This window comes from Solimonas flava DSM 18980, assembly GCF_000426685.1.
Taxonomy (GTDB): Bacteria; Pseudomonadota; Gammaproteobacteria; order Nevskiales; family Nevskiaceae; genus Solimonas; species Solimonas flava.
The window spans coordinates 57,672-114,387 of the sequence record NZ_AUFV01000001.1 but is presented as its reverse complement, the minus strand read 5'-3'; the positions used below and the strand labels follow the sequence as shown (position 1 = coordinate 114,387).

General features: G+C 69.1%; 50 protein-coding genes, 2 tRNA genes, 1 pseudogene and 1 riboswitch (2 of these 54 only partly in view). Of the genes and pseudogenes, 19 read left to right on the top strand and 34 right to left on the bottom strand.

Translation table 11 applies throughout. The annotated features are described in order from the left end of the window. The 5 genes in view from K343_RS0100505 to K343_RS0100485 are tightly spaced (at most 17 nt apart) and all read right to left on the bottom strand, a layout consistent with a single transcriptional unit that may run on beyond the window. Positions 1-847, bottom strand: the 5' portion of a protein-coding gene (locus K343_RS0100505; RefSeq protein ID WP_028006411.1) for an ABC transporter permease. Its footprint begins 320 nt before the window's first position; only the first 847 of its 1,167 coding nucleotides appear in the window; its start codon is at positions 845-847; the stop codon falls past the left edge of the window. After that, complete coding sequence (locus tag K343_RS0100500) at positions 844-1,998, bottom strand: ABC transporter permease (protein WP_028006410.1); 1,155 nt, start codon at positions 1,996-1,998, stop codon at positions 844-846. Before K343_RS0100500 ends, K343_RS0100505 begins: the two co-directional genes overlap by 4 nt. Beyond that, positions 1,995-3,956, bottom strand: a complete 1,962-nt coding sequence (locus K343_RS0100495) for an ATP-binding cassette domain-containing protein (RefSeq protein WP_028006409.1) — start codon at positions 3,954-3,956, stop codon at positions 1,995-1,997. Before K343_RS0100495 ends, K343_RS0100500 begins: the two co-directional genes overlap by 4 nt. Beyond that, positions 3,935-5,071: an HlyD family secretion protein gene (locus K343_RS0100490; protein ID WP_028006408.1), complete on the bottom strand. Its 1,137-nt coding sequence runs from the start codon at positions 5,069-5,071 to the stop codon at positions 3,935-3,937. The genes K343_RS0100495 and K343_RS0100490 overlap by 22 nt, the downstream gene beginning before the upstream one ends. A 17-nt stretch (positions 5,072-5,088) precedes the next feature. Next, positions 5,089-6,357, bottom strand: coding sequence for a TolC family protein (locus K343_RS0100485; RefSeq protein ID WP_028006407.1), 1,269 nt, complete (start codon positions 6,355-6,357; stop codon positions 5,089-5,091). A 243-nt stretch (positions 6,358-6,600) separates the two neighbouring features. Here K343_RS0100485 and K343_RS0100480 point away from each other — a divergent pair, with 243 nt between their 5' ends. The 3 genes from K343_RS0100480 to K343_RS0100470 are packed head-to-tail and all read left to right on the top strand — an operon-like array spanning position 6,601 to position 8,500. Beyond that, positions 6,601-7,005: a ketosteroid isomerase-related protein gene (locus K343_RS0100480; protein WP_028006406.1), complete on the top strand. Its 405-nt coding sequence runs from the start codon at positions 6,601-6,603 to the stop codon at positions 7,003-7,005. Beyond that, positions 7,002-7,613, top strand: coding sequence for a GNAT family N-acetyltransferase (locus K343_RS0100475; protein WP_028006405.1), 612 nt, complete (start codon positions 7,002-7,004; stop codon positions 7,611-7,613). The genes K343_RS0100480 and K343_RS0100475 overlap by 4 nt, the downstream gene beginning before the upstream one ends. Beyond that, a complete protein-coding gene (locus K343_RS0100470) occupies positions 7,610-8,500 on the top strand; it encodes a carbon-nitrogen hydrolase family protein (RefSeq protein ID WP_028006404.1) in 891 nt (296 codons plus the stop codon). The genes K343_RS0100475 and K343_RS0100470 overlap by 4 nt, the downstream gene beginning before the upstream one ends. An 18-nt stretch (positions 8,501-8,518) precedes the next feature. Here the strand turns inward: K343_RS0100470 and K343_RS0100465 are convergent, their stop codons facing one another. From K343_RS0100465 to prmB, 3 genes are all read right to left on the bottom strand, one after another. After that, complete coding sequence (locus K343_RS0100465; protein WP_043111787.1) at positions 8,519-9,688, bottom strand: MFS transporter; 1,170 nt, start codon at positions 9,686-9,688, stop codon at positions 8,519-8,521. 69 nt (positions 9,689-9,757) lie between these two features. Beyond that, a complete protein-coding gene (gene aroC / locus K343_RS0100460) occupies positions 9,758-10,861 on the bottom strand; it encodes a chorismate synthase (RefSeq protein ID WP_028006402.1) in 1,104 nt (367 codons plus the stop codon). Between the two features lie 69 nt (positions 10,862-10,930). Further along, positions 10,931-11,848, bottom strand: a complete 918-nt coding sequence (gene prmB, locus K343_RS0100455) for a 50S ribosomal protein L3 N(5)-glutamine methyltransferase (protein ID WP_028006401.1) — start codon at positions 11,846-11,848, stop codon at positions 10,931-10,933. Between the two features lie 139 nt (positions 11,849-11,987). On the opposite strand from prmB, the gene K343_RS0100450 reads away from it, so the two are divergent. The 3 genes from K343_RS0100450 to K343_RS20225 all read left to right on the top strand — a co-directional run bounded on the left by K343_RS0100450 (position 11,988) and on the right by K343_RS20225 (position 15,120). Continuing rightward, entirely contained in the window at positions 11,988-12,614 is a 627-nt protein-coding gene (locus K343_RS0100450) for an SCO family protein (RefSeq protein WP_028006400.1), read from the top strand. 33 nt (positions 12,615-12,647) lie between these two features. Then, the gene (gene asd / locus K343_RS0100445; protein WP_028006399.1) at positions 12,648-13,550 is read left to right on the top strand and encodes an archaetidylserine decarboxylase; all 903 of its coding nucleotides are present in this window, start codon (positions 12,648-12,650) and stop codon (positions 13,548-13,550) included. 133 nt (positions 13,551-13,683) lie between these two features. After that, positions 13,684-15,120, top strand: coding sequence for a M48 family metalloprotease (locus K343_RS20225; RefSeq protein WP_245585083.1), 1,437 nt, complete (start codon positions 13,684-13,686; stop codon positions 15,118-15,120). 3 nt (positions 15,121-15,123) lie between these two features. Here K343_RS20225 and K343_RS0100435 read toward each other — a convergent pair whose 3' ends face one another. From K343_RS0100435 to mtnA, 15 genes and pseudogenes are all read right to left on the bottom strand, one after another. Continuing rightward, on the bottom strand, positions 15,124-16,113 hold the full coding sequence (locus tag K343_RS0100435) for an SDR family oxidoreductase (protein ID WP_028006398.1): 990 nt from the start codon (positions 16,111-16,113) through the stop codon (positions 15,124-15,126). Positions 16,114-16,247: 134 nt separating this feature from the next. Further along, positions 16,248-17,420, bottom strand: a complete 1,173-nt coding sequence (locus tag K343_RS0100430) for a tetratricopeptide repeat protein (protein WP_028006397.1) — start codon at positions 17,418-17,420, stop codon at positions 16,248-16,250. Between the two features lie 30 nt (positions 17,421-17,450). Then, on the bottom strand, positions 17,451-17,753 hold the full coding sequence (locus K343_RS0100425; protein ID WP_028006396.1) for a LapA family protein: 303 nt from the start codon (positions 17,751-17,753) through the stop codon (positions 17,451-17,453). An 8-nt stretch (positions 17,754-17,761) separates the two neighbouring features. Continuing rightward, positions 17,762-18,103: an integration host factor subunit beta gene (locus K343_RS0100420; protein ID WP_028006395.1), complete on the bottom strand. Its 342-nt coding sequence runs from the start codon at positions 18,101-18,103 to the stop codon at positions 17,762-17,764. Between the two features lie 112 nt (positions 18,104-18,215). After that, positions 18,216-19,892 carry a 30S ribosomal protein S1 gene (rpsA, locus tag K343_RS0100415; protein ID WP_028006394.1) on the bottom strand — a complete coding sequence of 559 codons (1,677 nt, stop codon included), beginning with the start codon at positions 19,890-19,892 and terminating at the stop codon, positions 18,216-18,218. Positions 19,893-20,038: 146 nt separating this feature from the next. Beyond that, a complete protein-coding gene (gene cmk / locus K343_RS0100410; protein WP_028006393.1) occupies positions 20,039-20,725 on the bottom strand; it encodes a (d)CMP kinase in 687 nt (228 codons plus the stop codon). Beyond that, positions 20,722-22,939 (bottom strand): annotated as a pseudogene (locus K343_RS25370) (bifunctional prephenate dehydrogenase/3-phosphoshikimate 1-carboxyvinyltransferase). The gene cmk and the pseudogene K343_RS25370 overlap by 4 nt, the downstream one beginning before the upstream one ends. Continuing rightward, complete coding sequence (gene hisC, locus K343_RS0100395) at positions 22,936-24,081, bottom strand: histidinol-phosphate transaminase (RefSeq protein ID WP_028006390.1); 1,146 nt, start codon at positions 24,079-24,081, stop codon at positions 22,936-22,938. The pseudogene K343_RS25370 and the gene hisC overlap by 4 nt, the downstream one beginning before the upstream one ends. Before the next feature lie 20 nt (positions 24,082-24,101). Next, positions 24,102-25,208: a prephenate dehydratase gene (gene pheA / locus K343_RS0100390; RefSeq protein ID WP_020650427.1), complete on the bottom strand. Its 1,107-nt coding sequence runs from the start codon at positions 25,206-25,208 to the stop codon at positions 24,102-24,104. Between the two features lie 112 nt (positions 25,209-25,320). Further along, positions 25,321-26,496, bottom strand: coding sequence for a phosphoglycerate dehydrogenase (locus K343_RS0100385; RefSeq protein WP_020650426.1), 1,176 nt, complete (start codon positions 26,494-26,496; stop codon positions 25,321-25,323). 105 nt (positions 26,497-26,601) lie between these two features. After that, positions 26,602-27,684 (bottom strand): 3-phosphoserine/phosphohydroxythreonine transaminase, encoded by a 1,083-nt coding sequence (gene serC / locus K343_RS0100380; RefSeq protein WP_028006389.1) that lies wholly within the window; start codon positions 27,682-27,684, stop codon positions 26,602-26,604. A 136-nt stretch (positions 27,685-27,820) separates the two neighbouring features. After that, complete coding sequence (locus K343_RS0100375) at positions 27,821-28,219, bottom strand: PIN domain-containing protein (RefSeq protein ID WP_028006388.1); 399 nt, start codon at positions 28,217-28,219, stop codon at positions 27,821-27,823. Beyond that, on the bottom strand, positions 28,216-28,467 hold the full coding sequence (locus tag K343_RS0100370) for a ribbon-helix-helix domain-containing protein (protein ID WP_028006387.1): 252 nt from the start codon (positions 28,465-28,467) through the stop codon (positions 28,216-28,218). The genes K343_RS0100375 and K343_RS0100370 overlap by 4 nt, the downstream gene beginning before the upstream one ends. Before the next feature lie 85 nt (positions 28,468-28,552). Then, positions 28,553-31,285 (bottom strand): DNA gyrase subunit A, encoded by a 2,733-nt coding sequence (gene gyrA / locus K343_RS0100365; protein ID WP_028006386.1) that lies wholly within the window; start codon positions 31,283-31,285, stop codon positions 28,553-28,555. A 214-nt stretch (positions 31,286-31,499) separates the two neighbouring features. Next, positions 31,500-32,528 carry an S-methyl-5-thioribose-1-phosphate isomerase gene (gene mtnA / locus K343_RS0100360; RefSeq protein WP_043111785.1) on the bottom strand — a complete coding sequence of 343 codons (1,029 nt, stop codon included), beginning with the start codon at positions 32,526-32,528 and terminating at the stop codon, positions 31,500-31,502. 57 nt (positions 32,529-32,585) lie between these two features. On the opposite strand from mtnA, the gene K343_RS0100355 reads away from it, so the two are divergent. The 5 genes from K343_RS0100355 to K343_RS0100335 all read left to right on the top strand — a co-directional run bounded on the left by K343_RS0100355 (position 32,586) and on the right by K343_RS0100335 (position 37,818). Beyond that, on the top strand, positions 32,586-33,899 hold the full coding sequence (locus tag K343_RS0100355) for a TRZ/ATZ family hydrolase (protein WP_028006384.1): 1,314 nt from the start codon (positions 32,586-32,588) through the stop codon (positions 33,897-33,899). After that, on the top strand, positions 33,896-34,636 hold the full coding sequence (gene ubiG / locus K343_RS0100350; protein ID WP_028006383.1) for a bifunctional 2-polyprenyl-6-hydroxyphenol methylase/3-demethylubiquinol 3-O-methyltransferase UbiG: 741 nt from the start codon (positions 33,896-33,898) through the stop codon (positions 34,634-34,636). The genes K343_RS0100355 and ubiG overlap by 4 nt, the downstream gene beginning before the upstream one ends. Beyond that, positions 34,633-35,322 (top strand): HAD family hydrolase, encoded by a 690-nt coding sequence (locus tag K343_RS0100345; RefSeq protein WP_051277792.1) that lies wholly within the window; start codon positions 34,633-34,635, stop codon positions 35,320-35,322. Before ubiG ends, K343_RS0100345 begins: the two co-directional genes overlap by 4 nt. 27 nt (positions 35,323-35,349) lie before the next feature. Further along, entirely contained in the window at positions 35,350-36,996 is a 1,647-nt protein-coding gene (locus K343_RS0100340) for an EAL domain-containing protein (RefSeq protein WP_084615563.1), read from the top strand. A gap of 81 nt (positions 36,997-37,077) precedes the next feature. Further along, positions 37,078-37,818 carry an SDR family NAD(P)-dependent oxidoreductase gene (locus tag K343_RS0100335; protein WP_043111783.1) on the top strand — a complete coding sequence of 247 codons (741 nt, stop codon included), beginning with the start codon at positions 37,078-37,080 and terminating at the stop codon, positions 37,816-37,818. Positions 37,819-37,890: 72 nt separating this feature from the next. On the opposite strand, the gene K343_RS0100330 is transcribed toward K343_RS0100335, so the two are convergent. The 5 genes from K343_RS0100330 to lexA all read right to left on the bottom strand — a co-directional run bounded on the left by K343_RS0100330 (position 37,891) and on the right by lexA (position 43,856). Further along, a tRNA-Thr gene (locus K343_RS0100330) sits at positions 37,891-37,966 on the bottom strand. Between the two features lie 93 nt (positions 37,967-38,059). After that, on the bottom strand, positions 38,060-41,200 hold the full coding sequence (locus tag K343_RS0100325) for an error-prone DNA polymerase (RefSeq protein WP_084615562.1): 3,141 nt from the start codon (positions 41,198-41,200) through the stop codon (positions 38,060-38,062). Between the two features lie 2 nt (positions 41,201-41,202). Then, positions 41,203-42,597, bottom strand: a complete 1,395-nt coding sequence (locus K343_RS20220; protein ID WP_051277791.1) for a Y-family DNA polymerase — start codon at positions 42,595-42,597, stop codon at positions 41,203-41,205. A gap of 7 nt (positions 42,598-42,604) precedes the next feature. Beyond that, positions 42,605-43,201, bottom strand: coding sequence for a translesion DNA synthesis-associated protein ImuA (imuA, locus tag K343_RS0100315; protein ID WP_211226127.1), 597 nt, complete (start codon positions 43,199-43,201; stop codon positions 42,605-42,607). A gap of 25 nt (positions 43,202-43,226) precedes the next feature. Then, positions 43,227-43,856 carry a transcriptional repressor LexA gene (gene lexA / locus K343_RS0100310; RefSeq protein ID WP_028006377.1) on the bottom strand — a complete coding sequence of 210 codons (630 nt, stop codon included), beginning with the start codon at positions 43,854-43,856 and terminating at the stop codon, positions 43,227-43,229. A gap of 161 nt (positions 43,857-44,017) precedes the next feature. Further along, a riboswitch (FMN riboswitch) is annotated at positions 44,018-44,162 on the top strand. A gap of 76 nt (positions 44,163-44,238) precedes the next feature. Between lexA and K343_RS0100305 the strand changes: the two genes are divergently transcribed. After that, positions 44,239-44,754, top strand: a complete 516-nt coding sequence (locus tag K343_RS0100305; protein WP_043111781.1) for a 6,7-dimethyl-8-ribityllumazine synthase — start codon at positions 44,239-44,241, stop codon at positions 44,752-44,754. A 79-nt stretch (positions 44,755-44,833) separates the two neighbouring features. Here the strand turns inward: K343_RS0100305 and K343_RS0100300 are convergent. The 4 genes from K343_RS0100300 to K343_RS0100285 all read right to left on the bottom strand — a co-directional run bounded on the left by K343_RS0100300 (position 44,834) and on the right by K343_RS0100285 (position 48,727). Further along, a tRNA-Ser gene (locus tag K343_RS0100300) sits at positions 44,834-44,926 on the bottom strand. A gap of 49 nt (positions 44,927-44,975) precedes the next feature. Beyond that, on the bottom strand, positions 44,976-45,338 hold the full coding sequence (locus K343_RS0100295) for a hypothetical protein (RefSeq protein ID WP_028006375.1): 363 nt from the start codon (positions 45,336-45,338) through the stop codon (positions 44,976-44,978). Then, complete coding sequence (dapA, locus tag K343_RS0100290; RefSeq protein ID WP_028006374.1) at positions 45,338-46,216, bottom strand: 4-hydroxy-tetrahydrodipicolinate synthase; 879 nt, start codon at positions 46,214-46,216, stop codon at positions 45,338-45,340. The genes K343_RS0100295 and dapA overlap by 1 nt, the downstream gene beginning before the upstream one ends. Before the next feature lie 117 nt (positions 46,217-46,333). After that, complete coding sequence (locus K343_RS0100285) at positions 46,334-48,727, bottom strand: hypothetical protein (RefSeq protein WP_154662406.1); 2,394 nt, start codon at positions 48,725-48,727, stop codon at positions 46,334-46,336. Between the two features lie 197 nt (positions 48,728-48,924). Here K343_RS0100285 and K343_RS0100280 point away from each other — a divergent pair, with 197 nt between their 5' ends. Next, a complete protein-coding gene (locus K343_RS0100280; RefSeq protein WP_020650408.1) occupies positions 48,925-49,464 on the top strand; it encodes a glycine cleavage system transcriptional repressor in 540 nt (179 codons plus the stop codon). A 33-nt stretch (positions 49,465-49,497) separates the two neighbouring features. On the opposite strand, the gene K343_RS0100275 is transcribed toward K343_RS0100280, so the two are convergent. Then, positions 49,498-51,099 (bottom strand): amidohydrolase family protein, encoded by a 1,602-nt coding sequence (locus K343_RS0100275; protein ID WP_028006372.1) that lies wholly within the window; start codon positions 51,097-51,099, stop codon positions 49,498-49,500. Between the two features lie 93 nt (positions 51,100-51,192). On the opposite strand from K343_RS0100275, the gene K343_RS20215 reads away from it, so the two are divergent. The 6 genes from K343_RS20215 (at position 51,193) to K343_RS0100245 (ending at position 55,877) form a co-directional block, all read left to right on the top strand. Next, entirely contained in the window at positions 51,193-51,888 is a 696-nt protein-coding gene (locus K343_RS20215; protein WP_084615561.1) for a TetR/AcrR family transcriptional regulator, read from the top strand. Positions 51,889-52,091: 203 nt separating this feature from the next. Further along, complete coding sequence (locus tag K343_RS0100265) at positions 52,092-52,556, top strand: peroxiredoxin (RefSeq protein ID WP_028006371.1); 465 nt, start codon at positions 52,092-52,094, stop codon at positions 52,554-52,556. A gap of 293 nt (positions 52,557-52,849) precedes the next feature. Continuing rightward, a complete protein-coding gene (locus tag K343_RS0100260; RefSeq protein ID WP_028006370.1) occupies positions 52,850-54,292 on the top strand; it encodes a PhoH family protein in 1,443 nt (480 codons plus the stop codon). Between the two features lie 105 nt (positions 54,293-54,397). Further along, the gene (locus tag K343_RS0100255; protein ID WP_020650403.1) at positions 54,398-54,706 is read left to right on the top strand and encodes a hypothetical protein; all 309 of its coding nucleotides are present in this window, start codon (positions 54,398-54,400) and stop codon (positions 54,704-54,706) included. 21 nt (positions 54,707-54,727) lie between these two features. Then, complete coding sequence (locus K343_RS0100250) at positions 54,728-55,087, top strand: MmcQ/YjbR family DNA-binding protein (protein WP_028006369.1); 360 nt, start codon at positions 54,728-54,730, stop codon at positions 55,085-55,087. A gap of 7 nt (positions 55,088-55,094) precedes the next feature. Next, positions 55,095-55,877: a sulfite exporter TauE/SafE family protein gene (locus tag K343_RS0100245; RefSeq protein WP_028006368.1), complete on the top strand. Its 783-nt coding sequence runs from the start codon at positions 55,095-55,097 to the stop codon at positions 55,875-55,877. 31 nt (positions 55,878-55,908) lie between these two features. On the opposite strand, the gene epmA is transcribed toward K343_RS0100245, so the two are convergent. Continuing rightward, on the bottom strand, positions 55,909-56,716 hold the 3' portion of the coding sequence (epmA, locus tag K343_RS0100240) for an EF-P lysine aminoacylase EpmA (RefSeq protein ID WP_281169360.1). The gene runs 182 nt beyond the window's last position; 808 of the gene's 990 nt are visible here — the last part of the coding sequence; its start codon lies beyond the right edge, outside the window; its stop codon occupies positions 55,909-55,911.

Sequence of the window (56,716 nt, the reverse complement as noted above, 5' to 3'; positions counted from 1 at the left end):
AGAGCGTCGTCACCAGCGCGAACAGCAGCAGGCTGCCGCGGATCGGCACGTCGAACAGCGGTTCCAGCACCAGCAGCAGCGAGGCCGAGATGCCGATGTGGATCATGATCACCATCGCGATCACCTTCGGCGCAGTGATCTGCAGCGCCGACAGCGGCGAGACCAGCAGCTGCTCGATCGTGCCGCGCTCCTTCTCGCGCACCATCAGCGCCGCGGTCAGCAGGATCGCGAACGCGGTGACGACGTTGAGCATCTCGGAAATGCCCATGAACCAGGCGTCTTCCTGATTCGGGTTGAACCAGACGCGCACGCGGTTCTCGACCTGCGGCAGCTCGGCGGCCGCTGCCTCGCTGATGCCCTGGCGGCGCAGCGCCTGCTCCAGGCCGAACTGCGTGATGATCTGCGTCGCGTCGGCGTAACCGAGCGTCGCCAGCGCGGTGTTGGTGGCGTCGATCTGCAGCTGCACCGGCGCCGTGCGGCCGGCGGCGAGATCGCGCGAGAAGCCCGGCGGCACCGACAGCACCATCAGCGCCTGGCCGCGATCGAGCAGCTTCTGGCCCTCGCCGCCGCGTTCGAGCGGCGGCAGCGGCACGAACTGCGGCGGCTGCAGCCGGCTGGCCAGCTCGCGCGACGCAGCGCTGCGGTCGAGATCGAAGACGGCGACGGCGGCGGACTTGAGCTGCAGCGTGACGCCGGAGGCGGCGTTGTAGACGTCGAAGGTGAAGCCGTAAAAGATCACGAACAGCAGCACCGGGTCGCGCAGCAGCAGCAGCAGCTCCTTGCGCGTCATCGCCGCCAGGCGACGCAGCCAGATGCCCAGGCCCGGCCTGCGCAGTGCCGCGCTCATGTCGCGGTCCGCTTGTGGAACAGGCGATAGCCGGCGGCGAACAGCACGGTCGCGTACAGCGCCAGCGCCAGCACGTCCGGCCACAGCTCGCCGAGATCGACGTCCTTGAGAAAGCTGCCGACGGTGATGTTGGCGAAGTACATGCCGGGCAGCAGATGCGCGATCACGGTCGCCACGCTCGACAGGCTGGAGATCGGAATCAGGATGCCCGAGTACAGCACCGCCGGCACGATGGTCAGGATCGCGGTGCCGAGCATCGCCGCGACCTGCGTGCGCACGGCGACCGACACCAGCAGGCCGATGCCGGTCGTGCAGATCACGTAGAGCAGCGCGGTCAGCGCGAAGAACAGCGCATTGCCCTTGAACGGCGCACCGAACACGAAGCAGGCCAGCACCCACAGGATGAGGACGTTGAGGAAGGAAATGCCGACGTAGGGTGCCAGCTTGCCGACCAGGAACTCGCCGCGCGTGACCGTCGACGAATAGATGTTGAAGATCGAACCGCTCTCCTTCTCGCGCACGATGCCGAGCGCGGTGAGGAACGGCGGCGAGATCATCATGATCGCCATCAGCAGCTTCGGCGCGATCGACCAGACGCTCTTGACGCTCTGGTTGTAGAGGTAGCGCACCTCGACCGGCACCGGCTGCAACGCCGCGGCGGCGTCCTCGACCGATACGCCGCGCGTCTGCGCGATCGCCGTCGCCAGCACGCCGGCGCTGAACGAGGCATTGATCGCGGTGATGTAGCCCTTGCTGGTCAGCGAGCGGAACGGGAACGTGCCGTCGACCAGCGTCTGCACCTCGGCCGGACGCCCGGACAGCAGACGCTGCTCGAAGTGCTCGGGAATGACGACGACAGCGCGCACCTGACCGCGCATCAGCAGCGCGTCGGCCTCGCGCAGATCGCTCAGCTGGCCCTTGAAGTCGAAGTAGCGCGAATCGCTGAAGCGGTGCGCGTACTCGCGCGACAGCGCGCTGCGGTCATAGTCGACGACCGCCAGCGGCACGTTCTCGACGTCGAGCGACAGACCGAACCCGAACAGCAGCGTCAGCGTCGCCGGCACCACGAAGGCGAGCGCGAAGAACAGGCGGTCGCGCACGATCTCGCGCCACTCCTTGACCACGATCGCGGAGATTCTTTGCAGGTTCATGCGGCTTTGGCGGCCTTGCGGTCCGCCGCCTCCAGGGCGGTGACGCGATGGACGAAGACGTCCTCCATGCTCAGGCTACGGCGCTGCGCGCGCGCCGGGCCGAGTCCGGCGGCGTCGAGCCAGGCCGGCAGCTGCGCCAGATCCCGCTCGGGCTGCGGCGTCAGCACGTGCAGCTGCGCACCGTAGACCCAGCAGTACGCATAGCCGCGCCGTTCGAGCAGCGCGCGCGCCGCCTCCGGTTTGGCGCAGTCGAGCGCCAGCAGCACGCCGGACTCGCGCTCGACGGCGGCCTTCATGCCGGCCGGGCTGTCGGCGGCGACGACGCGGCCCGCGTACATCAGCGCCAGGCGATCGCAGCGCTCGGCTTCAAGCATGTAGTGCGTGGTCAGCAGGATCGCCACGCCGTCGTTGCGCGCCAGTTGCTGCAGCGTGGTCCAGAACGCGCGACGGCCGATCGGGTCGACGCCGGAGGTCGGCTCGTCGAGGAACAGCACGCGCGGCTCGTGCACCAGCGCGCAGCCGAGCGCGAGGCGCTGGCGCAGGCCGAGCGGCAGGCGCGCGGCGCGTTCGCCGCGGTAAGCACGCAGCTCGGCGCTGTCGAGCACCCAGTCGAGGCGCGCGCCGATGCGGCGGCGGTCGACGCCGTAGATGTCGCCGTAGAGGCGCACGTTCTCCTCGACGGTGAGATCGAGATACAGCGAGAACGCCTGCGACATGTAGCCGATGCGCTCCTTGATCGCGAAGCCGGCGCTGCGCATGTCGGCGCCGGCGACGCGGCCGCGGCCGGCGCTCGGCTGCAGGATGCCGGTCAGCATCTTGATGACCGTGCTCTTGCCGGCGCCGTTGGCGCCGAGCAGGCCGAAAATCTCGCCGGGATGAACGTCGAAACTGACCGCGTCGACGGCGCGGAACGCGCCGAAGTCGCGTGTCAGCGCCTCGCAGACGATCGCCGGCTCGCCGGCTTCGCCGGACGCCGGCTTGAGCACTGCCGGCGGCGGCAGCGTGGCGATGCCGCGCTGGCGCGCCAGCGCGATGAAGCTGTCCTCGAGATCCGGCGCGTCGTACTCGGCGCGCGCGCCGGGCACCGCTGCCAGCAGCGGATCGAGACCGGCGCGCGCCGCCTCGCGCGTGCCGTCGATGAACACGCGGATCTGTGTGCCGAGCCGATCGACCTGCGGATAGCGGCCGCCGAGCGCCTGCAATAGCGCAGCGCTGTCCGGCGCCTGGATGTTCGCCATGGTGCCGCCGACCTGCTCGCGCACGTCCTCCGGCGTGCCCTGCGCGAGCAGCTGGCCGCCGAACATCAGGCCGATGCGATGGAAGCTGCTGGCCTCGTCCATGTACGCGGTCGACACCAGCGCGGTGATGCCGCGCTCGCGCAGCAGGCGGCCGAGGATCGCCCAGAAATCGCGCCGCGAGACCGGATCGACGCCGGTGGTCGGCTCGTCGAGCAGCACCAGCTGCGGCTCGTGGATCAGCGTGCAGACCAGACCGAGCTTCTGCTTCATGCCGCCGGACAGATGCTTCATCGCGCGGTCGCGGAAGCGCTCGAGACGCGTGATCGCGAGCAGCTCAGCCTTGCGCCGCGCCGCCTCGGCTTTCGGCACCAGACGCAGCTGCGCGAAGAAGTCGATGTTCTCGTCGATCGACAGCTCGGCGTAGAGGTTCTGGCCGAGGCCCTGCGGCATCAGGCCGATGCGGTCCTTGATGCGCTCGGCGTCGGCATCGCCGGCCAGCGACTGGCCGAACACCGACAGCTCGCCTTCCTCGAAGCTGAGCACGCCGGCGGCGGCCTTGATCAGGCTGCTCTTGCCGGCGCCGTCCGGACCGATCAGGCCGAACAGCTCGCCGCGTCCGACGCTGAGGTCGATGCCGCTGACCGCGCGGCGGCCGCGATAGCGCTTGCCGAAGCCGCGCGCGACGATGGCCGGTACGTCTACCAATGCGGCCGCTTCCATTCGACGCCGTCCTTCCAGCGGATCACCGCGTCGGCCGGCAGGCCGGGGCCGAGCCGGTGTTCCGGATTGGCGTCGAGATAAAGCTTGACGGCATAGGTCAGCTTGACGCGCTCGTCGGTCGTCTGCACTTCCTTGGGCGTGAACTCGGCGCGCGAAGCGATATAGCCGAGCCTGGCCGCGAACGGCTGATCCGGCAGCGCGTCGGTGTAGATCTGCGCCGGCAGGCCGAGGCGCAGGCGGCCGATCGACGACTCCGGCACGTAGGCCTTCAGGTACAGGCGATCGAGATCGACGATCTCGAGCAGCGGTCCGCCGGCGCCGACGACTTCGCCGCTGTCGCGGATGCGCGTGGTGACGACGCCGGCACCCGGCGCACGGATCGTCAGGTCGTCGACCACGCTCTGCGCCTCGGCGAGCGCCGCGCGCCCCTGGCCGAGCTGCGCTTCGAGCGCGCGCACCTGGTCCTCCTGCGCGCGCACCCGCTGCGGGCCGAGGCGCGCCTCATCGGCAGCACGGGCACCGCGCTGCTGCGCGGCCTCGGCGGCGGCGGCATCGGCCTCGGCGGCGACCGCCGCCAGCCGCGCCAGCTCGGCGCGCTGCGCCGGCGCGGTGCCGCGCTGCGCGAGTTCTTCGAGCCGCTGCGCGTCGCGGCGGTTCTGTTCGGCCGCGGCCCTGGCCTTGTCGAGCGTCGCGCGCGCCTGGCGCACCGCGGCGTCGGCCTGAGCGATCTGCAGCGGCACCTGCTCGCGCAGCGCCTGCAGCGCGGTCTGCGCCGCCTGGTGCTGCGCTTCGAGCGCGGCGACCGCGGCCTGCGCCTGACCGAGCTTGGCGCGCAGCTGCGCATCCTCCAGCTGCGCGAGCACCTGGCCGGCGACCACGGTATCGCCCTCGCGGACCTTCAGCTCGGCGATGCGACCGGGCAGCTTGGTGGCGACCACTACGGTGTCGCCTTCGAGGCGGCCGTTGGCGAGCAGCAGGCCTTCGGGCATCGACGGGCCGGAGAAGAACAGCCGCCAGACGACGACGGCGCCGATCACCAGCGCGGCCGCGATCGTCGCGTACAGCGGCAGGTGCTGGCGGATGCCGAGCTTCTGGGTCAGGGCGGAAGCGTCCATGGAGCGTCTCGTCAGATCTAAAGCGAGCCGACCGCGCGGCGCAGGCGCAGGCCGGCGAGCACGTTGTCGTAGGTGGCGTCGTAGTAGCCGGTCTGCGTCTTCACGCGTAGCGCTTCGGCGTCCAGCACTTCGGTATTGGTGCCGAGGCCCGAGGTGTAGCGGTCGCGGGCGACGCGCAGATTCTCCTCGGCCTGCTCGCGGGCCTGCGTGGCGACCGCGACGCGGCTCCAGGTTTCGTCGAGCTGCAGCCATTCCTGCTGCACCTGCAGACGCACCAGCGATTCGGCGTCGCGGCGCATCGCGTCGGCGGCGTCAGCCTGGCGTCCGTAGGCGCGCGACCTGGCGCCGCTCAGGCCGCCGTCGAACAGTTTCCACGACAGCGACACGCCGCCGGCCCAGAAGGTGTCGTCGACCAGCCGGTCGTTGCGCCAGCTGTAGCGACCGCCGAACAGCCCGACCGTCGGCCACTGCTCGGCGCGCACGCTGGCGGCCTGCTCGCGCAGCGCGTCGACCTGATGGCCGAGCGCCTGCAACTCGCTGCGTTGCGCGACGGCCTGCGTGCGCAGTTCGGCCAGCGCCCCCGACGACGGCGCCGGTGCCAGCTCGTCGAGCACGACCGGCGCATCGAACGGCCGGCCGAGCAGGCGGTTGTAGGCGGCGCAGGCCAGTTCGTTGGCGTTGCGGGCACGCAGCTCGTCCTGCTGCGCGTTGGCGAGCGCGACTTCGGCGGCGAGCCGGTCGTTGCGCGCGACGAAGCCTTTTTCGAACAGATTGCGCGCGTCGGCGACGTGCTCGGTCAGCGTCGCCACGCTGCTGGCGGCGAGTTCCTGCAGATGCCGGCTGCGCAGCACGTTGACGTAGGCCTGCGCGACTTTCAGCTTGAGGTCTTCCTCGCTGCCGCGCAGCTGGGCGCCGGCGCCGTCGTGCGCCGCCTCGGCGGCGCGGATGCCGTGCGTGATGCGGCCGCTGGTGAAGACCGGCACGCTGAGCTGCAGGCCGTAGGCCGTCGACTCGCGATCGGCGAGCGCCATCTGCAGCGGCGGCATCTGCAGCACCGCCGGCAGTTCGACCGCCACCTGCGGCGCCTGATCCAGACGCAGATACGCACCGTCGAAGGCCAGCGATGGCAGCCGCGTCGACTTGGCGGCCGACAGTTGCTCGCGCGCCGCTGCGGTCTGCTCGCGCGAAGCCTGCAGCGCCGCGTCCTGCTGTCCGGCGATCGCGAACGCCTCGTCGAGCGTTTCGGCGTGAGCCGGAACGCTGACGGCGATGGACAGGCAGAGCACGAAGGGTCGTAGACGCAAAGGGAGAAACGTCACGGGGACTGGCCTTTCGACGACGGAACGTGATGGTCGGCATCTTAGGCGAGCGCGCACGCTGCGGCATTGATGTTCGTCAAACCACGCCGCCGACCACGCCCGCGACGCTGACGCGAAGCACCGTTTTGCGGCGCTGCGATGGACATCGCGCGCCTGCGCCGTACACTGACGCGCGCCCGATTCCGTCCCCCAGCCCGATTCCAGACTTCGATGAATCCGTCCACCCAGCTGATCGAACGCTACTACGCCGCCTTCAACGCCGCCGAGTGGGAAACCTTCTTCGGCCTGCTGACCGAGGACGTCGCGCACGACATCAACCAGGGCGCGCGCGAGTCCGGCAAAGCCGCGTTCCGCGCCTTCATCGCGCGCATGAACCGCAGCTATCGCGAGCAGATCGTCGACATCGTCATCATGAGCAACGCCGACGGCAGCCGCGCGGCGGCCGAGTACGTGGTGCTCGGCACCTATCTGGCGACCGACGAAGGCCTGCCCGAGGCGCACGGCCAGACCTACCGCCTGCCCGGCGGCGCGTTCTTCGACATCCGCGACGGCAAGGTCGCGCGGGTGACGAACTACTACAACCTCGAAGACTGGCTGCGCCAGGTCGGCGCGTGAGCGACGCCGCCGCCCTGCGCATCGAAACGCTGCGCGGCGCGCAGATCGCAACGCAGCTCGATGCGCTCGCCGAGCTGCGCATCGCCGTGTTCCGCGACTGGCCGTACCTCTACGAAGGCAGCGCCGACTACGAGCGGCACTATCTGCAGATGTACCTCGACTGCCCGCGCAGCCTCGCGATCCTGGTCTGGGACGGCGCGCGCTGCGTCGGCGCTTCGACCGTGCTGCCGCTGGTCGACGCGCCGCGCGAACTGCAGCTGCCGTTCCTCGACGCCGGACTGGCGCTGGCGCCGATCGACTACTTCGGCGAATCGGTGCTGCTGCGCGCCTATCGCGGCCGCGGCCTCGGCGTGCAGTTCTTCGAGCGGCGCGAACGGCACGCGCGCGAGCTGGGCCTGTCGGTCTGCGCGTTCTGCTCGGTCGAGCGCCGTGACGACGACCCGCGCAAGCCGCCCGGCTATGTGCCGAACGACGCGTTCTGGCACAAGCGCGGCTACCGCAAGGAACCGGGCCTGCGCGCAACGCTGTCCTGGCCCGATCTCGGCGAGGCAGCCTCGACCGACAAGCCGATGACCTTCTGGATGCGCAAGCTGGAGACCGTCCGATGAAACTCGCCGTCGCACAGTATCCGGTGTCCGAGCCGAGCCGCTGGGACGAGGTCGAAACGCAGCTCGGCCGCTGGGTCGCCGAAGCCGCACAGGCCGGCGCGCAGCTGCTGCTGTTCCCCGAGTACGCGTCGATGAGCCTGGCCGCGCTGTTCGACGCCGCCACGCGCGCCGATCTGACGCGCCAGGTCGCGGCCATGCAGGCGCTGCGCGACGACTATCTCGATCTGCACCGGCGGCTGGCGCAGCAGCACGGCGTCTATCTGCTCGCCGGCAGCTTTCCGTGGCAGCTGTCGCTGGACTGCGTCGTCAACCGTGCGTGGCTGTGCGCGCCGGACGGCCGCGCCGCCTTCCAGGACAAGCAGATCATGACGCGCTTCGAGCGCGAGGTCTGGGACATCTCGGCGGCGCCGGACAGCGGCCTCAAGGTCTTCCGCACGGCGCTCGGCGTGCTGGCCGTCGACATCTGCTACGACAGCGAATTCCCGCTGCTGGCGCGCGCCCAGTGCGAAGCCGGCGCCGAGCTGATCCTGGTGCCGAGCTGCACCGACACCGCGGCCGGCTACTGGCGCGTGCGCGTCGGCAGTCAGGCGCGCGCGCTGGAGAACCAGTGCTACGTCGCGCAGGCGCCGCTGGTCGGCGAGGCGCCGTGGTCGGCGGCGATCGACGTCAACGTCGGCCGCGCCGGCGTGTTCGGTCCGCCGGATCGCGGCTTTCCGGATTCCGGCGTGATCGTCGAAGGCCAATGGAACGCGGCGGCCTGGGTCTACGCCGACGTCGAGCTCGGCGCGGTGATGAAGGTGCGCAACGAAGGCCAGGTCTTCAATCACCGCCACTGGGCCGAACAGGGCGACATCAGCCTGCCGGCGGTCGAAGTCGTCGACCTGTAAATCCGGCCGGCGCCGCGGCTACGCGTCCGCCGCCGGCAGCCGCCGGTAGGCGACCCACCAGCCGATCGCGGCGACCAGGCCGGCCGCGAGGTACACCGTTTCCGGCGACTGCGCCTGCCACAGATAGCCGGCCGACAGACTGCCGACCGAACCGCCGATGCCATAGGCGGCGGCGTTGTAGATCGCCTGCCCGCGCCCCTGCAGCGCGCCCGGGAACAGGCGCTGCACGTAGTGCATTGCCACCGCGTGATAGCTGGCAAAACTCAGGGCGTGGCCGATCTGCAGCACGATCAGCAGCGGCCAGGCGTCGACGCACAGCGCCGTCAGCGACCAGCGCAGCGCCGTCGCCGCCAGCGCCAGCACCATCATCCGCCGCGCACCGACCCGCGCGATCAGGCGGCCGGCGTAGACGAACATCACGATCTCGGCGATCACCGCCAGCGCCCACAGCAGGCCGGCGACGCTGCGCGCGTAGCCGTGGCGGTCGAGGAACAGCGTGAAGAAGTTGTAGTACGGCGCGAAGCTCAGCTGCGAGCAGAAGCAGACCACCAGCAGCGCGAGCACGCCGGGCTGGCGCAGCGCCGCCAGCAGCGAGGCCGGCGCGCCGGCGGCGGCGGGACGCAGCGGCGGCGGCTCCGGCACCAGCCAGCTCGACAGCGCCATGCCAAGCCAGAACAGCCCGACCAGCCACGGCAGCCAGAGCATGCCGACGTAATCGAGCAGCAGGCCGAGACCGAGCACGGTGACGATGAAGCCGACCGAGCCCCACAGCCGCACGCGCGCGTAGTCGCCGCCGCGCGCCGCGGTATGGCTGAGCGCGACGACCTCGAACTGCGGCAGCAGCGCGTGCCAGAACAGCGTGTAGGCGACCATCACGGCGCCGACCCAGAACACGCCCGGCACGAACGGAATGGTCAGGAACGACAGCAGCGCGGCGAGGCTGGCGGCGCGGATCAGGCCGATGCGCTTGCCGCGATGGTCGGCGTACCAGCCCCAGGCCAGCGGCACGAAGGTACGCATGCCGCCCATCAGCGCGTAGGCGACGCCCATCTGCGCCGCCGAGAAACCGCGCGCCGCCAGGTACGGCGACCAGTACGGCATGAAGGCGCCGACCGTCGCGTAGTAGAAGAAGTAGAAGCTCGACAGCCGCCACGCCAGGCGGTCGACGCCTGCGCGGGGCCGCGTCATCGGCTCAGGCCATGCGCTCGGCGCGGCAGGTTCGCGCGCCGCGGTCGCGGCGCCGGCAACGGCCGGCGCTCATCCGTGGCGCGCGCCGGGAATGCGCGGCGTCGGCGGCACCACGTCGGCGTTCTGCGCGCGCTGGCGCAGCGCGTGGTCGATCAGCACCAGCGCCAGCATCGCCTCGGCGACCGGCGTCGCACGCAGGCCGACGCAGGGATCGTGGCGGCCGGTCGTGCGCATCTCGGTCGCCTGCCCGGCTTCGTCGATGCTCAGACCCGGCGTCGTGATGCTCGACGTCGGCTTGATCGCGTAGCGCGCGTAGACGGTCTGGCCGGTCGAGATGCCGCCGGTGATGCCGCCAGAGTGATTGCCGAGAAAGCCGTCCGGCGTCAGCTCGTCGCGATGCTCGGTGCCGCGCATCCGCGCGACCGCCATGCCGTCGCCGATCTCGACGCCCTTGACCGCGTTGATCGACATCAGCGCGTAGGCGATCTCGGCGTCGAGGCGGTCGAACACCGGCTCGCCGAAGCCCGGCGGTACGTTCGTCGCCTCGACGTAGAGCTTGGCGCCGATCGAGTCGCCTTCGCTGCGCAGGCGGTCGATCAGCGCTTCGAGTTCCGGCACGCGGGCCGGGTCGGCGCAGAAGAACGGGTTCTGCGTCACCGCATCCCAGTCAAGCTGCGCGCAATGAATGTCGCCGACCTGCTCGACACAGCCGCGGATCCGGATGTCGTACTTCTCGCGCAGCCATTTGCGCGCGATCGCGCCGGCGGCGACGCGCACGGCGGTTTCACGCGCGCTCGAACGGCCGCCGCCGCGATGGTCGCGAATGCCGTACTTCTGCACGTAGGCGTAGTCGGCATGGTTCGGCCGGAACACCTGCTTGATCTTCTCGTAGTCGTACGAGCGCTGGTCGGTGTTGCGGATCAGCAGCGCGATCGGCGTGCCGGTGGTCCGGCCCTCGAACACGCCCGAGAGGATCTCGACCTGATCGGCTTCCTTGCGCTGCGTGACGTACTTCGACGTGCCCGGCCGGCGCCGGTCCAGCTCCGGCTGGATATCGGCCTCGGACAGCGCCAGCCCCGGCGGACAGCCATCGACCACGCAGCCGATACCGGCGCCGTGCGACTCGCCGAAGCTGGTGACGCAGAAGAGTTTCCCGAACGTGTTTCCCGACATCGTAAGCTCAGTTCCTAGCGACCGTCCGCGACCGGACGGCATTGCCCGATGAAGCCCGGCCCGTGCGCCTCACAGGTTCGCGACCAGATCGGCGCGCGAGATGATGAAGACGCCGTCGCCACCGCGCTCGAACTCCACCCAGGTGACCGGCAGCTTCGGCCAGCGCGCCTCGAACTCGGCGACGCTGCCGCCGACCTCGCAGACCAGCCAGCCTTCGTTGGTCAGATGGCGTGCGGCGCCGTCGAGGATGCGGGCGACGATATCCATGCCGTCGGCACCGGCGGCCAGCGCCATTTTCGGCTCGTGCCGGTACTCGGTGGCGAGCGCCTTCCACTCGGCATTCGGCACGTACGGCGGATTGGTGACGATGAGGTCGTAGACCTCGTTGACGAGCCCGTCGAAGACGTCCGACTTGATGACGCGCACCTGGTTGCCCATCGCATGGCGGGCGACGTTGCGGCGCGCCACGGCGAGCGCCTTGGCGCTGATGTCGGCGAGATCGACCTGCGCGTCCGGAAACGCCGCGGCACAGGCGATGCCGATGCAGCCGCTGCCGGTGCACAGGTCGAGCACGCGCACCGGCGCCTGCGTCAGCCACGGCGCGAAGTGGCGCTCGATCAGCTCGCCGATCGGCGAACGCGGAATCAGCACGTTCTCGTCGACCTCGAAGTCCAGGCCGCAGAACTCGATGTGGCCAAGCAGGTAGGCGGCCGGCTTGCGCGTGGTGATGCGCGTGCGCAGCAGCTTGAGCACGGCGGCGCGCTCGCGCGGCGTGACGTTGCTTTCGAGATAGAGCGCCGGCACATCGGCCGGCAGCGGCAGCGCATGCAGGACGAGATGGAACGCCTCGTCGAGCGCATTGTCGGTGCCGTGGCCGAAGCTCAGGCCGGCTTCGATGAAGCGACTGGCGCCCCAGCGCACGAGGTCGCGGACGGTGACGAGGCTGGCCGTATCGTCGGCGTGGACGGATCGGGAAGAGCGTGGCATGGCCGCAGCAGGGACGTCGGGCGTCGTGGCGAACGAGGGCGCGAATTATGCGGTGCGGCGGTCCGTACCGACAAACCGGCGCACGGCGGGCTGCGGCGCCTGTGGAATAATGGCGCTCCCCCGCGCCGCCTCCGCCGCCATGCCCTCGAACCACGCCACGCCCCGCAGTCTGCTGTTCGTCATTCTCGGCGCCGGCGCGCTGGCCGTCGGCCTGCTCGCCGCGATCTGGCTGCAGAAGCCGGCGACGGTCGCCCTGCAGTCGGGCACGCTGCTGCAGCAGCCGCGCGCGCTGGCCGAGTTCAGCGCCACCGACCAGGACGGCCGGCCGTTCACGCGCGACAGCCTGACCGGCCACTGGACGCTGATCTTTCCCGGCTTCACGTCCTGCCCCGACGTCTGCCCGACCACGCTGGCGATGCTCAAGAACGTGGTCGCGCAGCTGGGCCCCGACGCCGCGTCGCTGCGCGTGGTGTTCCTGTCGGTCGACCCGGAACGCGATACGCCGGAACGCCTCAAGCAGTACGTACAGTATTTCGATCCGGGCTTCACCGCCGCGGTGACACCGGAACCGGAACTGCAGCGCCTCGCGCAAATGCTCGGCGTCGCCTACGCCAAGGTGCCGGGCGCGACGCCGGAGGCTTACACGATGGACCACTCGGCGGCGCTGATCCTGATCGACCCGCAAGCGCGCATCGCCGGCTACATGACGCCGCCGTTCGACGCCGCCCGGCTCGCCGCCGACCTGCGCGCCGTGACGGCGCGCTGATTCGCCCTCCTTCTTCCTCTGCTCCGACGCCCCATGACCCAGGCGAGCCCCGACGCGCCCTCCGATGCCCGTTTCACCGACCGCGCCTTCGTGCTGCTGCAGCTGTGCCTGCCGACGCGCTGGCTGTCGCAGCTGGTGTTCCGGCTGACGCAGATCCGCAGCCCCGGCTTCAAGAACGCGCTGATCCGCCTGTTCCTGCGCGGCTACACGATCGATCTGTCGGAAGCCGAGTTCGAGCGCATCGAGAACTACGAGAGCTTCAACCACTTCTTCACGCGGGCGCTCAAGCCCGGCGCGCGGCCGATGCCGGCCGATCCGCAGGCGTTCGTCAGCCCGGTCGACGGCACCATCAGCCAGTTCGGCACGATCGGCGAAGACCGCCTGATCCAGGCCAAGGGCCATACCTACAGCCTCTACGACCTGCTGCCGGGCGACGCCGACGCCAGGGCCTTCGTCGGCGGCGAGTTCTGCACGATCTATCTGGCGCCGTACAACTATCACCGCATCCACATGCCGATCGACGGTCGCCTCGCGCACTGGACCTACGTGCCGGGCCGCCTGTTCAGCGTCAACGCCGCGACCGCGCGCGCGCTGCCGAACCTGTTCACCCGCAATGAACGCCTCAACGCCCGCTTCGACACGCCGGCCGGGCCGGTCGCCCTGTCGATGGTCGGCGCGCTGTTCGTCGGCTCGCTGCAGACCGTCTGGGCCGGCCGCGTCACGCCGCCGCATCTGCGCCGCCGCGACAGTGAGCAGTACACGCCGATGAATCCGGTGACGCTGGCGCGCGGTGCGGAAATGGGCCGCTTCAACATGGGTTCGACCGTCATCCTGCTGGCGCCGCCCGGCGGCATCGAGTGGAAGGCCGGACTTGCCCCCGGACAGCCGGTGCGCCTCGGCGACACGCTCGGCCGCTGGCGGCCGCGCGCCGCTTGAAGCGCGAGCGCCGCCGTTCGACACTGCGCGAACTTCCGCCCCCGCCGGCGCTCTAAAGCGGCGTACGAATCAACCGACAGGCAGCCTCCCCTCCCGCATGAACGCCCTGCTGCGATCTCCCTTCGCGCGCCGGATGCTGCCGCTCCTCGTCGCCGCCACGGTCCTGGTCAGCGGCCAGGCGGCGGCAGTCTCGACCTCGGCGCTCGACCTGCCGCAGCTCGGCGAACCGGCCGACAACACCCTGTCGCCTGCCCAGGAAAAGGCACTCGGCGCCCGCGTCACCGCCGAGCTGTACCGCGAGAACTACACGATCGAAGACCCCGAGCTGATCGACTACATCAACGCGATCGGCTACCAGCTCGCCGGCGCCAGCAGCACGCAGCCGCCGCCGCTGACGATCTTCATCGTGCAGGACCCGCGCATCAACGCCTTCGCACTGCCCGGCGGCTACATGGGCATCAACGCCGGCACGCTGCTCGCCGCCGACAACGAAAGCGAGCTCGCCGGCGTGATGGGCCACGAACTCGCGCACATCACGCAGCGCCACATCGCGCGCACCGTCGAGGACACCGAGGTCGGCACGATCGCCACCTGGCTGGCGGTGATCGCCGCGATCATCGCCGGCTCTGCGAACCCGGACGTGGTGATGGGCGCGCTGGCGATCGGACAGGGCATCAACTACCAGCGCCAGGTCAGCTACACGCGCGCCCACGAGCAGGAAGCCGACCGCATCGGCATCCAGACCATGGCCGCCGCCGGCTACGATCCGAACGGCATGGCCAGTTTCTTCGGCAAGCTGCAGCAGCAGTCGCGCCTGTATGGCAACGGCATTCCCGAGATCCTGCTGACGCACCCGCTGAGCACCAACCGCATGGCCGAAGCCACGGCACGCGCCGCCGAGCTGCCGAAGGTCCAGCACCAGGATTCGATCGAGTTCGCGCTGATGCGCGCGCGGGCGCGCGTGCTGTCGTCGGACCGCACCAGTGAGGCGCTCGACTACTTCGCCAGTCAGCTGAAGTCCGGCCGCGACAGCGCCGAGAACCGCTACGGCCTGGCCTACGCACAACTGCTGCAGAGCCAGGTGCCGGCGGCGATGGACACGCTGGCGCCGCTGCTCGAGCGCTATCCGCGCCAGGCCAACATCCAGCTGCTGAACGCCGAGCTGCTGGCGCAGAACGGCCGTCGCGACGCCGCGCTGGCCGCCTATGAGCGCGTGCTGCAGATGTATCCGCGCTACGCGCCGGCCGTGCTCGATTACGCCGAAGCCCTGATGAACGCCGGCCAGCCGGACGCGGCGCGCCAGTACCTGCTCTCGCACGATCAGGCGCAGGGCACGCAGATGGCGACCTACAAGCTGCTGGCGCAGGCGGCCCGCGAAAGCGGCAAGCTCGCCGAGTCGGCCTACCAGATGGGCACCTACCTGTTCCTGCGCGGCGACTCCGGCGCCGCGCTGGCCCAGCTCGACGCCGGCCTGCGCCTGCCGGATCTGTCGCCGCAGGATCGCGCCCGTCTCGTCGCCAAGCGCACCGAGGTCCGCAACGCGCTGCCGGACAGTTACCGCGTGCGCTGAGGATCAGCGCTCCAGCAGGCCCGCTTCGTACAGCCAGTCGCGGCAATCCATGAGCATCGACTCCAGCGTCTGCGGCTCATAGCCGAGTTCCTGCTGGGCGCGCTGGCTGTTGCAGTACAGGTTTTCGGACAGCAGCGCGACCGCGTCGCGCGTGATGTCCGGCTCGCGGCCGAACAGCGGCGCCGCCCATTCTTCCAGCGTCGCATACCAATGCAGCAGCCGCGGATGCAGCGTCAGCGGGTGGCGACGCACGCCGATCAGCCGCGCGATCTCGCGGACCATGCCGACGTAACTCGCCTGCGCGCCGCCGAGCAGATAGTTGGCGCCGATGCGGCCGCGTTCGGCGGCCGCGACGTGGGCACGCGCGACCTCGCGCACGTGGCAAAAGCTGCCGCCGCCCGGCGGCATCGCCGGCAGGCGGCCCTGCTGCACCAGCCGGAACATCCGCGACCAGGTTTGCGTGTCGTAAGGACCGACGATGTTCGACGGATTGAGGATGACCGCCGGCAGGCCGGCGCTGATGCCCTTGCGCACTTCGCGCTCGGCGAGTGCCTTGCTGCGCACGTAGTTGATCGAGGCGGTGCTGCCACGCGTCGGCGTGTCCTCGGTGATGGTGCCGCTGTGCACACCGTAGGCGACGATGCTCGAGGTGTGGACGAAGCGCTTGACCTGCGCCTCCAGCGCCGCCCGCACCACGTTGCGAGTCCCGCGCACATTGACCTTGATCTGCTCGACGTGCGTGCGGTTCCACAGACTGGTGTTGCCGGCCACATGGAACACGCAGTCGACGCCGTGCGGGATCGCCCCGCGCAGCGTGCGCTGGTCGGTGACATCGCCGACCACGCGGCGCAAGCGCGGATAGCGGTCGAGCGGCCCGACATCGGAGCCCTGCCGGTGCAGCGCGATCACCTCCCAGCCGCGCGCGTGCAGCTCGGCGAGCAGGTTCAGGCCGACGAAGCCCGTCGCCCCGGTCACGAATGCCGTTTTCGTCAAGCGCTTCTCCTCCGCCGACGGCTTTTGGTGCTTCTTTTTTGTTTCTTGCGGCCGCAGTCTAGCAGCGCTCCGGTCGCCGGCGCGTGGCGCCTGCCGGACGGCGGCGGATGGCGCGGAACGCCGGCAGCGGCCGCTCAGCCGAGACGCATCGCCTCGTCGATCGGGGTGATCGTGCCCCAGCGCTTGCAGCTCGGGCATTGCCAGAACTGCTGGCGCGGCGAGAATCCGCAATTGCTGCACTGGTAGCGCGGCGAGCTCTCCATCATGCGGCGCAGCGCGCGATGCAGGCTGGCGGCCGGTTTGTCGAGGCCGGCAGCGATCACCGCGGGCTGCTTTTCGAGCACTTCCAGAAACTGCGCCAGCACGGCGCGGCTCGGGCGCACTTCCAGGCCCTCGGCGAGCCGGTCGGTCGGATCGAGTCCTTCGTCGGCAAGCAGGCGCGCTTCGGCGACGTACGGCAGACTGCTCGTCGAGATTTCCTTGGCGTCGGCAAGAAACTGCAGAAAGCCTTCCGAGTGGCCGGTCTTCTGCGAGCAGCGATACAGCGGCTCGATGACGTCCGGCAGGAAATGCGCATCGAGCTGGAAGGCCCGCAGGTAGGCCTGCGCGGCCGCGCCGAAGTCCTGCCGGCCCTCGTACAAGGCCCCGAGCATCAGATGCGCGCGCACGCAGCCCGGATCCTCGTCGAGCGCGCGCTTCGCCTGACGGATCGCCTCATCGACGTTCTTGGCGCGGCGCGCCTCGTCGGCGAGTTCGCACTCGTACTGCGCGATCAGATCGCGCTTGGACTCGCCTTGCGCGGCCTCGAGACGGCGCGCCGCGGCGATCGCGTGCTCCCAGTCGCGGCCCTGCTCGTAGATCGTGCGGATCTGGTCCAGAGACTCGGTGACGTAACGGCCGTCGGCGACCAGCCGCTCGAACTGCGCTTCGGCGTGATCCATGACGCCGGCGCGCATGTAGTCGAAGGCCAGCTCGCGACGCACCTGCGCCTGCATGTCGGGCGTCAGGCCCGGACGCGACAGCAAAGCCTCGTGGATGCGCAGCGCACGGTCGATCTCGCCGCGCTTGCGGAACAGGTTGCCGAGCGTCAGGTGCAGCTCGACCGTCGAATGGTCGAGCTCGGCGACCTGCGTCAGCGCCGCGATCGCCTGGTCCGGATCATCCGAGGCCAGCTGCGTCAGCAAGCCGCCGAGCTGCTCGGGAGCGATCGCCGGCGCCGCCGTGGCCGCCCGCGCCCGCTGTCCGAGTGCCCAGCCCAGGGCGAGGCCCAGCGGCAGCAGCAGCCAGGGAAACAGGGAGTCGAGCATGCGGGTCCTGAGCGGGGACGGTGAGGGACGCTAGCGGGTTTCCGGCGGCGTGCCGACCGGCAGATTGCGCAGCGTGCGCAGCTCGCCCTCGGCCTCGCGCAGCTGCTTGCGCAGGCGGCCGAGCTCCAGGCGCATGCTGAACAAGCGGCTGGACACGGCCGCGATCGCGAGCAGGATGCCTGCCGAGAACGCCGCGATCAGCACCGCGATCAGGGGAAACTCGGTGGCGCCGAACAGGTAATTGAACTGCACCGGCTGGGCGTTGAAATAGCCGATCGACGCGCCGAGCACGAGGATGACGAGCAGCACGATGAGAACGGCCAGGCGTGACATGGCGATCGCTACGCAATGCTGGCCGCAGCGGCGGCGGCTGTCGCGGCTGCGGCAGCGGCTTCCTCGGCGGCGACCGCGTTGACGCGCTCGCGCATCTCCTTGCCCGGTTTGAAATGCGGAACCCGCTTCGGCGGGATCTGCACCGGCTCGCCGGTCTTCGGATTGCGGCCGACGCGCGCCGGCCGGTGATGCAGGGCGAAGCTGCCGAAGCCGCGAATCTCGACGCGCTCGTCGCGCGCCAGCGCGTTGCTGATCTGGTCCAGAACCAGTTTGACGGCCAGCTCGACGTCTTTGTGCATCAAATGCGTCTGCTTCGCCGCGAGCTGCTCGATGAGTTCAGACTTCGTCATAAGTCCCGGAACCAAAAGCGTTTTGACGCGCTAACAATAGTTAAAAAAAAAGGGCCACGCAAGCGTGGCCCCTTTATTTTTCCCAGAAATTCCGGGCAGATAGACGAACAACTTAATTGTTGCCGCCGCCCATCTGTTCCTTCAGCAGGTCGCCCAGGCTGGTCTTGCCGGTCGACGCGTTGCGGCTGTACTCCGCGACGGCCTCCTGCTCTTCCTGGATTTCCTTCTCGCGGACCGACAGCATCACCGTGCGGCTCTTGCGGTCGACGCCGATGAAGCGCGCGTCCAGCGGATCGCCTTCCTTGAGCACCTTGGTGGCGTCCTCGACGCGGTCACGCGAGAGATCGCCGGCCTTGATGTAGCCTTCGACGCCGTTGCCGAGATCGATGACCGCACCGCGAACGTCGACCGTCTTGGCAATGCCCTTGACGATGGTGCCCTTGGTGTTCTTGGCGATGAACTCCGACAGCGGGTCCTGCTGGACCTGCTTGACGCCCAGCGAGATGCGCTCGCGCGCGGCGTCGATCGCCAGCACCACGGCATCCAGTTCCTGACCCTTCTGGTAACGGCGCACGGCGAGTTCGCCCGCCTCGTTCCAGTCGAGATCCGACAGGTGGACGAGACCGTCGATGCCACCGTCGAGGCCGATGAAGATGCCGAAGTCGGTGATCGACTTGATCGCGCCATGAACGCGGTCGCCCTTCTGGTGGTTCTGAGCGAACTCTTCCCACGGATTCGGACGGCACTGCTTCATGCCGAGCGAGATGCGGCGGCGCTCGCCGTCGATGTCGAGGATCATCACCTCGACTTCGTCGCCGACCTGCACGACCTTGGCCGGGTTGACGTTCTTGTTGGTCCAGTCCATTTCCGAAACGTGGACCAGGCCCTCGACGCCCGGCTCGATCTCGACGAACGAACCGTAGTCGGTGATGTTGGTGACCTTGCCGAACAGGCGGGTGCGCTCCGGATAGCGACGCTCGATGTCGCTCCACGGATCGGCGCCCAGCTGCTTGAGGCCGAGGCTGACGCGGCGACGCTCGCGGTCGTACTTGAGGACCTTGACTTCGATTTCCTGGCCGACCTGCACGACTTCGGCCGGATCCTTGACGCGCTTCCACGTCATGTCGGTGATGTGCAGCAGGCCGTCGATGCCGCCGAGGTCGACGAACGCGCCGTACTCGACGAGGTTCTTGACGACGCCCTTGAGGACCACGCCTTCCTGGAGGTTCGCCAGCAGGCTGTCACGCTCGGCCGAGTATTCGGCCTCGAGCACTTCGCGGCGCGAGACGACGACGTTGTTGCGCAGCTTGTCGAGCTTGATGACCTTGAACTCGAGCGGCTTGCCTTCGAGGTACGAGGTATCGCGGACCGGACGGACGTCGACCAGCGAGCCCGGCAGGAACGCGCGGACCGTGCCGATGTCGACGGTGAAGCCGCCCTTGACCTTGCCGGTGATGATACCGATGACGGTTTCCTTGCCCTCGAAAGCCTTGCCCAGGCGTTCCCAGGTCTTGATCCGCTCGGCCTTTTCCTTCGAGAACTTGGTTTCGCCGAAGCCGTCCTCAACGGTTTCCAGCGCCACTTCCACTTCGTCGCCCGGGGCGACCTTCAGCTCGCCGTCGACCAGGAACTCGGAAAGCGGAATCACGCCCTCCGACTTCAGGCCGGCGTCGACGATCACGACGTCAGGCTTGACCGCCAGCACCCTCGCATTGACGATGGTGCCGGACTGCATGGACTGGCCGCCCTTGAGGCTGGCCTCAAACAACTCAGCGAAACTCTCGCTCATCTAAACACTCTTGAAATGGATGATCCCCTCGCCTCTTGCTTGGGGTCCTGTCAGGTCAGTCAACGGCTCGCATCCTTGCTCGCCGGCCACAAGCCGAAACCCGGATGGGCTCACGGCTGATGTTCTCTACGCGCAGCGAAACGGGCTCAGACGATGCCGGACCGCTGCAGCAGGCTTTCGATGATCGCCAGCACTTCGACTGGCGAAAGCCCCGTCGTATCAACGACTTGAGCCCCGTCCGCCGGCTTTAGGGGGGCGATGGGGCGGTTGCGGTCGCGCTCGTCGCGGGCGCATATCTCCTCGCGAAGGGGGGCGAGTGTAGCCTCAATCCCCTTTGCGCTCAACTGCTTGAGCCGGCGCTGCGCACGCTCGTCGGGACTCGCATCCATGAATATCTTGAGGGCGGCATCCGGGAAAACAATGGTGCCCATGTCACGGCCGTCGGCGATCAGCCCAGGCGCCTCGCGAAAATCACGCTGGCGCTGCAGCAGCGCCGCGCGCACCGCGGGCTGCGCTGCAATCAGCGAGGCCAGTGCACCGGTCGATTCCTTGCGCACGTCGTGGGTCCAGTCCTCGCCGTCCACCAGGATCGCTTCGTCGTCCTCGGTGGCGCCGACGAAGCGGATCTTCAGCGCCGGCGCGAGCCGCGCCAGCGCGTCGCTGTCGTGCAGGTCGATATCGCGGCGATGGCCGGCCAGCGCCAGGATGCGGTACAGCGCGCCGCTGTCGAGGCGATGGAAGCCAAGCCGCTCGGCCAGCCAGCGCGTGACCAGCCCCTTGCCGACGCCACTCGGCCCGTCGACGGTGATGACCGGAATCGCGGCCGCGCTCACGCGCGCACCCGCAGGTCCAGACCGGCGCGCTGCGCGAGCGCGGCGAAACCGGGGAACGAGGTGTTGACGTTGGCGCAGTCGAAGATGGTGATCGGCTGTTCAGCACGCAGCGCCGCGATCGCGAACGACATCGCGATGCGGTGATCGCCGCGCGCATCGACAGCGCCGCCGTGCATGCGGCCGCCGGACACGCGCATGCCGTCCGGCAGTGCGATCGCCGAGATGCCGAGCGCGCGCAGGCCGTCGCACATGCTCTGGATGCGGTCGGACTCCTTGACGCGCAGTTCCTCGGCGCCCTCGACCACGGTCTCGCCGTCGGCGAAGGCAGCGGCGATGAAGATGATCGGGAACTCGTCGATCGCCGCGGCGACCAGCTCCTTGCCGATCTTCACGCCGCGCAGACCGCCGCCGCGCACGCGAATGTCGGCGACCGGCTCGTCGCCGAACGCGCGCGGATTCAGCAACTCGATATCGGCGCCCATCGCGCGCAGCACGTCGATGATGCCGGTACGCGTCGGGTTGACACCGACCTCGGTCAGCACCACTGCGCTGCCCGGCACGATCGCCGCGCCGACCATGAAGAACGCCGCCGACGAGATGTCGGCCGGCACCCGGATCTGCGTCGCGTGCAGCGGCTGACCGCCCTCGAGCGCGGCATAGCCGGGCCGCGCCTCGACCCGCACGCCAAAGGCCCGCAGCATGCGCTCGGTGTGGTCGCGCGAGGCTTCCGGCTCGAACACCTCGGTCTTGCCCTGCGCGTAGAGGCCGGCCAGCAGGATGCCGGATTTGATCTGTGCGCTCGCGACCGGCGAGTGGTAGGCGATGCCGTGCAGCTTCTTGTGCGGCAACACGTTCAGCGGCGCCTTGCCATCATTCGATTCGATGCGCGCGCCCATCTGTTCGAGCGGACCGATGATGCGCTTCATCGGCCGCCGCGACAGCGAAGCATCACCGACCAGCGTGCTGGTGAAGGTCTGTCCCGACAGCAGGCCGGCCATCAGGCGCATCGACGTTCCCGAGTTGCCGAGATCGAGCGGCCCGTCCGGCGACTTCAGGCCGTGCAGGCCGACGCCGTGGATGCGCAGCGAGGTCTCGCCAGTGCGCTCGATCGTCACGCCCATCATCTGGAACGCCTTCATCGTGCACAGGCAGTCCTCGCCGGTGAGGAAGCCCTCGACCGTGGTCACGCCGTCGGCCAGCGAGCCGAACATGATCGAGCGGTGCGATATGGACTTGTCGCCCGGCACGCGCAACTCGCCGTTCAGGCAGCCGCCGGGGTACACCTCGAAGGTCAACGAACTCGAACTCATGGCTTTCCTGTCCGGGGATCGCGCGCGGCGCCCCTCACTCGATCTGTGTCAGATAGCGTTCGCGTGCCGTCCGCGCGCGCGCGAACAGTTCGCGCAGCTCGTCCCAGCGCGCCTCGCGCATCATCCGCCGGATCTGCTGCAGTTCTTCGATCTGGCGATCGAGCAGATCGCCGACGGCGCCGGCGTTGGCCCGAACGATGTCGTGCCACATCTGCGCCGAGCTCGACGCGATGCGCGTGAAATCGCGAAAACCGCCGCCGGCGTTCGGGAAGATGTCGTCGCTGTGCGGCAGGCGCGCCAGCATGTCGACGAAGCTGTAGGCGATCACGTGCGGCAGATGGGAAGTCGCCGCGAAGATCGCGTCGTGCTCGGCGGCGCCCATTTCGACGACGCGCGCGCCGACCGCCTGCCACAGCTTGGCGACCAGCGCCCGGGCCGCCGGCGACTGTGCGGCGTGCGGCGTCAGCACCACGCGATGATTGCGGAACAGATCGACGAGGCTGTTCGCCACCCCGCTCTTTTCGGTACCGGCGATCGGATGCCCCGGCACGAACCAGGACGGCAACTGTCCGCAGACCGCCTCGACTTCGCGCAGCACCGACTGCTTGGTGCTGCCGACATCGGTGACGACGGTATCGGCGCGCAGGCCCGGCAGACAGGCGCGCAGCGCCTCGCCGGTATGCAGCACCGGCACCGCCAGCACGACGAGATCGGCGTCGCGTACCGCCGCCTCGGCAGTCTCGTACACCTGGTCGACGACGCCCAGGCGCAGCGCCTGCTGGCGCTGCTGCGGATCCGGGTCGTAGCCGGAAACGCGTCCCACCTCGCCGGCGGCGCGCAGCGCGCGCGCGAACGAGCCGCCGATCAGGCCGAGGCCGATGACGGCGAGGTGGCGAACGCTCACGCCGGCCGACCCGCGGCGCCGAGCACCGCGCGCAGCGCTTCGAGGAAGCGGTCGTTCTCGGCTTCGGTGCCGATGCTGACGCGCAGGAACTGCGGCATCTGGTACGAGGCCATCGGCCGCACGATGACGCCCTGTTCGAGCAGACCCTGGTGGATCGGCTTGGCGTCGCGGCCGAAGTCGATCGCGAGGAAGTTGGCCTGCGACGGCAGCACCGTCAGCCCCATCGCCTGCAGCGCGGCCGTCAGGCGCGCGCGCTCGCGCGCATTGAGCGCGACCGCGGCGCGAACGTAATCCTGATCGCCAAGCGCGACTTCCGCGGCGAGCAGCGCCAGGCTGTTGTTGTTGAACGGCTGGCGCACGCGGTTCAGCACGTCGGCCAGCGCCACGCTCGACAGCGAGTAGCCGACGCGCAGGCCGGCCAGCCCGTAAGCCTTGGAGAACGTGCGGAACACGATCAGGTTCGGAAAGCGATCGAGCCAGGCGCGCGTCGGCGGCTGCAGCGCCGCATCGAGGTATTCGAAGTACGCCTCGTCGAGCGCGACGATCACGTGCGCCGGCACCTGCGCGAGAAAGGCCTCGATCACCGCCGGCGCGAGCCAGGTTCCGGTCGGATTGTTCGGGTTGGCGATGAAGACCAGCGCGACGTCCGGATTGGCCTGCAGCGCCGCCGGAAACGCGGCGAGATCATGGCCGTAGGGCTGCGCATCGCGGGCCGGCAGGGCCGGAACGACCACGGCGCGCGCATCCTGCGCCTGGGTGATGATTGAATAGACGGCGAAGGCATGCGCCGAATACAGCGCGGCGCGGCTCGGACCGAGGAAGACGCGGCCGAGCAGTTCGATGATGTCGTTCGAGCCGTTGCCGAGCGTGATGCGCTCCGGCGCGATGTCGTGCAGCGCGGCGATCTTCTGCTTCAGGCGATGCCCGCTGCCGTCCGGATACAGCGCCAGATTGTCGTGCGCGACGGCGGCGGCCAGCGCGGCGCGGACCTTCGGACTGGCGCCGAGCGGGTTTTCGTTCGAAGCCAGCTTGATCGCGTTCGACACGCCGAGGCGGCGCTGCAGTTCGTCGATCGGCATGCCCGGCGAATACGCTTCGAGGCTCATGACGCCCGGCGAAGCCCTTTGCAAAGTCTGATCCATGATCTTGGTTTCTGAACGCATTACATGACGGCCCGCGGATACGAGCCGAGAATCTTGAAGAAGGCCGCCGACGAACGCACGGTCTCGAGCACCTCGCGCACCTTCGGATCCGATTCGTGTCCGGCGAAGTCCACGAAGAAGTAATAGTCCGGCACCACCGAGCCCTTGACCTGCCGCGATTCCAGACGCGTCAGGTCGAGTCCGCTGTCGGCGAACGGCTGCAACAGCTTGAACAGCGCACCCGGCTGATTACGATGCGCCGTCATCACGATCGAGCTGATGTCGTCGCCGGTCGAGGCGGGCTCATGCCTGCCGATGATGAGAAAGCGCGTCGTATTGCTCGGATCGTCCTCGATGTTCGAGGCGAGGATGTTCAGCGCGTTGATGCGCCCGGCCTGCAGCGAGGCGATCGCCGCGGTGCCGGCGCCTTCGGCCGCCGCGCGACGCGCGGCCTCGCCGTTGCTCGACACCACTTCGCGCTCGGCCTTCGGCAGATGCGCGTCCAGCCACTTGCGGCACTGCGCGAACGACTGCGCGTGCGAATAGACCTTGACGATCGACTCAAGCTCGGTCTGCTTCGACAGCAGCTGGTGGTGAACGGCCAGCGTCACCTCGCCGCAGATGCGCAGCTGGGTATGCACCAGTTCATCGAGCGTGTTGCTGACGACGCCGCCGATCGAGTTGGCGACCGGCACCACGCCGTAGTCGGCGGCGCCGGTCTCGACGTCGCGGAAGATCTCGTCGATCGCCCGCGTCGCGCGCGCCGTCACGCTGTCGCCGAAATGCTTCTGCACCGCGGCCTGCGTGTACGTGCCCTCGGGCCCGAGGTAAGCGATGGTGAGCGGCGACTCCAGCGACAGGCACACCGACATGATCTCGCGCATCAGGCGCGCGATCGTCTCGTCGGTCAGCGGGCCGCCGTCGGGGCCGTGATTGCGCTCGATCGCACGGCGCAGCACCTCGGCCTCGCGCGACGGGCGATAGTGATTGCCGGTGTCGCCGGAACGCTGCTTGATATGCGCCACTTCGAGCGCGATGCGCGCACGCTGCGAAATGAGCGCCTGGATCTGCTCGTCGAGCGAGTCGATCTGCGACCGCGCTTCGGCCAGGGTCTGCGGCACCTTCATCGGATGGGCGTCTCGAAACGGAAAAAGCAAAGGCCGCGGATTCTAGCGGGAATCCGCGGCCTTCGGGACTTGCGCCCGACCGCCCGAACCGGGCGGCCGGGCGCGAGCGGCATCAGCGGCCCACGATCACGCGGGTCGCCAGCACGCCCGGAATCGCCGCGATCTCGCCGGCCACCTCGGCGGGCACCGCCGAATCGAGGTCGGCGATCGTGTACGCCAGGTCGCCGCGCGACTTGTTCAGCAGGTCGGCGATGTTGAGGTGATGCTTGGCGAGCGCCGTCGAGATCTGGCCGACCATGTTCGGCACGTTCTCGTTGACGATGCACAGGCGCGTCTTGCCCGGCAGCAAGGGCATCTGCGCCTCCGGGAAGTTCACCGAATTGCGGATCGTGCCGAGTTCAAGGAACTCGCGGATCTGGTCGGCGACCATCACTGCGCAGTTGTCCTCGGCCTCGCCGGTCGAGGCGCCGAGATGCGGGGTCGCCAGCACGCGCGGATGGCCCTTGAGCGCGTTCGACGGGAAGTCGCAGGCATAGGCGTGCAGGCGGCCTTCGTCGAGCGCCTCGATGACAGCCTTCTCGTCGACGATCGCGTCACGCGCGAAGTTCAGGATCACACCCTGCTTCTTCATCAGGCGGATGCGCTCGGCATTGATCAGGCCGCGGGTCGCGTCGAGCAGCGGCACATGCACCGAGATGAACTGCGACTTCGACATCAGATCATCGACCGACAGCGCACGATGCACACCGGCGTTCAGCTGCCAGGCGTTCTGCACCGTCATTGCCGGATCGAAGCCGTAGACCGTCATGCCGAGCTCGAGCGCGGCGTTGGCGACCTTGACGCCGATCGCGCCGAGGCCGATCACGCCGAGCGTGCGGCCCGGCAGCTCGAAGCCGACGAACTTCTTCTTGCCGGCCTCGACGGCCTCATGCATGGCCTTGTCGTCGCCGTCGAGCTTCTTGACGAAATCGAGCGAGGCCGGGATGTTGCGCGCCGTCATCAGCATCGAGGCCAGCACAAGTTCCTTGACCGCATTGGCGTTGGCACCCGGCGCGTTGAAGACCGGCACGCCGCGCTTGCTCATCGCCGCGACCGGAATGTTGTTGGTGCCGGCACCGGCGCGGCCGATGGCCTTCACCGAAGCCGGGATCTCCAGCTTGTGCATGTCGGCCGAGCGCACGAGGATCGCGTCCGGATTCTGGATCTCGGAAGCGATCTCGAAACGGTCGCGCGGCAGACGCTCGAGCCCGTTGACGGAGATGTTGTTGAGGGTTTGGACTTTGAACATGGCTTAAAACCGGAAATTGGGGATCGGGAAACGGCCAACGTCAGAAGCGGGAAGCGGTTTCGTCTCGCAACGATTCCGCATTCCCGATACTCGATTGCCGCCTTTTCAGCCGCGCGTCCGCGCGAATTCCTTCATGTAGTCGACGAGCTGCTGCACGCCTTCGAGCGTCATCGCGTTGTAGATCGACGCGCGCATGCCGCCGACCGAGCGATGCCCCTTCAGGCCCGACAGGTCAGCCGCCTTGGCGCCCTTCAGGAACTCGGCGTCGAGCTCCGGATTGGCGAGCGTGAACGGCACGTTCATCCGCGAACGATCGGCCTTGGCGACCGGATTGCGATAGAAGTCCTGGCTGTCGATATAGGCATACAGCAGCTCCGCCTTCTTGGCGTTGCGCTCGCCGATCCCGGCCAGACCGCCATGCGCCTTGATCCACTTGAAGACCAGACCCGAGACGTACCAGGCAAAGCACGGCGGCGTGTTCAGCATCGACTCGGCGTCGGCCATCTGCTTGTAGTCGAAGATGCCGGGCGTGTTCGGCAGCGTCTGGCCGATCAGGTCGTCGCGCACGATGACGATCGTCACGCCGGCCGGGCCGATGTTCTTCTGCGCGCCGGCATAGATGAGGCCGTACTTCGTCACGTCGAACGGGCGCGACAGCATGTTCGACGACATGTCGGCGACCAGCGGCACGCTGCCGGTGTCCGGATCGGCGGCGAACTCGACGCCGTGGATGGTCTCGTTCGAGGTCACGTGCACGTAGGCCGCGTTCGGATCGAGCTTCCAGTTCGCCCGCTCCGGGATGTGCGTGAACTTGTCGGCTTCGCTGCTCGCGGCGACGTTGACCTTGGCATAGCGCGCCGCTTCCTTGGCGGCCTTCTTGCCCCAGTCGCCGGTCAGCACGAAATCGACGTTCTGCTTGCCGCGCAGCAGGTTCATCGGCACGAACGTGAACTGCGCCGTCGCGCCGCCCTGCAGGAACAACACTTTGTAGTTCGCCGGAATGCCGGCGACCTCGCGCAGATCGGCTTCCGCTGCCTGCGCGATGCTCATGAACTCCTTGTCGCGATGCGACATTTCCATCACCGACATGCCGCAACCCTGCCAGTCGAGCAGCTCGGCCTGCACCTGCTGCAGCACTTCGAAAGGCAGCGTCGCCGGTCCGGCGCTGAAGTTCACGACTCTTTTCATTTCAGTTTCCTCGAAAGACCTGCTTCAACCACTCGTTTACCGCCTGAATACCGGCGGACCGCGCCCAGCCCGGTCCGCCCTCCTGGCCGCGACCCGCCGCAGCGCGCCCGGCCCTCATTCCCGCCGTCCCGCCCGTTCAGCTCCAGCGCTCGACGTCGAGATTCGGCACCGACGCGAACGCCGCGACGCGGTCCGTCACCAGTACCAGCTGCCGCGCCGTTGCCGTCGCCGCGAGCCACAGATCCAGCGGCGCCAGCTTTTCGCCGGCTGCCTGCAGATAGGCGCCGATCACGACCGCCTGCTGCGCCTCGGCGGCGCCGATCCCCAGCACCTGCACCGAATGCAGGAACTCCTTCAGCAACTTGCCGTAGCGCGCCTGCGCCCGCGGCTGCAGGCGAAGCGCCGTCTCGGCCTCCGCCTGCCCCAGCACCGACACCGCGACGTCGCTCGGCTTCAGCCCCTGCAGCCGCAGCACGACCGGCAGCCGCCCCTTGATCGCCGCGGCGAGCACGTCGGAGTCGAGCAGATACTTCACCAGCGCACCGGCGCCGAATCCGGCAGCGCCTCGCGCCAGGCCTGGAAGTCCAGCGTTTCCTCGGTCAGCTCCGGCGCCGGATTGCCGAAATGGCTCTTCAGCACCGCCGGCCAGTCCTTTTCCTCGTTGCGCGCCAGCCAATCCTGCACGGCGAGCGTGATCACGCGATTGCGCGTCAGGCCGACGCGGGCCACCGCACGGTTCAGCCGCTCGATCGTCTCGTCGTCGAAATGGACACTGAAATTCATCGCCGCAGATAATAACCTAACATGTCCTGTTAGTCACAGAGTCTCATAAAAAAGGCGCCGCAGCGCCTTCTTTATGCTCGATATTTTACGAACTCGCCGATTCGTCTTCGCGATCGCCGACGGCGTCCTCGCCGTTTTCGACCGGCACCGCAAGCGCCGGCAGGCTGTCGTCGTCCTCGGCCAGGATGCGGTCGATGCCGACCAGACGGTCTCCGTCCTGCGGGCGCATCAGGCGCACGCCCTGGGTATTGCGACTCATCGTGCGCACATCGGTCGTGCGGAAGCGGATCAGGTTGCCGTCCTCGGAGATCAGCATCACTTCGTGGCTGTCGTCGACCGTGACGGCGCCGATCAGACGCCCGGTCTTGTCCGACAGCGATTGCGCGATCACGCCCTGCCCGCCGCGACCGCGACGCGGAAACTGCTCGACCGGCGTGCGCTTGCCGTAGCCGAACTCCGAAACGGTCAGGATGTCGCCGCCCTCGGCGACGATCAGGGCAATGATGCGGGCGCCGTCGTTCAGCGCGTCGGCGGCCTCGTCGCCCTCGGCAAGTTCACCGCCCGCCTCGTCCACCGCCTCTTCGCCGGCCTCGTCGCCGCCGGCAAAGGTCTTGATCAGGCGCATGCCGCGCACGCCGGTCGCACCACGACCCATCGCGCGCACGTCGCCCTCGTCGAAGCGGATCGCACGGCCGGCGTCGGAGATCAGGATGACGTCGTCCCGGCCCTGCGTCAGCGCCACGCCGACCAGCTCGTCGTCGACGCGCAGGTCGACGGCGATGATGCCGTTGCTGCGCACGTTCTGGAACGCCGCCAGCGGCGTCTTCTTGACCGTGCCGCGGCGCGTCGCCATGAAGATGTACGGGGCGCCGTCGGCCGTCTCGGTGTCGGCGGCAGCACCGAAGCTCTTGATCGGCAGCACGGCGTTGATCTTCTCGCCGGCTTCGAGCGGCAGCATGTTGTTGAACGGCTTGCCGCGCGAGCCGCGCGAGCCGCTCGGCAGCTCGAACACGCGCAGCTTGTAGCATTTGCCGAGGCTGGAGAAGCACAGCAGCGTGTCGTGCGAGTGCGCGACCCACAGGCGGTCGACGAAGTCCTCTTCCTTGGTGGTCGCGGCGATCTTGCCGCGGCCGCCGCGCTTCTGCGCCTGGTACTCGTCGAGTGCCACGGCCTTGACGTAACCCTCGTGCGAGAGCGTCACGACCATGTCCTTCGGCACGATCAGGTCCTCGTGCGCGATGTTCAGCGCCGCGTCGGTGATCTCGGTGCGGCGCGCGTCGCCGTACTGTGCCTGGATTTCGAGCAGCTCGCCGCGAATCACCGACAGCAGGCGCGCCTCGGAGCCGAGGATGTCGAGGTAGTCGAGGATCGACTCGATCAGCTCGCGGAACTCGCCATGGATCTTGTCCTGCTCGAGCCCGGTGAGGCGATGCAGGCGCAGGTCGAGGATCGCCTGGGCCTGCGCCTCGGACAGCCGGTAGCCACCTTCGACGATGCCGAAATCGGCGCCGAGATCGGACGGCCGCGAGGCGTCGGCACCGGCGCGCTCCAGCATCGCCGTGACCGGACCCGGATTCCAGATGCCCGCCATCAGGCCGGCCTTGGCCTCGGCCGGCGACGGCGAACGGCGGATCAGCTCGATGATGGCGTCAATGTTGGCGAGCGCGATCGACAGGCCTTCCAAGACGTGCGCCCGCTCGCGCGCCTTGCGCAGCAGATAGCGGGTGCGCCGCGTCACCACCTCGCGGCGGTGGCGCACGAAGATCTCCAGCAGCTGCTTGAGCGACAGCAGGCGCGGCTGGCCGTTGTCGAGCGCCACCATGTTGAAGTTGAAGCTGTCCTGCAGCTGCGTGTGGCGGAACAGGTTGTTCAGCACCACGTCGGCGTTCTCGCCGCGGCGCAGCTCGATCACCATGCGCATGCCGGACTTGTCCGATTCGTCGCGCAGCTCGGTGATGCCCTCGATCTTCTTGTCCTTGACCAGCTCGGCGATCTTCTCGAGCAGGCGCGCCTTGTTCACCTGGTACGGCAGTTCGGTGACGATGATCGCCTGCTTGTCGTGGCCGATGTCCTCGAAGTGCGTGCGGCCGCGCACGACGATGCGGCCGCGGCCGGTCGCGTAAGCCTCGGCCAGGCCGGCGGCGTCGAGCAGCAGGCCGGCGGTCGGGAAATCCGGCGCCGGAATGTGCTGCATCAGCTCGGCCAGCTCGATCTCCGGCTTGTCGATCAGCGCCACGCAGCCGTTGATGACCTCGGACAGATTGTGCGGCGGGATGTTGGTCGCCATGCCGACGGCGATGCCGGACGCGCCGTTGACCAGCAGCTGCGGAATCTTGGTCGGCAGCACCGAAGGTTCGGTTTCCGAGCTGTCGTAGTTCGGCTGAAAATCGACCGTTTCCTTGTCGATGTCGGCCAGCAGCTCGTGCGCGAGCTTGGACATGCGCACTTCGGTGTAACGCATCGCCGCCGGCATGTCGCCGTCGATCGAGCCGAAGTTGCCCTGGCCGTCGACCAGCATGTAGCGCATCGAGAAATCCTGCGCCATGCGCACCATCGTGTCGTAGACGGCGGTGTCGCCGTGCGGATGGTACTTACCGATGACGTCGCCGACGATACGCGCCGACTTCTTGTACGGCTTGTTGTAGTCGTTGCCGAGTTCCTTCATCGCGTACAGCACGCGACGGTGCACCGGCTTCAGGCCGTCACGCGCATCCGGCAGCGCGCGGCCGACGATGACGCTCATCGCGTAGTCGAGATACGAACGGCGCATCTCGTCTTCGAGATTGACGCTGAGAACTTCCTTGGCGAAATCGGTCATGGAGCGTGTTGTAACGGGGTCTGTTCTGGATCAAGGCCCGGGCGTCGCGCCGGCGCGGCCGCCGGCGTCGTGCTCTCGTTTTCGGCGCGGAAAAGGCGTCGCATCCGCAGTCCTGGATGCAGCCCTTGTCGACCGCGAAATTCTAGCACGGACGCGGGCTTGGCAGCGCTTTTCCGGCTCGGGCGCGGCTTTCGCGGCGGCCTGCCGGCGCGGCTCAGCCCAGCACTGCGCGGACGGCCTCGCGGCTCGGCCTGGCGATGACGCCGGACTCGCAGACGATGGCGTCGATCAGCTCGGCCGGCGTGACGTCGAACACCGGATTGAAGGCGTCGTAGCCGTGCGGCGCGATCGGCACGCCGCGGAACTCGGTGAGCTCGGCGGCACCGCGCTCCTCGATCGGGATGTCGGCGCCGCTGCGGCAGCGCAGGTCGAAGGTGCCGCTCGGCGCGACCACCATGAACTTCACGCCGTGCCGGCGCGCGGCGACCGCCAGCGCGTAGGTGCCGATCTTGTTGGCGGTATCGCCGTTCTCGGCGATACGGTCGGCGCCGACGATGACCCAGTCGATCTGCTCGCGGCTCATCAGATGCGCGGCGGCACCGTCGGCGATCAGCTTGGCCGGAATGCCCTCCTGCTGCAGCTCCCAGGCCGTCAGCCGTGCGCCCTGCAGCCACGGCCGCGTCTCGGTGTTGTAGACGCGGGCGATGCGGTTCAGCGCGTAGGCGCTGCGGATCACGCCGAGCGCGGTGCCGTGACCGCCGGTCGCCAGCGCGCCGGTGTTGCAATGGGTGATGACGCTCGCGTTCGAACCGATCAGGGCCGCGCCGAACGCCCCCATTTTCAGGTTCTGCGCCAGATCCTCGTCGTGGATCTTCACCGCCTCGGCTTCGAGCGCGGCAAGGTCCGGGCGATCCAGCCACAGGCCGCGCATGCGCTCCAGCGCCCAGCGCAGGTTCACCGCCGTCGGCCGCGACGCGGCGAGCAGATCGAAGGCGCGCTGCACGCCGTCCGGATCGGCGCGCAGCGCCAGCACCATGCCGTAGGCGGCAGCGATGCCGATCGCCGGCGCGCCACGCACCGCCATGCCGTGGATCGCGTCGGCGATATCGCCGGCGCTCTCGCAGCGCAGGTAGCGCAGCTCGCCCGGCAGCACGCGCTGGTCGAGCAGCCGCAGGTGGTCGCCCTCCCAGATCAGCGGTTTCACCGGTTCGGGGCGCACAGCGGAAAGGTCAACGGCAGACATGACGGCCTCGGGTAAACTTGATCCGACATTCTATCCATCCCCGACTTCCGCCACTGCATGCAGACCGTAGACCTGCTGGTGACGCCGCGCTGGCTCGTACCGATCGAGCCCGAGGGCGTCGTGCTCGAAGCACACGCGCTTGTCGTCGACGCCGGCCGCATCGAAGCCGTCCTGCCGCTGGCCGAGGCGCAGACGCGCTATCAGGCCCGCGAGACCATCGCGTTGCCGCAGCACGCCGTGCTGCCGGGCCTCGTCAACCTGCACACGCACGCGGCGATGAGCCTGCTGCGCGGCATCGCCGACGACCTGCCGCTGATGGACTGGCTGCAGAACCACATCTGGCCGGCCGAGGGCGCACACGTCGGGGCCGCGTTCTGCGCGGACGGCCTGCGCCTGGCGTTCGCCGAGATGATCCGCGGCGGCACGACCTGCGTGAACGACATGTACTTCTTCCCGGACGCGACGGCCCGCGTCGCCCGCGAAGCGGGCCTGCGCGCGACGGTCGGCCTGGTCGTGTTCGACTTCCCGACCGCCTGGGGCAGCGGCGCCGACGACTACATCCACAAGGGCCTGGAGCTGCACGACGCGCTGCGCGACACGCCGCTGGTGCGCACGATCTTCGCGCCGCACGCGCCATACACGGTGTCCGACGCGCCGCTGCAGAAGATCCGCCGCTACGCCAACGAACTCGGCATCGGCATCCACATGCATGTGCATGAAACCGAGTTCGAGGTCGTCGAAGCCGTCAAGCAGAGCGGCCGCCGTCCGTGGGCACGACTCAAGGCACTCGAACTGCTCGGTCCGGACTTCATCGCCGTGCACATGACGCAGCTGACCGACGCCGAGATCGCCGAGGCGGCCGAGTACGGCGTGCACATCGCGCACTGCCCGGAATCGAACCTCAAGCTCGCCAGCGGCTTCTGCCCGGTCGACAAACTGCTGAAGGCGGGCGCCAACGTCGGCATCGGCACCGACGGCGCCGCCAGCAACAACGACCTCGACCTGATCGGCGAGCTGCGCACCGCGGCGCTGCTCGCCAAGGCGGTCGGCGGCGACACGCGCGCGCTGGCGGCCCCGGCGGCGCTGCGCATGGCAACGCTGGCCGGCGCCCGCGCCCTCGGGCTCGATCAGGAAATCGGCTCGCTGGTCGCCGGCAAGTCGGCCGACTTCATCGCCGTCGACTTTCACGCTCCGGCCACCCAGCCGGTCTACAACGTCCTGTCGCAGCTCGCCTACGCCGCCGGCCGCGATCAGGTCAGCGACGTCTTCGTCGCCGGTCGTCCGCTGCTGCGCGGGCGGCAGCTGACGACGCTCGACGAAACCGCCGTCATTGCCAGGGCCGCCGAGTGGCGGCAGAAGATCCGTCCATGAGCGCCACCACCGAACATGCCCGCGGCAACGTCGATGCCCGCGAGATCGCCAACTTCGAACGCCTCGCCTCGCGCTGGTGGGACCCGCGCGGCGAAATGGCGACGCTGCACCAGATCAATCCGCCGCGCGTGCGCTACGTCGCGCAATGCGCCGGCGGCCTCAAGGGCAAGCTCGCGCTCGACATCGGCTGCGGCGGCGGACTGCTCAGCGAGGCGCTGGCCGCCGAGGGTGCCGAGGTGCTCGGCATCGACATGGCCGGCGAGCTGGTCGACGTCGCGCGCCTGCACGCCCTCGAATCCGGCCGCACGCCGCCGGCGTTCCGGCTCGACTACCGACAGATCAGCGCCGAGGCGCTGGCCGCCGAGCGGCCGCAGGCGTTCGACCTGGTCTGCTGCATGGAAATGCTCGAACACGTGCCGGACCCGGCCTCGGTGATCGCCGCCTGCGCCCGCCTCGCCCGGCCCGGCGGCGATCTGGTGTTCTCGACCATCAACCGCAGCCCCAAGGCTTTCGCGCTCGCCGTGGTCGGGGCCGAATACGTGCTCAACCTGGTGCCGCGCGGCACCCACGACTACGAGAAGTTCATTCGCCCGTCGGAGCTGGCGGCCTGGGCGCGCGCTGCCGGCCTCGAGGTCGTCGGCATGAAGGGCCTGCGCTACAACCCGCTGCTGAAATCGGCACGGCTGGCCGACGACATCGACGTCAACTACTTCATGCATTGCCGCAAGCCCGCATGAGCGTCGCCCTGCCGCTGGACGCGTTCGCCGTGCGGCCGCGCGCGCTGCTGTTCGACCTCGACGGCACGCTGGTCGACACCGCGCCCGACCTCGGCGATGCCGCCAACCGGGTGCGTGAGGAACTGGGTCTGGCGCCGCTGCCGCTCGCCGACTACCGGCCGGTCGCCTCGGCCGGTGCGCGCGGTCTGCTCGGTCTGGCGCTCGGCATCACGCCGCAGCACGCCGAGTACGCCGCGCGCGTCGAGCGCTTCCTGGCGTTCTACCGCGCGCGTCTGGTCCGCCACTCGGCCTTGTTCGACGGCATGGCCGAGCTGCTGCAGGCGATCGGCACCGCCGGCCTGCGCTGGGGCGTGGTCACCAACAAGGCCGCGGCACTGACGCTGCCGCTGCTCGAAGGCCTGGCGCTGCGCGCCGACTGCGCGGTCAGCGCCGATCAGGTACCGCGCCCGAAGCCGGCACCCGACGCGCTGCTGCGCGCCTGCGAGCTGCTCGGCCTGCCGCCGCGGGCCTGCTGGTACGTCGGCGACGACAAGCGCGACATCGTCGCCGGCCAGGCCGCCGGCATGCTGACGATCGCCGCCGACTGGGGTTACCTCGGCGCCGAAGGCCCGATCGGCAGCTGGGGCGCCGAACGCATCGCCGCGACGCCGCACGACATCGTCGCCTGGCTGCAGGCGTCCGGCTAAGCTAGGCACCGGGGGTTGGGGGACATCATGAGCTGGCGATCACCGGGCAAGAGTGGCTTGCAGAGCCTCGACCGCATGGCGCGGCTGCTGCGCGGCCGCGCCAATCGCTACGCGTGGATGGGGCTCGGCGTCGCCCTGCTGGCGATCCTCGCCGCGACCCTGCTGAGCTGCCAGTACGAGCACGGCGACTACACGCTCGGCGGTCTGCTCGACGTGCAGCAGAACAATCCGGCGCTGTGGGCGCTGGACCTGATGCCGATCGCCTTCCTGATCTGGGGCCAGTACATCGGCAGCGTGATGTCCTACCAGGCCGGCGCGCTGGTGCTCGACGAAACCCGCGAGCTGCGCGACGAGGCCAACCGCCTGCAGTACGAGCTGAGCCGCCAGTCGGTCGCCGGCCACGCCACCGGCCTGCCGAACCGCCACGCGCTGGCCGGCGCGATCAACACCGCGATCCACCGTCTCGACGGCAAGCGCAGCGGCGGCTTCGCGGTGCTGGTGCTGACCACCGAGCACTATCACGAGATCGCCCAAGCGCACGGCGAGGCGGCCGCCGCCCAGTACATCGGCCAGCTCGGCGAGCGCCTGCAGAACGTCACCGGCGGCGGCGACCTGCTGGCCCACTTCGGCCACGACGACTTCGGCATCCTCGTCGCGCAGGCCAGCGACGAGACCACGGCGCGCCACTACGCCAGCCGCCTGCAGCTCGCGCTCGACGTGCCGATCACGGTCGGCCGCAGCGCCTTCTCGCTGCGCGCCAGCATCGGCATCGCGCTCTATCCGGCGCATGGCCCGGATGCCGAGACCCTGCTGCGCCACGCCGAGACCGCGAAGTACGCGGCGGTCGCCGCGCGCCGCGACTACCTGGTCTACGAGCCGACGCTCGACGACGCCCGCACCGAGGCCTCGCGCCTGTCGGCCGAGCTGCACGGCGCGCTCTACAACGAAGGACTCGGCGACGACTACCAGCTGCAGACGCCGCTGCGCGCCGGCCTGCCGCCGCGCGTGCGCCTGCTGCCGTACTGGGAACATCCGCGTCGTGGCCGGCTCGGCGAAGCCGATTTCCTGCATCTGCCGGACCGTGTCAGCCTCGTCCACGGCCTGACGACCTGGCTGCTGCGTGAAGGCCTCGCGCGTCTGTCCGCCTGGCGCGCCAACGGCGCGCCGCAGCTGCAGCTGGTGCTGCGCCTGCCGGACGCCGCAGTGCGCGAACTGGGCTTCGAGGATCTGATCCAGCGCATGCTGCACTCGCACGATCTGCCGGGCTCGGCGCTGGTGCTCGAGATCGGCGAACGCGCACTGGCGCTGGCCGGCGACGCGCAGCGCGCGCAGCTCGCCGCACTGCGCCAGGCCGGGCTGTCGCTGTGCCTCGACGGCGTCGGCGAGCCCGGCGCCTCGGCGCTGACCGCGCTCTACTATCCGCTCGACGAATACCGCTTCGCGCCGGCGCTGATCAGCCGCGCCGGCACGGAGCCGCTGGTGCGCGACGCCTTGCGCAAGCTCGTCGAGCTGGTGCGCATGCTGCGACTGCGCATCGTCTACGCCGGCGTCGACCACGAAGCGGAGCGCGCGCTGATCGAGCAGCTCGGCGGCGACTACGCCGAAGGCCGCGCCTACCGGCCGGCGCTGACGCCGCAGGCCGTCGAACGCTGGCTGCAAGCCGGCATGCGCTGAACGGCGCGTCCCGCCGCGCGCTGACCTCCCGGCGTTGCCGCCGCCGCGCCGACGCCTTTCCTTCCCGACCCACCCGCCGCCATGCCCGCCCTGCCCGCCTCGTACACGCCCGCTCCCGACCTGCTGCAGGGCCGCCACCTGCTCATCACCGGCGCCGGCGACGGCCTCGGCCGGGCGGCGGCGCTGGCCTGCGCCCGCCATGGCGCGACGGTGATCCTGCTCGGCCGCACCGTGGCCAAGCTCGAAGCCGTCTACGACGAGATCGGCGCCGCCGGCGGCGCGGCGGCGATCTACCCGATGAACCTCGCCGGCGCGACCTGGGCCGACTACTTCGAGCTGGCGAGCACGATCGAGCGCGAATTCGGCCGCCTCGACGGCCTGCTGCACTGCGCCGCCCACTTCAAGGCCTACACGCCGCTGTACGACGTCGAGCCGAAGGAATGGATCGAGAGCCTGCAGGTCAATCTGACCGCCGCGTTCGCGCTGACGCGCCACTGCCTGCCGCTGCTCGGCCAGGCGCCGGACGCGTCGATCGTGTTCGTCAGCGACCGTCAGGGCCGCGACGCGCGCGCATTCGGCGGCGCCTATGCCGTCGCCAAGGCCGGCGTCGAGCAGATGGCGCAGATCTGGGCCGCCGAACTGCGCAGCAATGCGCGCCTGCGCATCAACACCTACGACCCCGGGCCGATGCGCAGCGGCACGCGCCTGAAGGGCTATCCGGGCGAACCGATCGAACACTCGCCGCTGCCGGACGCCGCGACGCCGGCGCTGCTGTGGCTGCTCGGCCCCGACAGCCGCGGCACCAGCGGCCAGCGCCTGTAGACCGCCGGCCCGCATCGCGCGGACGCGCCAAACGAAAAACCCCGCCGGAAGGCGGGGTTTTTCGTTGCAGCCTGGTGCCGAAAACAGGAATCGAACCTGCGACCTACTGATTACGAATCAGTCGCTCTACCGACTGAGCTATTTCGGCAAGGGGCGCGATTATAGGGGGAGCGTCGCCTATGAACAATGCCGGCGGCGCAGAAAATGCGGAACCCCGCCGCGACGCGCGACGCCGCCGCACTCAGTGGAAATCGCGCGACAGATACGGCAGGCCGTCGATCCAGTGCGAGCGGTCGGCAAAAGCCTCGGCGACGACATGGATCACCCAGCCGTCGGCGTCCGAGCCCTGCTTCTGCAGGCGGCCGCGGGCCAGCAGGAAGCGGCCGCCGACGACGATCTCGCGCTGTGCCTCGATCAGCGCCGGACGCACGATCAGATTGACCACGCCGGTCTCGTCCTCGAGCGTGAGGAACATCGTGCCGCTCGCCGAACCCGGCCGCTGGCGGAACATCACCATGCCGGCGACGCGCACCACCTCGCCGTCGGCCCGCTCGCGCAGCGCGTGATTGGGCACGATGCGCTGCCGTTCGAGCCGCTCGCGCAGCAGCGCCGCCGGATGCCGGCGCAGGCTCAGCTCGGTCGCGCGATAGTCGGCGTAGACCGCCTCGCCCTCGCTCGGTGCGCGCAGCGATGCCGCCTCGTCCGGCAGCGCGGCATCGCGCAGCAGGCCGTCGAGCCGCGCATGTCCGCGCGCCTGCCAGCGCGCCTGAAAACGGTGGCCGGCAAGCGCGGCCAGCGCGTCGGCGCCGGCCAGCAGATCGAGCTCGCGGCCCGTCAGCGCGGCACGCCGCGCCAGATCATCGACGTCGCGGAACGCGCCGTGCGCGCGGGCCGCGACGAGACGCAGCGCCGGCGCTTCGCCGAAGCCCTTGACCAGACGCAGGCCGAGCCGGATCGCCGCCTGGTCGCGCGCGTCGCGCTCCAGATGGCAATCCCAGCGACTCGCCTGCACGTCGATCGGCCGCAGCTCGACGTCCATCCGCCGCGCTTCGGCGACCAGCATCGATACCGGATAGAAGCCCATCGGCTGCGCGTTGATCAGCCCGCAAATGAACGCCGCCGGCCGGTGGCGCTTGAGCCACGCCGATTTGTAGGCGAGCAGCGCGAAACTCGCCGCATGGCTTTCCGGAAAACCGTAGGAGCCGAAGCCTTCGATCTGCTTGAAGATGCGCGCGGCATAGGCGTCGTCGTAGCCGTTTTTCTTCATGCCACTCATCAGCTCGTCGCGGAAGCGGTCGACATGGCCGTTGCGCTTCCACGCCGCCATCGCCCGGCGCAGCGCATCGGCGCGGCTCGCCGAGAAGCCGGCGGCGACCATCGCGATCTGCATCACCTGCTCCTGGAAGATCGGCACGCCGGAGGTGCGCCCCAGCACGCTCCGGATCGGATCGTCCTGGCCCCGGGGATACCGGATGTCGTCCGGATTCATGTGCCGCTGCCTCAGGTACGGATGCACCATGCCGCCCTGGATCGGGCCCGGCCGCACGATCGCGACCTGCACCGTCAGGTCGTACAGGGTCTTCGGCCGCAGCCGCGGCAGCATCGTCATCTGCGCGCGCGATTCGATCTGGAACACGCCGACGGTCTGCGCCGCCGACACCATGTCGTAGGTCTGCCGGGTCGGCTCGTCGGTGTCGTAACCCCGATCCTGGATCGAGCGGTAGTCGACCGAGGTGTCGCCGAACTCGCGCAGGTGCTCGAACATGCGCCGCAGCGCGCTGAGCATGCCCAGCGCCAGCACGTCGACCTTCAGCAGATTGAGCGATTCCAGATCGTCCTTGTCCCACTGGATGATCGTGCGCTCCGCCATCGCCGCGTTCTCGACCGGCACCAGCTCGTGCAGCGGTCCGTCGGCAATCACGAAACCGCCGACGTGCTGCGACAGATGGCGGGGAAAGCCGTTGCCTTCGAGCAGTTCGCCGGCCAGCTGCAGCCACAGGCGGATGCGCGGCGCCGACGGATCGACGCCCACCACTTTCAGGCGCTCCGCCAGCCCGTCCGGGCTGTCCCACCAGGCCAGCGACTTGGTGACGCGGTCGATCACCTCGGCGCCGATCTCCAGCGCGCGGCCGACGTCGCGCAGCGCCGAGCGCGGCCGGTAACCGATCACCGTCGCCGCGAGCGCCGCTCGCTCGCGCCCGTAGGTGGCGTAGATATGCTGGATCACCTCCTCGCGCCGCTCGTGCTCGAAATCGACGTCGATGTCCGGCGGCTCGTCGCGCTCGATCGACACGAAGCGCTCGAACAGCAGCGCGTTGAACTCCGGATTGACCTCGGTGATGCCGAGCACGTAGCAGACGACCGAATTCGCGGCGCTGCCGCGACCCTGGCAGAGAATGCCGCGTTCGCGCGCGTACTGGACGATCTGGTAGACGGTCAGGAAGAAAGCTTCGTATTCCTTCTGCGCGATCAGCGCCAGCTCGTGCTCGATCGTCTTTCGCACCTGGGCGGGACAGCCGTCCGGCCAGCGCGTGGGAATCCGCGTCTCGACCAGCTGGCGCAGCCAGCTGGTCGGCGTGTGGCCGGCGCCGACGATCTCCTTCGGATAGCGGTATTTCACCGACTCGATGCGAAAGCGGCAGCGCGCGGCGACGTTCAGGCTCTCGTCGAGCAGCGCGCGCGGATACAGCGCGGCCAGATCATCGAGCCTGCGCAAGTGACGCTCGGCGTTCGGAAACAGGCGATGGCCGCAGCGCGCCACCGGCAGGTGATGACGCAGCGCCGTCATCACGTCCTGCAGCGCGCGGCGCCGTGCGACGTGCATGTGCACGTCGCCGCTCGCCACCAGCGGCACGTCGTAGCGCCGGCCCAGCGCCTGCAGGCGCGCCAGCTTGCGCGCGTCCTCGCCGTCGCGATGCAGCTCGACGGCGATCCACACGCGGCCCGCATGGCGCTCGTGCAGCCAGACGAGCGATTCGTCGTCGTCGCCATCGCCGGGCAGCCACAGCAGGCAGCATTCGTCGAGAGCGGCGAGATCCTCGCGCACCAGCCGGTAACGGCCCTTGTCGCCGGCGCGGCGCGCCTGGGTGATCGCGCGGCACAGATTGGCATAGCCGCGCGACGATTCGGCGAGGGCGACGCAGCGCAGACCGTCCTCGGCGTTCAGCTCGCTGCCGATCAGCAACTCGGGCACGGGCGCGCCGTCCTCGCGCAGGCGCTTCTGCGCTTCGTACGCGCGCACGACGCCGGCCATCGAGCACTCGTCGGTCAGGGCCAGCGCCGCATAGCCGAGCGCGCTCGCCTGCATCATCAGCTCCTGCGGCAAGGATGCGCCGCGCTGAAAGCTGAACGCCGATACCGCGTGCAGTTCCGCGTAGCTCACGTTCAGCCCCAGAGGCCGTGCAGGAACCAGCGGCCGTCCGGCGTGCGGAAGACCCAGGCGCGCTGGCCCTGCCACTCGGTCACACCGTAGTCGCGGCGCTGGTCGTCGCCGTCCCACCAACCGCTTTCGATGCGCTCGATCGCGGCCGGCGGCGCCGGCATCGCCGGCAGCGGCAGCGGCCGCTGCAGCAGCCACAGCGGTCGCTGCCGCGGCGTGACCGCCTCGCCCGCGCCGTCGCTGCGCCAGGCCCGCTCCGGGCGATGGTCGGCCTGCGGCGCCGGCGTCCACACCGCAGGCGCGCCGAGGCGCGCGGCGATGCGCTCGACCGCAGCCGTCCACTCGCCCTGCCCGTCGCTGCGCGCGAACAGATCCGTCTGCACGACGCAGGCGTCGGCGAGTTCGGTCGCCTGCAGTTCGAGCGCACGCACGGCCGCCGGCAGCGGCTCGCGGGCGAGCCTTTCCTGCAGGCCGCCGAGAATGCGCGCGCCGTCGCGGTGCGCATCGAGGAAACGCAGCGTGAAGCGCGTACGCCGGCGCTGCGCGTGCAGCGCCTCGAGCCGGACCTCGCGCAGCGTCACGTCGCGCGCGCGCAGCCAGGCCTGCAGCTCGTAGGCCAGGCGGCGCAGCGGGAACAGCAACGGCTCGACCTGCTCGATCTCGCCGGCCAGCTCGAAGCGACGGCGAAAACGAGGCGGCGGCACGATCGCCTCGGCCGGCTCGGCGGCCTGACCGTACAGGCGATCGAGTTCGAGCAGACGCCCGGCGCCGAAGCGGCGCGCGAACGCGGCGCGCGGCAGCGCGCGCAGCTCGCCGAGCCGGCGCAGGCCGACGCCGTGCAGGGCTTCGAGCTGGGCACCGGGCCACGGCAGCGCCGTCACCGGCAGTGCGGCGAGCCGGCGTTCGAGCGCATCCAGTCCGCGGATGGGCGCAGCACCGCCAAGGCCGGCCAGCAGAGCCGCGGCGGCGCGCGTCGGCGCCACCGACAGCTGCGCGTGCTGCCCGGTCTCGGCGAGTTCGGCGCAAAGACGCTCGCGCAACGCGTCGTAACCGCCGAACAGGCGCAGGCTCGCGGCGATCTCGACCCACAGCAGGGCCTGCGGCACGCGGCCGGTCTCGGCGAATTCGCGAATCTCCAGGTGCACCGGACTGCCGTAGTGGTACAGCCGGTAGGCCAAGCCGAGCAGCGCCGCGCGCTCGGCGCGCGCGTGGCGCGGCTGCGGACGCAGCAAGGGCTGCAGCGACAGCGCGGTGCCGAGCGGCGTGCCGGCCGCGACGTTCGGTCCCGCCGTGATCAGCCAGCGGCTGGCGCCGCGCTGCTCGGTGACGACGTCGAAGGGATCGCGCAAGCCGAGCGCCTCGGCCGGCAGGCGCGGGAGATGCAGGCAGAGCCACAGCATGCGCGCCTCATGCGGCAATCGCGCAGGCCCGGTCCGGCCGTGCGCCGCGGCACTTCAGCACCTCGACGCGCGCCGATCCGGCGACGCGCTCGATGCCGAGCCGCAGCGCCGCGACCGACGCGGTGTCGCGCCGTGCGACGCACCGATAGACCAAGGCGAAGCCGCCGCCGTGCTCGGCGGCGAGCTGCAGGCGCCGCTGCGCGGTCGGCGCGATCGCGTCCTGCCACAGCAGCACGGCACCGGCCCGGGCGCGCAGCAGTTCCTCGGCCGCCCACAGCGCGTCGGCCTCGTCGCGCGTGTCGACGACCAGCAGGCGCTGCGTCGCCAACCCCTGTTGCACCAGCCCCGGCGCGTACGGCAGATGCGGCGGCGCGACCATCGCCAACGCCTGCTCCGCACGCGCCAGACGCACGAGCAGCGGCATCGCCAGCTGCAGCTCGCCGGCCCCGGGCGCCGGATAGACGATCTCGCTGAGTGCCGCACAGGGCCAGCCGCCGCCCGGCAACAGGGCGTCGAGCGCGGCGTGACCGGTCGGCTCGGCGCGCAGCGGCGCCTGGCCGTTGCCGCGCCAGAGCCGCGCGTCGCGCAGCAGGGCGTCAGGCAAGGGCGCACGCGCACGCATCGCCTGTTCAGGAAATGCCGAAGCCGCCATTGCGAACCAGACCGACGACGCGGCCCTCGATGACCAGTTCCTCGCGGCTCAGGTCGATGCGGATCGGCGCGAAATCCGGATTGGCGGCGAGCAGGCGCACGAGATCGCCGCGCCGCTCGAAGCGCTTGACGGTGACCTCGTCGCCGATGCGGGCGACGACGATCTCGCCGTTGCGCGCCGTGGCCCGGCGCTGCACGGCGAGCAGATCGCCCGGCAGGATGCCGGCGTCGCGCATCGACCAGCCCTGCACGCGCAGCAGGAAATCCGGCTCGGCGGCGAACATGCGCCGGTCGAGCTTGTACCAGCCCTCGACGCTCTCGGTCGCCAGCATCGGCAGGCCGGCGGCGACGCGGCCGACCAGCGGCACGCCGTCGTTCGCCGCTTCCGGCGGATCTTCCGGTTCAAGCACGCGAATGCCGCGCGATACGCCCGGCCGCAGTTCGATCGCGCCCTTGCGCGCCAGCGCGCGCAAATGGTCGTCGGCCGCCGTCGGCGAGCGGAAGTCGAAGGCGGTGACGATCTCGGCCCGCGTCGGCGGCAGGCCGTGCTCGCCGCAATGGCGGCGGATGAAGGCGAGGATTTCAGCCTGGCGCGGCGTCAGGTCCATGTCGGAAGCCCGGATAACTGTACGTCCATACAGTATTCGATCTGGCCGATGACTGTAAATCCATACAGCCACCATCCCGCGCTCAGCCGGCATACGGCCGGCCAGCGCTTGCGCGCCGGCCGCGCCCTCTCCACAGTACGCGCCGCGCGGCGCATGGGCGCCGCGGTTCTCGGGGCGGGGTGCAATTCCCCACCGGCGGTGATGGCGAGCGATCGCACAAGCCCGCGGGCGCCTGGTCTTGGCCAGGGACGAGCAGATTCGGTGCGATTCCGAAGCCGACGGTACAGTCCGGTTACGAGAGCAGGTGTCTCGCGCGGCCTTGCGGCCGCGCGGTTCGTTTGCATCCCCGGGTTCACGCGATTCGATACCACCGGAGTTGCCAATGAACCTGTCGCTGTCTCTTCCCTCTTCCTCTCCGTCCGCCGCCGAAGCCGCGGCCGCGCCGCGCATCGCCTTCGTGCAGGCGTGCTGGCATCGCGAGATCGTCGACCGGGCCCGCGAGGGCTTCGCCGCCGAGTTCGCCGCACTCGGCCACGCGCCCGAGCAGATCGAGGCCTTCGAAGTGCCCGGGGCCTACGAGCTGCCGCTGCACGCGCGCCTGCTGGCGAAGAGCGGCCGCTACGCGGCGATCGTCGCCGCCGGCCTCGTCGTCGACGGCGGCATCTATCGCCACGACTTCGTCGCGCAGGCCGTGATCGACGGCCTGATGCGCTGCCAGCTCGATCTGGAGCTGCCGATCCTGTCCGTCGTGCTGACGCCGCATCACTTCCACGACCACGAGGAGCACCGGCGTTTCTTCGGCGAGCATTTCGTGCGCAAGGGCGCCGAAGCCGCGCGCGCCTGCGCCGCCATCCTCCCCGCCACGCAAAACATCCGGCGGCTGGCCGCGACGATTTAGACGCCAGACCCGGCCAGCCCGGAAGCTAGGCGCCACAACGAAAAAGCCCACGCGATGCGTGGGCTTTTTCGTTTACAGCTGGCGGAGAGAGCGGGATTCGAACCCGCGATACGGCGATAAACCGTATACACGCTTTCCAGGCGTGCTCCTTCAACCACTCGGACATCTCTCCGGAAACGTGATCGCTGCGAGCGGAGCGCGCGATTATAGAGAAACGAAAGCTACCAGGGCCACCACCAGTGCTTCTTCTTCTCGGTGTCGTCCTCCGGCAGCGGCATCTTGGCGGCGCCCTTCGGCGGCGCCGCCTCGCCGGCCAGGCGCGGCGGCATATCGAGGCACTCGTACTTGATGCTGCCGGGGTCGGCCGGATCGCGCACCTTCTTGCCGAACGGCTCGCTGCTGGCCGGCGCCGGCGGAATGCGCAGCGCGGACGGCGATTCCGGCACCGTCAGCCCCGGCACGGCACCCGGCGTCGGCAGTGTCTCGGCCTTCTGGTAACGCTGCTCGGACTCGCAGCGGCGGGTGTTGCTGCAGGCCGCGAGCAGCGCGGTCGCCGTCAGGATGGCAACGGAGAGCAGGCGCATCAGATCGCTCCCGCCGTGCGCAGCGCCGAACGGACCACGTCCTGGTGCGCGGGGTCCATCGCCACGAGGGGCAGACGCAGGCCGGCGGGAATCTTGTTCATTTCGTTCAAAGCCCACTTGACGGGAATCGGATTGGGTTCGACGAACAGATGCTTGTGGAGGGGCTGAAGTTCCGCATCGATGCGTTCCGCCTTGGCACGGTCGCCGGCCAGCGCCGCGGCGCACATCTCGTGCATCTTGCGCGGCGCGACGTTGGCGGTCACCGAAATGTCGCCATGCGCGCCCATCAGGATCGACTCGCAGGCCGTCGCGTCGTCGCCGGAGTAGATCGCGAAGTCGCGCGGCAGGCCGAGCGCCAGCAGTTCCTTGATGCGCGCAAGATCACCCTTGGCCTCCTTGAGGCCGACGATGTTCTTCAGCTGCGCGAGGCGCGCCACCGTCGCCGGCAGCAGGTCGCAGCCGGTGCGGCCCGGCACGTTGTAGAGGATGACCGGAATGTCGACCGCCTCGGCGATCGCCTTGAAATGGCGATAAAGGCCTTCCTGCGGCGGCTTGTTGTAGTACGGCGTCACCTGCAGCACGGCGTCGGCGCCCGCGTCCTTGGCGGCGCGCGTCAGCTCGATCGCCTCGGCAGTCGAGTTGGCGCCGGTGCCGGCGATGATCGGAATGCGCTTCTTGGCGAGCTTGACGACGCGGCGGATCACTTCGATGTGTTCGTCGACGTCGAGCGTCGCCGACTCGCCGGTGGTGCCAACCGCGACGATGCCGTCGGTGCCTTCCACGATGTGCCATTCGACGAGCGCCGACAGGCTGTCCCAGTCCACCGCGCCATCCGGGAACATGGGGGTGACGATGGCGACGATGCTGCCCTTGATCATGCTCGGTACGGGGAAACGGAAATTGCGGGGGGCGCAAGTATAGCGGCTGGCGCACCGCCGACGCATCGGGATCACCACGCCCTGGCGCCGGCTCCACCGCCGGCGCCAGGACCCTGCCTATTGTGTCAAGCCCTGCAGCGTCCAGATTCCGGTCACATGATCGTTGTTCACCTGAGCGGCGTCGCCTTGGGCGCTCAAGCCGGAAGCGGCGATCTTCGGATCGCCCGGGGTTCCAACGGTGATGTCCAGGTTGTGGGGGCTTAACCCGCAAGCCTGCAGCACGGTGCCCGCCGAAGCATTGGCGGCCAGCACATTGACCAGGAAACCCGGCAACAGGAATCGGCGACTGGCCGTGCCCGCAGGCACCATGTGCATCATCGTGACCGAAGGCAGGTTGCCGCCGATGCCGAAATTCCGCTGCCCGCTGCAAGCCGGCTTACCGGCGCCGTCGGGCGGCACGTAGTACTCCCAGAACGCATCGCCGGAGGCGACGCGGTAAACCCAGCCCGGCAGCTGTGGCCCCTCCTCGCCCGGCTGCAGCGGATAGTCCGGCCAATAGCTGCCCGGGCTCGGCGCACTGGTATCCATCGTGTTTTCGAGGCGAGCGTTGGCGATTTCCAGCTTCTGCGTGGTGCCATCGGGGCCACTGAAGCTCATGTTCAGGGTGCCGACCCAGGCACGGCAGCCGATACTGGTCGCCAGCACGCCGGGCAACAGATCGCGTGAGGTGGTCGGACCGTAGTTCGGTGCGCCTTCGCCAATTTCGGCGTTGCCATACATGACGATCATCTCGTCGACTTTGGCGGCCGGATTGTCACGACAGAACGCCGCCCAGAACCGGTTCGACAGATCGGCCGTCGCGGCAACGCCGGGCGCCGGCGCTGCCTGCCAGCTGCCATTGATCTTCAAATAGACCTGCATGCTGAGCCCGCGTCGCTCCAGCGCGCTGAGCCCGGTGTAGTACAGAGACTCGCCGAAATCGGGCGCGGTCTTGACCGCAGCCTTGAAGGTCCAGCCGTTGAAGATGGTGATGCTACGTGCCGCGCTGTCTGGAAACGCGACGCGGTAGTAGACGGCTGCCGCATGCGGAATCTCGACCGTATGGTTGAGCACCGACGTGCCGGACGCATTCATCCGCAGGTCGGCGGAGTTGCCGGCCTCGATCTGCATCTTGCTGACGATGCCGTCGGCGGCGAGATAGCCAGCCAAGCCATCGCTGTTCCAGTTGGCGGCAATGAACTTTGGCCAATCGAGCGCGAACGAAGCGCCGGCGTCGACCAGCGCCGCATCGATCGCGCTCAGCTCACTGTTGTAGGTCGCCGTCTGATCCCAGATGCTCTTGACGATACCGGCGCCATGCAGTGACTCAAGGAACAAGGGGAAGACGTAGGCGCCGTAGCGGAAGAGGCCGGGCGTGCTGCGTGAATCGTACGACTCGGACACATATCCGCCGCTCAGATAGTGCTTGACGTAGCTGTGCTCCCAATCATTCTTCGGGTAGACGTGGTTCGTCGCCCAGACCGCGGTCGCCTCCTTGGTCGTGTAGTAGTCGTCCACGCATCGCGCAGGTGACATCGCGTACTGGATCGCGTGCATGAATTCATGCGCCGCCTGCGCAATCAGCCCCTGGTTGGACAGCGAGCGATTGAGCGCAATGTGGACGGAAGTCGCCTTGCAGCGCCACGTCGAAGGCGTCGTCAAGCCTTCATTGCCGTTCGCGAGATCAACCAGCGCGACATCGAGCCGGCCATCGGTTTCAGTCCACAGCGAGCCGGCCACACCGCCGGTGCCTTCGTCGCTCAGCGGCGTGCGCGCCATGGTCGTCGTGAGCTTGGGCCAGATCGCCTGCTCGAACTCGGCAAGCAGTATGTTGGCTTTGGGGCGATCCGTTGCCTCCTGGTCGGCTTGATACCAAACGACGACGTTGTTGCCGCTGACATTCTTCCAGCTGCTGAGTGTCGAGCAGCCCGGACAGGAATCTGCCTTCACACGTCCACCGCTGAGAGCCTTGCCCGCGGCATGACGATCCGCCCACCAGCTGCCCGAGTAGTAGGGCGGAAGGAAGTACGGCAGCATCGCTGACTTGGTTTCGTCGGAAATCCTGTCGAGGCCGACACTGTCCACTTGCGCGACAAATGCGTCGTGTGCATGACCTTCGATCTGCCCGACGTCATCGCCGCGGTACGCCGCCGGCAACCGGGCATCACCGAACTGCGCATACATGCGGTAAATCAGTGCCTGCTCCGTGCTCAGATCACCTTTGGCGAGCGCAGCGTCGATCAGAGCGTTGCTGTCTGGCGCACCGCTGGGCTCCGGAATCGGATCAGGATCCGAGCCGTACTGATCGCCGTCGCCACCAACGATCGCGGGCGGACCGTCCGTACCCCCCGAGCCGCCACCGGCATCGCCGCCCGCATCACTTCCGTCGCCACCTGCACCGCCGCCGCAAGCAAGCAGCATGGCCAGAACGCAACAGCCACTCCAACGCACGAATGTGCTGACGATCCTCATCGCTACTCTCCCCAGGCTCCAGCCCGTAGCGCCCGCCGACGACGGGCGCGCCAAGGTAGGCAGCGCAGCAAAAGCGCAACAAGCACCCGAATGAGTTGTCTGTGCGGCCGAAGTGTCGTATGGCGCACACTTTGAGCCCGGCTGACGGGCCAGATCGGCTGGCACTACAATAGGCCGCTTTTCCGCCCGCCGTGACCATGTCCGCCAACGATAATCTGCTTACCGTCTCCGTCATCGGCAAACCGAAGGGCAATGTGCCGCTCGAACTGTTCAAGGCGATCCGCGAGCGTGGCGGCGAGGTCGAGGACTGCCGCATCGCGCAGATCGGCGACCGCCTGACGGCCAATCTGCTGGTGTCCGGCAACTGGAGCACGCTCGGCCGCCTCGAGACCGCGCTGCCCGGCATCGCCGAGAAGCTCGAACTGCAGGTACGCTTCGAGCGCTGCGAGACGCGCCCGGTCAACCCGGACTTCCGTCCGTACGCGGCCGAGGTGATCGCGCCGCAGGACCCGAATCTGCTCGTCAATATCCTCGAGTTCTTTCAGCACCAGGATGTCGAGGTCGTCGAGATCTCGACGCAGAAGTACCAGTCGACCTATACCGGCGCCGAGATGGCGAACGTGCAGATGGTGCTGCACGTGCCGGTCAATCAGCATCCGCAGGCGCTGCGCGAATCCTTCATGGACCTTTGCGACGATCTCAACGCCGACGGCATGCTCGATCCGATCAAGACCTGAGCGCCTGCGCGGTCCGGCGCCGCGCCGGGCCGCTCAGGCCGCCGGCCATGCCCGGCGGCCGCCGATCCAGGTCTCGCGCACCGTCGTGCGCGCATCCAGCGGATCGCCGCTGAGAATCACGAAATCGGCCGTTGCACCGGCCGTCAGGCCCGGCGCCTCGCGCCCGTGGATCGCCCGATATCCCCCGACGCTGTAGGCGGCGATCGCCGCCTCGGGCGCGATCGCCTCGCGCGCATCGACGACACGGCCGTCCGGCAGACGCCGCTCGACGGCGGCGCGGATATTGAACAGCGGATCGAGCGGTCCGCACGGATTGTCGGACGACAGCGCCAGCGGCACGCCGCGCGCCTGCAGCGAGGCTGCCGGCAGCACGCGCAGCCGCGGCAGGGTGCCGCGTTCGATCAGGGCCGCACCGTAGTGTTCGATGAAACCGGTCTGCAGCGAGGCGGCGGCACCACAGTCGGCGACCGCATCGAGTTCCGCGTCGCCGAGCACGACCAGATGTTCGAGCGTGGCGTCGCGGATGCCGGCCTGCTTCAGGGCCGCGCAGCTGCACGCCACGGCGTGGTTGCCGAGCGCATGAATCTTCGGCCGCACGGCGTGCTGCGACAGCGTGTCGAGTCGCCGCTTCAGGGCGTCACCGTCCATGCGCAGGTACGGCATGTAGAAACGGCGATCGCGATAGACCGTGCGATAACGCAGCAACTCGCGCAGCGGCGAGATATGGCCGCGGAAGGCCTGCGCGACGGCGGCGCCGGCCATCGCCATGACATGCGCGGGATCGAGACACAGGGCGCACTTGTGCGCGCCGTCCATGAACAGCTTGGCGCTGGCCGGTCCCTCGCCGCATTCGGGGCACAGTTCGGCCGGCTCGGCGGCCTGCAGCAGACTCGCCTCCGCCACGCGCGACCACGACAGGCGCAGCGGCGTCGCGCGCCGCAGGCGCTGCATCGCGGCCTGCATCGACGGCGGCACCAGCGGATCGTGGCAGGCGGTGATGCCCAGCGACAGGTGGCGCTCGGCCTCGGCGCGCAACAGCGCGTCGTAGCCGCCGTCGCCGAGTTGCGCGGCGAGATCGGCGAGCGCGCGCTGGAACACCATGGCGCTGACCGCCTCCCAGAGGAATCCGGTCGGCCGCCCGCGACGGCGCTCGATGTCGTCGGCGATCCGCGGCGCGAGCGTCGCCACGCCGCTGGCCGCGAGCGCCGCCGACGAAACCCAGCAGCGATGCAGCGAGCCGTCCATGACGATCGCCGGCCGACCGCCGACGGCGTCGTCGAGCCGCGACTGCGCCGGCACGCCGCCGCGCCAGCCGTCGAAATCGACCTGCATCGCGATCAGCCACGGCGCGTCGGGCCGCGCCGCCGCCAGCTGCCGCAGCGCCGCGAGCGCGGCGTCGGCATCGCGCCAGCCACTGCCGTCGAGCCATTCCGGAATCCACGCGCTCACCGTCAGGTGCGAATGCGCGTCGACGAATCCCGGCACGATGTGGCAGCCCGCGAGATCGCGCCCGCCGCCGTCAGGCAGCGCCTCATCCGCCGCGATGGCGGCGATGCGCTCGCCGTCGAGCCGCAGCGATGCGCGCAGCGGACGCGCCCGCACACCCGCCCACACCGTCGCGTTGTCGAACCGCATGCACGCCCCCTTTTTGCCGAACCCGCCGATGCTCTATTAGTCAAATGACTAAGTCAATTGCTCTATAGTGCCGCCGACCATGGAAACCTCCGCATGAGCAGCACCGCCCCCAGGACCCGGCGCAGCCGCCGCGCCTGGACCCCGATGAGCGCCGAGGAGCGCCATCGGCGTCTGATCGAGGCCGCGATCCGCGTCATCGCCCGCGACGGCCTGCCGGCCGCCTCGACGCGCGCCGTCGCCGCCGAAGCCGGCATGAACCAGGCGATGCTGCACTACACCTACACCGGCAAGGACGAACTGCTGATCGCGGTACTGGAGGCGATCCACGCCGACGTGCGGCGTGTGATCGGCGCCGCCGTGCAGGGCGCCGCGACGCTGGCGGACGCCGCACGGCAAGTCTCGCGCGCGTATTGGCAGCACGTCGTTGCCGATCCGGCGCTGCAGAAAGTTCATTACGAGCTGACGCTTTATGCGCTGACCGCGAGCGGCCAGACCGGCCTCGCCCGCCGCCAGTACGAGGGCTACATCGAGATGCTCGCGCAGGCCTTCGCCAGCGTGGCGCCGACGTGGCCGCAGGATGAATTGCGCCGGTTGGCCGGCGCGGCGCTGGCGGCGATGGACGGCCTGATCCTGCAGTTCCTCGCCACCGGCGACACGGCCGCCTGCGAGGCGCGGCTGCAATGGATCGATGCCGCGATCGACGCCGCCGCGCGCCGCGCGCCAGCGACGCCCGCTGCAGCGGGGCGCGGGGCGCAGCAGCGCGCGGCGCGCCCGCCCCGTTCGCGCTGAGCGCGCGACGCGGCGACGGCACCGAGAGCCGCCGGCACATCCCCTACCTAGCGTTGCCGGCAAGCCGCGCCGCCCTATACTCGCGGTTCCCGAAGGCCGGCCAGCCCGGACCGCAAACCGGCGCAACGCGCGTCGCGCGCGCCGTCGCGCGCGGCCTGCAGCACCCGACACGCACCGATACGACCCGATAGGCGAAGAACACCATGAGCCTGCAGATTGGCGACAAGATCCCCGACCTCACGCTGCCGGCCAATGGCGGCCGCAACATCGCGCTGCGCTCGTTCAAGGGCAAGGCGCTGATCGTCTACTTCTATCCGAAGGACAACACGCCGGGCTGCACGCAGGAAGGCCAGGATTTCCGTGACCTGTATGCGGATTTCCGCAAGGCCGGCGCCGAGGTGCTCGGCGTGTCGCGCGACAGCGTCAAATCGCACGACGGCTTCGCCGCCAAGTTCGAGTTTCCGTTCGCCCTGCTGTCGGATGCCGACGAGACGATGTGCAAGGCCTTCGACGTCATCAAGGAAAAGAGCCTGTACGGCCGCAAGTACCTGGGCGTCGAGCGCAGCACCTTTCTGTTCGACAGCCAGGGCGCGCTGCGCCAGCAGTGGCGCCCGGTGAAGGTCAAGAACCACGCTGCCGAGGTGCTCGCCGCGCTGCGCACGCTGTAGCTCGGCACGCCGGAATGATGGCGGCGGCCACCTCGCGGGATTCTCACAGTAACGGCAAAGCCCCGCGCTGAAAAGCACTTTTTTCTGCAAACCGCATGGGCTAGTCTGACCTCGGCCGCCGGAGATTCCGGCGCGGCGACACCAAGCCAGCGGCACAAGAAAATTCACACGCATCGCTTCAAGCGCAGCCGAACCCGCCAGGTCCTGAGCGACGGACGCGGGCCTCTTCTTCCCCTGACGACTCCAGACGGCGCCGCGAACCCGCTTCGCGCGCGCGAGGTGCTTCCTACCCGATGAGCAAGCGCAAGATCTTCGTCCTCGACACTAACGTCCTGCTGCACGACCCTTCCTCGCTGTACCGCTTCGAAGAACACGATCTTTTCATCCCCATGGTGGTGCTCGAGGAACTCGACGCCGCCAAGAAGGGTTCGAGCGAAATCGCCCGCAACGCGCGTCAGGTCAGCCGCTTCCTCGACGAGCTGATGCACGACAAGAACCACGCGCAGATCGAAAAAGGCCTGCCGCTGCCCGGCGTGCGCGGCCCGGCCAGCGGCCCGGCCGGCAGCCAGGGCAGCGGCCGCGGCGGCGAACCGGCGTCCGGCAAGCTGTTCTTCCAGACGCGGCCGAGCGAGGCGGTGCTGCCTGGCCTGATGCCCGGCAACAAGCCGGACAACAGCATCCTGATCAACGCCCTCGACCTGCAGGCCAAGAACCCGAGCCGCCACGTCGCGCTGGTCAGCAAGGACATCAATCTTCGCATCAAGGCGGCGATCGTCGGCGTCCACACCGAGGACTACCACAACGACCAGGTCCTCGACGATCTCGATCTGCTGTACACCGGCTACAAGGAACTGCCACGCGACTTCTGGCAGACGCACGGCGAGAAGATGGAAAGCTGGCAGGACAGCCGCGGCCGCGCCTGCTACCGGATCAAGGGACCGCTGGTGCGCAACTGGCACGTCAACCAGTTCCTCTACATTCCCGACGACGACGACGAGAAGGGCCTGGAACTGGTCGTTTCGCGCATCGAGGGCACGACCGCCGAGCTGCGCGTGGTGCGCGACTACCGCGCCGCCAAGACCAGCGTCTGGGGCATTCACGCCAAGAACCGCGAGCAGAACTTCGCACTCAACCTGCTGCTCGACCCGGAGGTCGACTTCGTGACGGTGCTCGGCACCGCCGGCACCGGCAAGACCCTGCTGACGCTCGCCGCCGGCCTGGCGCAGACCATGGACGAACAGCGCTACCGCGAAATCATCATGACGCGCGTCACCGTGCCGGTCGGCGAGGACATCGGCTTTTTGCCCGGCACCGAGGAAGAAAAGATGGCGCCGTGGATGGGCGCGCTGATGGACAATCTCGAGGTGCTGACGCAGAACGGCGCCGGCGGCGACTGGGAGCGTCAGGCGACCAACGACATCTTGGCCAAGCGCATCAAGATCCGCTCGCTGAACTTCATGCGCGGACGCACCTTCCTGAACCGCTACATCATCATCGACGAGGCGCAGAATCTCACCGCCAAGCAGATGAAGACGCTGATCACGCGCGTCGGCCCCGGCTCGAAGATGATCTGCCTCGGCAATCTCGGCCAGATCGACACGCCGTATCTGTCGGAAACCACCTCCGGCCTGACCTACGTCGTCGACCGTTTCCAGGGCTGGCCGCACGGCGGGCACGTCACGCTGGCGCGCGGCGAACGCTCGCGCCTCGCCGCCTACGCATCGGATATCCTGTAGCGGATGCGGGCGGCGCCCGAACGGCGCCGCCCTGCCATGAACAGATCCGCACAGAACGAAGCCGTACCCGGAGACGCCGGCATGCTCGGACGCTTAGGAAAATCAATGAAAGAGGGCGCGCTCGCCGTCGCCCTGCGCGCCTACATCAACGACCGCTACAAGGAATACGGCGAGATCCTCGACCTGCAGGTCGACACGAACGAATGCCGACTGTCGTTCCGCGTACTGCTGCGCGGCGAGAAGGAACCGGCAAGCGCCTCGATCGATCGCTACGAGATCGAGCACGAAGGCGAGGACGTCTATCTGAAGCTGCGCAGCTTCTCGACCTCGCGCGAGTGGATCACCCTGCTGCTCAACCAGCTGCTGGCCGGCAAGCGCTTCAAGATCCCGTCGAAGGTGGCCTCGCTGCTCTAAAGGCTCGCCGGCGCCATGGCGATGAACGAGACCGGCCTGCGCCGCTGCGTCGCGGCCTGGCCGGGCGTGGCGCTCGACGTGAAGTGGCAGGATCATCTGGTGGCCTGCGTCGACGGCCGCATGTTCGCGATGCTGAACCTGCCCCGCTCGGCACATCCGGGCTGGCTGCATTTCAAGGTCGAAGACGATCTGTTCCTGGCGCTGACCGAACAGCCGGGCATCATGCCGGCGCCTTACCTGGCACGTGCACGCTGGGTCACCGTCACCGAGCCGCGACGCTATCCGCAGGACTGGACCGTCGCCCGCCTGCGCCGCGCCTACGAACTGGTCGCGGCGCGCCTGTCGAAGAAGCGCCAGCGCGAACTCGGCCTGTCCGCCTGATCCGCACATGGAGCTGGCGCCCGAATTGCTGGCCGCGCTGTGCGGCTTCGCCTTCCTGGCCGGCTTCGTCGATTCCGTGGTCGGTGGCGGCGGCCTGATCCAAGTCCCGGCGCTGTTCGTCCTGCTGCCGCAGACCGCGCCCGTCGCGCTGCTCGGCACCAACAAGTTCGTCAGCATCTGGGGCACCGCGGCGGCGGCCGTGCAGTACGCGCGCCGCACCTCCATCGAATGGCGCGCCACGCTGCCGACGGTCGCCGCGGCGCTGCTGGCCGGCTTTCTCGGCGCGCGCGCCGCAGCACTGATCCCGGCCGACGGCTTTCGCCCGCTGGTGCTGGTGATGCTGCTCGGTGTGCTCGCCTACACGCTGTGGAAAAAGGACCTCGGCGCGCTGCATGCCCCGCGCCTCGGCCGCAGCGCCACGCTCTGGGCGGGACTGGCGACCGGCACCCTGATCGGCTTCTACGACGGTTTCCTCGGCCCCGGCACCGGCTCGTTCCTGATCTTCGCGTTCGTCGGCCTGTTCGGCTTCAGCTTCCTGGCCGCATCGGTCTCGGCCAAGCTCGTCAACGTCACCACCAATGCCGCGGCGCTCGCCTACTTCATCACGCACGACCACGTGCGCTATGAGCTGGCGCTGCCGATGGCGGTCTTCAACGTCGCCGGCAGCGTCATCGGCGCGCGTCTGGCGATCCGCCGCGGCAGCGGCTTCGTGCGCGCGCTGTTCGTCGTCATCGTGACGATCCTGATTGCCCGTTACGCCTGGGACATCACGCACCTGCACGCGCGCTGAGGCAGCCGCAGCGACGGTGCGAACCGCCGTTTCAAGCGCGATCGGCCGGAAACGCGAGGACCTCGTCGAGCCGCTCGCGGCCGCTCAGCAACAGCAGCAGGCGGTCGATGCCGAGCGCGACCCCGGCGCAGTCCGGCAGGCCGGCCTGCAGCGCGGCGATCAGCTCGGCGTCGTACGGCGGCACCACGCGACCGTTGGCGCGGCGCCATTGCTGGTCGGCTTCGAAGCGGCGCCGCTGCTCGGCCGCATCGCTCAACTCGTGAAAGCCGTTGGCGAGTTCAAGGCCGCGCCAGAACAGCTCGAAGCGTTCGGCGACCGGCGGATCGCCGGCGCGCACGCGCGCCAGCGCCGCCTGCGAAGCGGGAAAGTCGTAGAGGAAGGCGGGCGCCTCGCGCCCCAGCTGCGGGCCGACGACGTAGGACATCCACAGGTCGAGCCAGAAATCGCGGCTGGCGCAGTCCGCGTCACCGAGGCCGTCCGGCTCGGCGACGCCGCGCGCCGCCAGCCGCTCGCGCAGGGCCGCGGCGTCGAGCGCGAACGGATCGAAGCCGGCGTGCTCACCGAAGGCCTGGCGATAGCTGTAGCGCCGCCAGCCGCCAGCCGGCGCGCCGCAGTGGCGCAGCAGCGCCTCGACCTCGTCCATCAGCCGGTGATGATCGAAGCCCGGCCGGTACCACTCCAGCATCGTGAACTCGGGGTTGTGGTGGCGCCCCTGCTCCTCGTAGCGGAACACCGGCGCGATCTGCCAGATCGGCCCGCTGCCGGCGGCCAGCAGCCGCTTCATCGCGAACTCCGGCGAGGTCTGCAGCCAGCGGCCGTCCTGCGTGACGAAGCTGTCG

Coding starts and splice junctions, on each gene's coding strand:
- hisC (WP_028006390.1), bottom strand. CDS start 24,081: ATGGATCAGACTTTGCAAAGGGCTTCGCCGGGCGTCATGAGCCTCGAA.
- K343_RS20215 (WP_084615561.1), top strand. CDS start 51,193: ATGAGCAGCACCGCCCCCAGGACCCGGCGCAGCCGCCGCGCCTGGACC.
- K343_RS0100245 (WP_028006368.1), top strand. CDS start 55,095: ATGGAGCTGGCGCCCGAATTGCTGGCCGCGCTGTGCGGCTTCGCCTTC.
- K343_RS0100345 (WP_051277792.1), top strand. CDS start 34,633: ATGAGCGTCGCCCTGCCGCTGGACGCGTTCGCCGTGCGGCCGCGCGCG.
- K343_RS0100255 (WP_020650403.1), top strand. CDS start 54,398: ATGAAAGAGGGCGCGCTCGCCGTCGCCCTGCGCGCCTACATCAACGAC.
- aroC (WP_028006402.1), bottom strand. CDS start 10,861: ATGTCGGGAAACACGTTCGGGAAACTCTTCTGCGTCACCAGCTTCGGC.
- lexA (WP_028006377.1), bottom strand. CDS start 43,856: ATGGACCTGACGCCGCGCCAGGCTGAAATCCTCGCCTTCATCCGCCGC.
- K343_RS0100280 (WP_020650408.1), top strand. CDS start 48,925: ATGTCCGCCAACGATAATCTGCTTACCGTCTCCGTCATCGGCAAACCG.
- K343_RS0100470 (WP_028006404.1), top strand. CDS start 7,610: ATGAAACTCGCCGTCGCACAGTATCCGGTGTCCGAGCCGAGCCGCTGG.
- K343_RS0100340 (WP_084615563.1), top strand. CDS start 35,350: ATGAGCTGGCGATCACCGGGCAAGAGTGGCTTGCAGAGCCTCGACCGC.
- ubiG (WP_028006383.1), top strand. CDS start 33,896: ATGAGCGCCACCACCGAACATGCCCGCGGCAACGTCGATGCCCGCGAG.
- K343_RS0100420 (WP_028006395.1), bottom strand. CDS start 18,103: ATGACGAAGTCTGAACTCATCGAGCAGCTCGCGGCGAAGCAGACGCAT.
- rpsA (WP_028006394.1), bottom strand. CDS start 19,892: ATGAGCGAGAGTTTCGCTGAGTTGTTTGAGGCCAGCCTCAAGGGCGGC.
- K343_RS0100285 (WP_154662406.1), bottom strand. CDS start 48,727: ATGAGGATCGTCAGCACATTCGTGCGTTGGAGTGGCTGTTGCGTTCTG.
- K343_RS0100500 (WP_028006410.1), bottom strand. CDS start 1,998: ATGAACCTGCAAAGAATCTCCGCGATCGTGGTCAAGGAGTGGCGCGAG.
- K343_RS0100265 (WP_028006371.1), top strand. CDS start 52,092: ATGAGCCTGCAGATTGGCGACAAGATCCCCGACCTCACGCTGCCGGCC.
- K343_RS0100260 (WP_028006370.1), top strand. CDS start 52,850: ATGAGCAAGCGCAAGATCTTCGTCCTCGACACTAACGTCCTGCTGCAC.
- K343_RS0100490 (WP_028006408.1), bottom strand. CDS start 5,071: ATGGACGCTTCCGCCCTGACCCAGAAGCTCGGCATCCGCCAGCACCTG.
- dapA (WP_028006374.1), bottom strand. CDS start 46,216: ATGATCAAGGGCAGCATCGTCGCCATCGTCACCCCCATGTTCCCGGAT.
- asd (WP_028006399.1), top strand. CDS start 12,648: ATGACCCAGGCGAGCCCCGACGCGCCCTCCGATGCCCGTTTCACCGAC.
- prmB (WP_028006401.1), bottom strand. CDS start 11,848: ATGCCACGCTCTTCCCGATCCGTCCACGCCGACGATACGGCCAGCCTC.
- K343_RS0100385 (WP_020650426.1), bottom strand. CDS start 26,496: ATGTTCAAAGTCCAAACCCTCAACAACATCTCCGTCAACGGGCTCGAG.
- K343_RS0100305 (WP_043111781.1), top strand. CDS start 44,239: ATGAACCTGTCGCTGTCTCTTCCCTCTTCCTCTCCGTCCGCCGCCGAA.
- K343_RS0100465 (WP_043111787.1), bottom strand. CDS start 9,688: ATGACGCGGCCCCGCGCAGGCGTCGACCGCCTGGCGTGGCGGCTGTCG.
- K343_RS0100480 (WP_028006406.1), top strand. CDS start 6,601: ATGAATCCGTCCACCCAGCTGATCGAACGCTACTACGCCGCCTTCAAC.
- K343_RS0100335 (WP_043111783.1), top strand. CDS start 37,078: ATGCCCGCCCTGCCCGCCTCGTACACGCCCGCTCCCGACCTGCTGCAG.
- pheA (WP_020650427.1), bottom strand. CDS start 25,208: ATGAAGGTGCCGCAGACCCTGGCCGAAGCGCGGTCGCAGATCGACTCG.
- K343_RS0100355 (WP_028006384.1), top strand. CDS start 32,586: ATGCAGACCGTAGACCTGCTGGTGACGCCGCGCTGGCTCGTACCGATC.
- K343_RS0100275 (WP_028006372.1), bottom strand. CDS start 51,099: ATGCGGTTCGACAACGCGACGGTGTGGGCGGGTGTGCGGGCGCGTCCG.
- mtnA (WP_043111785.1), bottom strand. CDS start 32,528: ATGTCTGCCGTTGACCTTTCCGCTGTGCGCCCCGAACCGGTGAAACCG.
- K343_RS0100425 (WP_028006396.1), bottom strand. CDS start 17,753: ATGTCACGCCTGGCCGTTCTCATCGTGCTGCTCGTCATCCTCGTGCTC.
- K343_RS0100370 (WP_028006387.1), bottom strand. CDS start 28,467: ATGAATTTCAGTGTCCATTTCGACGACGAGACGATCGAGCGGCTGAAC.
- K343_RS20225 (WP_245585083.1), top strand. CDS start 13,684: ATGCTGCCGCTCCTCGTCGCCGCCACGGTCCTGGTCAGCGGCCAGGCG.
- K343_RS0100450 (WP_028006400.1), top strand. CDS start 11,988: ATGCCCTCGAACCACGCCACGCCCCGCAGTCTGCTGTTCGTCATTCTC.
- K343_RS0100295 (WP_028006375.1), bottom strand. CDS start 45,338: ATGCGCCTGCTCTCCGTTGCCATCCTGACGGCGACCGCGCTGCTCGCG.
- K343_RS0100250 (WP_028006369.1), top strand. CDS start 54,728: ATGAACGAGACCGGCCTGCGCCGCTGCGTCGCGGCCTGGCCGGGCGTG.
- K343_RS0100430 (WP_028006397.1), bottom strand. CDS start 17,420: ATGCTCGACTCCCTGTTTCCCTGGCTGCTGCTGCCGCTGGGCCTCGCC.
- K343_RS0100495 (WP_028006409.1), bottom strand. CDS start 3,956: ATGGAAGCGGCCGCATTGGTAGACGTACCGGCCATCGTCGCGCGCGGC.
- serC (WP_028006389.1), bottom strand. CDS start 27,684: ATGAAAAGAGTCGTGAACTTCAGCGCCGGACCGGCGACGCTGCCTTTC.
- K343_RS20220 (WP_051277791.1), bottom strand. CDS start 42,597: ATGCTGTGGCTCTGCCTGCATCTCCCGCGCCTGCCGGCCGAGGCGCTC.
- gyrA (WP_028006386.1), bottom strand. CDS start 31,285: ATGACCGATTTCGCCAAGGAAGTTCTCAGCGTCAATCTCGAAGACGAG.